We start from the raw sequence: 56919 nt of genomic DNA, 5'->3' as shown, positions 1-56919 counted from the left end.
TCAGATTTGACGTCTTCATCAAGATTATTTGAAGCTGATCTACGATGAAGTATTAATCTGGCCTCCTCCATTAATTCAAATTGATCAGGATTTTTAAATCCCGTCTGTAGATATACCATAATCACTGCGGCTCCAGAAAAGCCGAGCGATATGATCGCAAGAATTTGAATTGTGGGTATAAAGCCGGATGCTATATCAGGCGAGCGATAAAATTGAGGAAATAAAAATAATATGACCGACAGCGCTATTGGAACTACTGCCAATGCAAAGCGTTTGCGATTTCGCTGTTGTAAATCACGTACTACTTGATCAATTTCAAATTGAAAATCTGCATCGTCTTCTTCCATTTCAATCGTCATTCATTTCCCCAATAAATATTATTTAAACCACTTCAAAATATCCAAGTAACTTTTATAGAATTTTTAATTAATCATCTATAAAAATCATACGCTGCTAAAGATGACAATATGTTACTCGATGTAGATGTGGAAGTTAGCAGAAAAAATTTGCACGCTTGCTCGTGAAAACAGCAGATGGCCTTAGAGCCGCTTGTGTGCTTCAGGTGCGGGGTGTGGGGAACGCGCCCCATGCGATGGGGCACAAGATAGAACCAGAGTCCACATGGGGTTTGTCACCCCATACCCCGACCCCACCACTGCGACACAAGGTCTCCGTTCCTGGGGCCCCTGTTTGTCCGCAAAAAGAAGCGGCAGGGCTTAGCGACGAGTAGTAGGAAAAATCGACTTCACCTCAGAGTTGCGGGCCTGCATGCGTTCTTCCCAGCCCATGGCTTCGCGCGTAGCACCGCCGACTGATGAAGGTTCATCGTTGCGATCAGAGCGCCGGCCTGATGCAGTGTCGATCACGACAGGCTTGTTGATCGAGCCGCCAAGATAGGGCGCATCGCAGGTGACGGGCCGGATCACATCCTTGTACGTGACGAAGGCCATACAGGTGCCGGTGACCTTAACTGTGTAGCCAGCGCCCTCAAGATCGACGCTAGTGAGGTCAAACAGCCTGCGGCTTTCAGCAGATACCACGAATGTCCAAATCTCCGTTCCTGCCTTGCCTATCTGGCCGGTCATATGCAGCATTTTTCCAAACAATGGGTCCATGGTCACCGGCTTGGGTTCTGCGGCCTGTGGCGGTGGCGTAGAGGCCCCTTGCGCTGGCCTGGAAGGGGCAGAGGAGGGCGGCACGATGAATGCGTTTGAGCCCTTTTGCGCCTCAAATGCAGACTTGCGCATCATTCCTGCTTTACCTGGCGTTGAAGTGCCAAACACCGTTCGCCCTTCCTGCGGCCAGAAGGCCCAGACGGCAACAACCAGGCAGATCAGGAGCCATATCCACTTGAAACGCGTGAAGTAAACGATGAAGGGCTTAACGTCCTGCACGCCAGCTTCTGCACTGCCGCCGCTTTGCGTATTGCTGCGGTACAGGCCGAAATACTGCGGCTCATACTTGCGCTCATTGCGCTGAATTTCCGCGCCGCGATAGCCCGCGTGCACCTTGCGAATGTAGTGATCCGCCTTGCCCAAAATATCGGCCTTGCGCACCTTGATCAGCGTGGCGATGAGCTGCGCGATGGGCTGATTGATATCGCGAAAGCTTTGCGTCATCAGCAGAACATCGGCATTGAAATGCCGGTGCAGTTTGAACCACTGCACAACGCTATCAGGGGTGCCCGTTTTTGGGAATGACACGTGGCATTCGTCAATGACGTAGAGCGGGCCTTGTCCCTTTGGGCCGCGCCAGGTGCTGTAGAAATCCCAGACAGTGCCAAAGGTGAACACGCTAACAGGCGGGTCTACAGGTTCTTTGTCGGTCCACAGTTGAAAAGCAGGGCGCTCTGCGATATCAGTTGCATCCCAATCGCCAAGCTGTTTTGCAGGCCGGGTGCGAAGCTCAATGAGATCGCGATAGCCAGGATCGAGGGCCGCAAACATGTCGATGTTGAGCGGCAGGTTTGTGATAACCAGGCGGCCCTGCTTAAGCGCCTCTAGGACGTGAAACACCACCCCCTCATAGCTCTTGCCAGAGCCCGGAATGCCCTCCAATCCGTTGATCATGAGCCAAGCCTTGTGAAGGGGATCAGCTGCAGCACCAGGCGTATGCCGATGGCCGCAATGATGATCTGCGAGGCAGTGCCCAGCCCGGCCATTTGCATGACGTTGAGAATTTCAGCTGGCACTTCTCCGACGCTGTTTGAGTAGCTGTCGAGGCCAGAGAGGTCTACCGCACTGACTGCCGACACGACAAGGCCGAGGATGCCATCGAGAGCCCAGCAGACGACGTCAGTCAGCAGGTCCCAAAGCTTTTGGAACTGCTCGCCAGCCAGGTCACCGAACCACTTCCAGATAGCCTGCAGTGTTTTGAGAATTGCTGCCATGGATCAACCTCCGAAGACAAGACGCCTTGCGACCGCGAGGGCACAAAGGATGGTGAATGCCTTAAGAGCGATCCAGACGCGAGGATCGAAATTAAGGTCGTACGAGCCCAGGTTTAGCTTGCCGCCCAGGTTCAAATCGATGATGTAAGAGGGCGCAGAGCCGCCATCACCGTAGTTCGGAAAGAGCTTGCCAGCGAGGCCACCGATAGATGAGTTTTTAAGGCCGTCGGCGTGCTTTTCCCAGACACCCTTGATACCGCTCTCATACTTTTTGTCATAGAGCTTTGGAGCACCAATTTCGGTGTATTTGTCATCAAGATCACCGCTGTCACCACCACCGCCGCCACCTTTGCCGCCTTGACCCTTTGTAGCACCGGACTGGTCTTCTTTGCGACCACACACTGAGCTCTCTGGATTCTTAGCGCAATAGGTCTGCCTATTTACATTATTAACAGTATTTGTGGTGGTTTTGATAATATCGCCATTTGAATCCTTTACGGTATTGGTTTCAGTAACCGTGCATTGATCGCCCTTACAATTAATATTGTTCTTGGTTTCCGTTACGGTTCCGTCTGGGCCTTTGGTGAGGCCAAAATCAACACCTTGTGTTTCCCCTGTCCAAGCTTCAATGCAAACATCTTTGCCATTTACCTCGCCTTTATATCCATCCTTGCATTCCTTGTCATTGGGCTTTACAGCGGGCTCATCATCGGGAAGTGGATTGTCTGTGAGATCGCAAGAAAGCTCGCCTTTAAGACGAGGGTCTTTTAAATCTTTTTCCGTAAATGCCCAGCTAAAGCCATTTGTCCACTCTATTCCATCAGCATCTTTAAAACCAAGATCACCTGTAAACATGTGCTTGCAACCTTTGCCGGAGCCATTTGGTCCCGATGGAGTACCAAAGCAAGCAATAGCGCCATCAGCAAATTTGCCATAAGGACCTCGCGCACGCCCAGACCGATCAGTAGTTAAAGTGGAATTCCAGATCATGCCATTAGTGGAGCAATCAGACTCGATTTGCGGTACGCATTGGTATACGCCATCAACAATTCGCTCTGCATGGTCGGTATTGCAAATGCACTTAGAGCCTGATTTAACAGAATCAGGAGGGCAAACTAAGCCCGGTGTTTTATACACGTTAGCTGCAAACTCAGCACCTCCTATGATGCGGCAATCCGCGCGATCGGCGGTAATATTGTGAGCTTGAAACTTCCAGCCAAATCCAATATATACCGGCTTCTTATCAAGAGCCTTGCAGGCTTCATCTGGCGATGAAAATACTCCGCCATATTCCTCATTATTTTGCCAGCCCTGTTTTGCATCAAATTCGGCGAATGCCGAAAAGCTGATTAGACAAAGAATAGCAATCAACAACTGGAGCAAATGCCTGATAGGATTTTGACTTTTCATCTTTAACCCTTTGCAAGCATGAAAAAGCAAGCCGCCCCCATTGCGCCAATCAACGCAAACAGGGCATGGATTGACACAATGAGGGCGATCAAAAGCATGGTGCTGCTTTAGATCTTGGCGACGATGCGCTTGACGATGGCAGGGCCCTTGATGACCAAGGAAATGCCCACGATGATCAGGCCCAGTGCCAGCACCTTGGCAGAGATACCAGCGAGGTCGATTTCATCGAACAGATCGTCCACGCCAGCAGCATGCGAGCTGACAGCCATCATGGCGGTACCAGCGGCCACACCCAGGCGGGCGTATTGGTGAGCAGCCAGGGCGGCCAGGTTTTGCAGTTTGGTCTTCATGACGTTTTTCCTTCAAAAAAAGAGAGTTGAAAAGGTGCGAGATTGCACCGGAGAGCCGCAAAGGCTCTGCGCTGAAATCTCAGATGCCGCGGATAACGCGAACGAGCCAGCCCACGACTAGGCCCATCACCGCAATCGAGAACACCATGCCGAAACCTAAGGTGAAAGCCATCCCGACAGTTCCCGGCGTGATGCCGATTGCGCCGAAATCCTCTACACCGATCTCAGTTACAAGCACCTGGCTTTGATCAGGGCAGGGCAGCTGGTCGGCGAGGCATACGAAGTAGTTCGCCATCAGTCGCCCCCGGCGATATCGTCAGAGCCGCATTCAGGGCATTCCAGGGCCTCTGGCGTCTCTTCAGCGCTCTCGTCAGCTTCGAAGTCAGCGCCGCAGTTATCGCAGTGCAATTCAGCCATGCAACCTCCAATAAAAATAGACACCTGCAATTACAAGAAGCGGCAGCGGCTCAAGGTCAATAGAGCGATGCGCATATGGCCGCCTAAACACGTCGTAGACCCAGACGTACAGACCAAAAAAGAAGCTAAACAGAAGAAAGCAGCAGCCCAGAGCAACGATCGGGTCAAGCACCTGAAGAAAGAGACCTGTATAGGTTTGGTAAGGCATCAGTAGTCCCCTGCAGTGCCCAAAAGGTCGAGGTCAACGATGGTCGGTTCTTCGTCCAAATCAGCGTGATCCACGACCAGCTGCAGCGCCATTTCTTCATCGGTGATGACTCCACCACCAGCTTCGCGAAGAGAGCGAACCCACTCCACGCCACCGTCGCCGGTAGGGCACAAGAAGCGGCCAGTCGTGCGGCTTTGGACGATGAACCGAGCCATGCTTAGGCCGCCTTTTTGCCTGCTGGCTTGATGCCCAGCAGCACCAGCTTGGAGTCGTTGCCAGCGCCTGCAGTGATGTCAAAATCGCAGTCGCACAATACGCCGCCTTGAGGCCACGAATCCTTGAATTGACGCCACTTTTCGAACTCGGCCGAGGTGCCCAACTTGAATGGGCGAGTCACTTGGCCGATGCTTTCGCCGCTACTGGTCTGGCCCAGGTCAACGGCGAGTTGAAACGTGGTGCTATCGAAGGGACGGCCTTCAAATTCACCCTTGCTGGTCTTGATGCCGGTGCACACGGCTTGCATCTGAACTTTCATACTCTAAAACTCCGAAATGGGCCTTAACACAGGGCAACTGCTGGACGGCCCGAAGCTCCAGCGCCTGTTACGTGGGAATACGCCTGCTGGACCGTCGTCACGACGTCCTGCTGGGTGAAGTGCTGCAGACGGCCTGGCAGTCGCTTGTCGTTCAGCAGCTCAAACATCTGTTCGAAGCCAAGGTGCTGATAGAGCAGGGAGGCAGTAGGGCCAGCAACGCGACGGAACCAAGTTATGGCCCGGGCCACTTCGGCTTTGACGGTTTCGACAGCAGCGGGCTGCATGACCGGAACACCTTCGGGAACGGCGTGCTGCGTCTCAAAATATTCGTTGTAGATGGCGTTGTGCCAGTCGCTTGCGCCCTTGAAGAAGTCATCAGGACGGCGCAGCATGTCGGAGGGCAGCACACGCAACTTGTTGCCGTACCGAAGCTCAATGCGAACCCATGGGGAGGGCGCTTCCTTGCCGTAGAGCTGGTGACCTTTTTCGTAGATATTGGTCTGCTTACCGGCTTCCTTGCTGCCGATATAGACACTGCGGCCGAAGCTGTTTGCCCAGTCGCCGTTATTGGCGTAGGCCGGCTGGTGGCCTCGCACGTTCATCAGGCCATCAAGGTAGTCTTTCAGCACGCGATCCATGCCACCGGCGATGCCTTGGAACAGGTCTAGCGCCAGGTCGCAACGAGTAATCTTGGCTTCGGTCGAGTCAATGAGACTGGCGAAGCGATCGCGGTAGCCAGGTGCAGCGAAGGTGCAGCCTGCGCCGGTGATATTGGCGTGGATCGTTTCGCTTTGCTTTTGCTGCCGTGGTGACTCGCTGGACGAGAGGAAACCGACCCAGGCGACTTCTTTGCTATTGCGGGTGATCGACCAGCGGAAACGGTAGAAGTCAAAGCCTTTTTTAAGCTCTGGCTCAATCACAAAATCAGGGCCGAGCGCGTCGCACACGTCTTCTGCCAGGGCCTTGGCCTGGGCAGATGCTGCGAAGTCTGGGTCTGGCATCTCTTGCAAGATGCGCATCAGGCGACGCCGACGGACTTCGAATTCCAGATCGTTGGACCAGCATTCGACCATCGACCCTTTGGGCGGGAACAGGTCATCAAGGCGAACCGCTGGAGCGTTGCGACGGATGACGGTAAATCGCAGCCAATCGACATGGACGACGTTACCGGTGCTTGCCCGTTCAGCTTCCAGGCGGAGCTTGATGGCGTTGCCATCCAGGACCAGCGATGACTTTGGCACTGCGCTCATTTTTAGTATCTCCCCGTGATTACCATCGGGGAGGGTTTGCGAACCGACGCCCTTGCAAAGCCAGCGCGGAGCGGCTTTTTCCCCGCAAGCGGGGCCCCTTTGGCCGCGCCGCGCACGGCTTTTTGACAGGCTGCATTTGCTGCAGCCAGCATGAGAGGTTCAATCAGAGATAGCCAAGTCTGGCGGTTGTAAAAGGCTTGCGCGGGCCATGTATGGTCCGCTGCGCTTTGATGCCCTCCAACTGCCTTGATCGCCATGCTTGCCCCCTGTGGTATAAGTCCGTTACTTACCAAAATTGATTGCACCAAAAAAGGTGCATCAAAGTTGGTGCAACTCTAAACCAAATTTGGTGTAGCCCTATGTACGATCATCCGTTAGTGGTAACCCTTATTGACATGGGTTCAAAACGACTTGGATCAGTCAGCAAGATTGCTAGCGAGCTTGAAATTCCGACTCAGCATGTGTTCGGATGGAAGTCCGGAAAAAGAAAAGCCCAGCCGCACGACATTGCTGCGCTGGCCGAGCTTGCTGGTCTTGATGCTCTTAAGTTTCTAGCAAAGGCACAGCTAGATGAGCTTGAGGGATCGAAGAAAGGAGCGATCTTGTCGAGGTCGCTGGGAAAATTAGCGCTAGCGATTGGCGGGGCAACCGCTGGCGTTTCAGCCCACGCAAGCCCGGTTTTTGAATTGATACGATGTATATTATGTTAAGTCACATTTCTACCTGGCTTGTACCTCTCGCCGAGCAGAGAACCTCAAACCTGCCCTGCCACTTGGCAAGGCAGTCACTTTGTTGCCAAATCGAGGGTTAACCACGGCTTATCCAGCCTCTCGATGATTCGTTTTACTAAGACAATTTCCTGTCATTTGATCCAAGGAATAGTTATATGAAAAACGAAAAATCGCTGGGTGCCGTGCCGGCGCGCTACAGCATGGCCGCGCTGGCCGCCATCGTCGCGCTGACGATGACCGCTTGCGGTGGCTCCAGCCATAACGACCAGGACGATCTGGTGAGCACGGCCTGCGAGGCTGGCACATCGGATGGTTCGGTGGTCGTGGGCTCCGGTCTGCCTGGCGATCCTTCGTTCCCCGAACTGGCTTCGGGCTACCGTACCGGCAAGAAAGTGGTCGAAGGCCACAAGTACATGGTGGTGACGGCCAACCCTCTGGCATCCAAGGCCGGTTGTGAAGTGCTGAAGTCTGGCGGCTCTGCGGTGGATGCTGCGGTGGCCGTGCAGATGGTGCTAGGTCTGGTGGAACCCCAGTCCAGCGGTATTGGCGGTGGCGCCTTCATGCTGTACTACGATGCAGCCACCAAAAAGGTGACGGCTTATGACGGCCGCGAAACCGCACCTGCGGCCGCGACGCCCGATTACCTGCGCTATATCGACAGTGGCACCCAGACCACGCCGCTGCCCAGCGCCCGTGCCAGCGGCCGCTCCATCGGCACGCCCGGCGCTGTGCGCATGCTCGACCTGGCCCACAAGGACCATGGTGCCAAGCCCTGGAAGGACCTGATCCAGCCCGGTATCGACCTGGCCACCAATGGCTTCAAGATCAGCGGCCGCATGTCCGATGCGCTGGCCGGCGCCAAGACCGCGCTGCAGGCGGATGCCGATGCGCTGGCCATTTATTTCAACGCCGACGGCTCGACCAAGGGCCTGGGTGAAACCTTCAAGAACCCTGCCTATGCCGCAACGTTGACGAAGATGGCGACTGGCGGTGCCGATGCTTTCTACACCGGATCGGTGGCGCAAGGCATTGTCGACAAGATCGCCGTGACCCAAAACGTGACGACTGGCGCACCCATCACCCCCGGCGTGACCACGATGGCCGACCTGGCGGGTTACCAGGCCAAAAAGCGTGATGCAGTCTGCACCACCTACCGCGCCAAGTACGTGATCTGCGGCATGCCACCGCCCTCGTCCGGTGGTATTGCCGTGGCGCAGGCCATGGGCGTGCTGGAGAACTTTGACCTGGCCCCCCACAAGCCCACTGCGCTGGATCTGGAAGGCGGCAAGCCGACTGCCATGGGCGTGCACCTGGTGAGCGAAGCCGAGCGCATGGCCTATGCCGACCGCGACATGTATGTGGCCGACACCGACTTCACCCCCCTGCCCGGCCCGCTGTACAGCACCTTGCTGGACAAGAGCTACCTGAAGTCGCGCGCCGCGCTGATCTCGCCCACGCAGAGCATGGGCACTGCCAGCGCCGGCCAGTTTGGCAACACCCGTCTGGGCGTGGGCAAGGTGACCGAAGCCGGCACCACGCACATGACCATCGTCGATGGCAAGGGCAATGTGGTGAGCATGACCACGACGGTGGAAGCGGGCATGGGCTCCTACCACATGACCCAGGGCTTTATCCTGAACAACCAGCTGACCGATTTCTCCGCGGCTCCGGTGTCGGCCGATGGTCTGCCGATCGCCAACAAGGTAGAAGCGGGCAAGCGCCCTCGCAGCTCGATGGCGCCTACGCTGGTGTTTGACGCCACGGCTGACGGCCAACCCGGCGCGTTCAAGATGGCCACGGGCTCGCCCGGCGGTGCCACGATCATCCAGTTCGTGACCAAAACCCTGGTCGGCGCGCTGGACTGGGGCCTGGATGCGCAGCAAGCCACCAACCTGGTGAACTTTGGCGCCTCCAACAGCCGCACCACCAACCTCGGTGGTGAGCACCCCAACATCAATGCCACCAACAGCGGTGACAACGATCCGCTGGTGCTGGCACTGCGCGCCATGGGCCACACTGTGTCGGTCAATGCGCAATCCAGCGGTGTGGGCACCGTTATCCGTACCGCCAATGCGGCTGGCGAAACACGCCTGAGCGGTGGCGCCGATCCACGCCGTGAAGGTGTGGTGCTGGGCGATACCTACAAGGCCAAGTAAACCTCGGCTCTCACCACCGTCAAAAAGCCGTTGCGGGTCGATGCCTGCAGCGGCTTTTTAGTGCGCAGAGCCCTGCTCGTTCTATTGCGCTACGGCATCAAGAAGCTGCCTGGACGGGCAGCTCCTGGCGCTGCAGGTGCTGGTTGATCTGCCCGATCACCGGCAGCAGGTCGGCCACGCTGTCGATAACATAATGGGCGCCGGCGCTGCGCAGCTGTTCGCTGGCGGTGCTGCGTTTCTCGGCTTGCTCGTCCGCGCTCAGCGCCTGCCATTCGGGCAAGGACAGGCCATTGGCGTTGCCGCTGACTGCCACACCGACCGTCCAGCAACCGGCGTTCAGGCCTTCGGCAATGCCGACGCCGGTGTCGTCTACCTTGACCACGGTCGAGGCTGGCCAGATGCCCAGGTCGGCAAAGCAGCGGTACATCATCAAGGGGCTGGGGCGGCCTGCAGCCAGATCGCCGGCGCAGACGATGTTGTCCGGCGCATAGCCGGCGCGGGCGGCGATGGGTTCGAGCACATCCATGATCGGGCGGTTGTAGCCCGTGGTGCTGCCAATCTTGATGCCATCGAGCCGCAGCCGGTTGACCACTTCGAGCGCACCGGGGATGAAGCCGGCAAAGTCACCCACTACGCGGGCGTTCATCGGCGTGAACACCTCGTAGAGATGGTCGATATCACTGTTGGCGACCGGCTTGCCATGGCGTTTTTCCCACTGCGCTGCCACCTCGGGCAGTTGGCAGAGCGCTGCAATATGGTCCCATTTGGCCGACCCCATCGGGCCCCGGGCCTGGGCAATGCTGATCTCGATCCCGAAATCCCTGAACAGCTGCACAAAGGCGCCCATCGGGGCGCGTGAGCCAAAGTCGACAATCGTGCCGGCCCAGTCAAAAACAACGGCTTGTACGCGTTGGGGGTTGTGAAAGTTCGTCATGGTGTCCTCCGCCCCATGGCACGGCCGTTGGTCAGGTGCATGGGGGTATGTCTATATAGAAGATGGATCTTTCAGGAATGCGTGCCTGCCTTTACCAATGGGCAAAGGTGTCATGGGCCACGCCAAAACCGGTGCTGGCCCCCGTGCCGCTGGTGACGATCGCCACGCGGGTGGCAGCGTCCGGCGCCTCGATAAAGCAGTCCGTCTGCGGGGCCGATGGGTAGATGCCGACCCAGCGCTCGGTCACGCGGTAATCGCCGATGTTCAAGGCCTCGCGCATGTGGCGCAGCATCAGCGCATCGACATCGTCCTGCGCAAAGGGCTTGACGGAGGCGCCATAGTGGTGCGAATCGCCCACCACCAGGCTGCCGTCGGCGCTCTGCACGACGATCAGGTGGATGCCCTGGGCAAGGCTCTCGCCCTCTTCCTGCTGCAGTTGCTCCAGCAACGCGCGCGCCTCGGGCAATTTGCTGTAGCCGTGGTAGCGCACCAGGCTCAGGTCCCCCATCACCGATGCGTTCAGGCGCAAATTGGCAGCTGGCTGTACGCGCAGCATCTGCAGCTGGCACAGCTGCACCTGGTGCTTGGCAAACAGCGCGCTGTAAAGGCCATGGATATCGGCATTGGTGCAGACCACCACACGCTCGGCATGCAGCTGCCCCTTGGCCGTGACCACCTTGGGCGTGGCTACTTCCAACACCGCCTCGCCAAACCGGAAAGTCACCTGCATCTGCTCGGCCAGCCATTGGGTCAGCTGGGCAATCGCGTCGCGTGATTCCACCCGCAGGTCAATGGGGCTGTGCAACACGGCCTTGGCCTGCTCCAGCCGCAGCTCCGGCGCATGGCGGGCGGCCTCTTCGGCTGTCCACAGCGCGCAGTTCACGCTCTGGGCCATCTCGGTCTGCATAAAGGCCTGCAGCACATCCAGTGCCTTGTCGCGCGTGGCCACCAGGTTCAGGCCCTGGTGCTGCACTGTAATTCCGGCCTTCGGTGCAAGCTCGGCCCAGACGTCACGCGCATGGCGGGCGCGTCGCCAGGTGTCCCCTGCCCCCTGGCCGGTCACCGTCACAAAGCCGAAATTGCGGATCGAGGCGCTCACGCAGGCGGCATCCCGGTCCACCACGCAGACCTTGAGGCCCCGGCGTGCCGCTTCATAGGCATGGGCCAGGCCAACAATGCCAGCGCCTACCACGATCACATCAAAACTTGTGCTTCCTACCGTCATTCCTGTCTTTCCTGGTTCTCAAATCATCTTGTCCATCATCGCGATCAACGCTGCCGCCATGCCTGCGTGCGCTTGTTCAACCACCAGCCGAGTGCCTGGTAGAGCACGGTCACCACGCAGCTGATCGCGGCGATCATCACGGCCATCGCAGCGGCGGCGGCCATGTCGCCGGCTTCATCCAGGTTCAGGATGGCAACGGCGCCCAGGCGGGTCTCCGGCGAGTAGAGGAAGACGACGGCCGAGATCGTGGTCATCGCGGCCACGAAGAAGTAGCGCGACACCTCCAGCAGGGCCGGCAGGCACATCGGCACGGTCACCTTCCACAGGGTGCGGTAGAAAGGCACCTTGAGCGATGCGCTGACCGATTCAAACTCGCCGTCAATGGACTTGAGCGCCGTCACCAGGGTCATATGGCCGGTGGTGTAGTAGTGCATCACCGTGCACAGCACCATCAGCGGCATGGTCTGGTACAGAAAGTTCAGCGGGTTGCCCGGGGCGTTGAAAAAGAAGATGTAGCCCAGGCCCAGCACCAGGCCGGGCACGGCCATCGGCAGCATGGCCAGCATGCGCAGCACGGGGCGCAGCGCGGGCATGCCCTTGGTTTTTTCCAGCAGGTAGGCGCCCATGAAGACCACGATGGGTCCCGCCACGGCAGCGCTGGCGGCCATGGTCAGGCTGTTGAACACGGCGGTGTCCACACCGGCATCGACCAGGCCGCTGGTGTAGTGGCTCAAGGTCAGGCCCAACTGGTAGGGCCAGAATTGGACCAGCGAGGCAAAGATGGCCATGCCGAACATGGCCAGCATCAATGCAGCCAGCGCCCAGCACAGCAGGCTGCAGAAGCGGTCGGTCGCGGCATGGCGGCTCGGCTGCAGCACTACGGCGCGCGCGGTCAACACAGCGGTCTGCTTTTTCTGCACATGGCGGTCGATCGCATAGGTGATGACGGCAGGCAGCAACAGCAGCAAGGCCACGACGGCGCCACGCTGGAAATCCTGCTGGCCGATCACCAGCTTGAACACATCGGTGGCGAGCATGTTGAAGTTGCCGCCGATCACCTTCGGGATGCCGAAATCGGTGATCACCAAGGTAAACACCACCAATGCCGCAGAGACCACGCCATAGCGCGCTGCCGGCAAGGTGACGGTCAGGAACTGGCGCGTGCGGCTGGCCCCGAGCGCAGTGGCGGCCTCATACAGGCGCTGGTCACCCAGCGCAAGTGCGGTGATCAGAATCATCAGCGCATGCGGAAAGGTCGCAAAGCACTGGGCCAGCACAATGCCGGGCGCGCCGTAGATGGTGTCAAAACCCAGGCCATTGAGGACGGACTTGAGCACACCCTGGTTGCCAAACCAGTAGATCAGCGAGATGGCCGACAGCAGCGAGGGTGCCAGCAATGGCAGCAGGCTGATGCTGCGCAGCAAGCCCTTGGCGCGGATGCCCGAGCGGGTGATGGCATAGGCAAAGCCAAAGGCCAGCGGGATGACCACGGCAGTGACCACCAGCGAAACCCAGAGGCTGTTCCAGAGACTGCCCAGCAGCGCGGGCGACTGGAAATAGCGGACAAAGCGCATGAAGGCCGAGCCCTCTTCGCCCGAGGTGGGCGCAAAGGCCTGGCCCAGCAAGGCAGCCAGTGGCGCCAGCAGCCCCATCAACAGCAGCGCCGTGATGGCAACCAGCGCCAGTTGCGCGATTCGGTCAGTGGGCGCTGCGCGCAGGCCGGTGTGGCGAGAAAGCGCTGCGGGCGCTGAAACGGATGAGGTCATAGTGGTGTCGTAAGTCCCCAGGGCCTGGGGCATGGCCGCAAGCGGCCCCGGCCCCGGCGCTTGCCGGGGCCGGGGAAGCGCTCAGGCGGCCTGGGCAAAAATCTTCAACTGCTGCGCATGGATGGAGAACTGCAACCAGCGGCCCGGCTGGATATCGAGCTGCAGGCATTGCGCAGGGCTCAGCTGCAGCTGCACATGGCGCTCGGGCAGGCGCTGCACATCCACGTGGACAATGCAGACCGCACCGAGAAACTCCAGCTGCTCCACCACGCCCGTCAGCACCGGCGAGCCATTGGGCGCGGGCGCGCTGGCAACAGGAGGCATGGCGGTACAGTCATGCACGCTGCAGTCTTCGGGCCGCAGATAGACATGCAGGCTTTGGCCTGGGGCCAGGCGCGGCGCCTGCGGGCAGTACAGCTTGTGGCCCGCCAGCGTGATGCCGCCATTGCCGGCGGCCAGCGCCTGCAGCTTGTTGGCCTTGCCGATGAATTCCGCCACAAACGGGGTGGCGGGGCGTTGGTAGATATCGCGGGGCGTGCCCACCTGCTCGACCACACCATGGTTCATCACCACCACGCGGTCGGCCATGGCCATCGCCTCTTCCTGGTCGTGCGTGACCATGATAGTGGTGACATACAGGCGCTGCTGCAGCGCACGGATCTCGTTGCGCAGGTGCACGCGCACGGTCGCATCCAGGGCCGACAGCGGCTCATCGAGCAGCAGCAGCCCGGGCGACATGGCCAGCGCACGGGCCAGAGCCACGCGCTGCTGTTGGCCACCCGACAACTGGGCCGGGTACTTGCCGCCACTGACCGACAGACCGACGGTATCCAGCAGGCTTTGCACCTTCTGGGCCACCAGGGCCTTGGGTTGGCGCTGGCTGACCAGGCCATAGGCGACGTTGTCGGCCACCGTCAGATTGGGAAACAGCGCATACGACTGAAAGACGATCCCATAGTCCCGCTGCGCGGCGGGCAAGGCCGAGATGTTCTTGCCGTCCTGCCAGATCTCACCGCTGGTCTGGGCCTCCAGCCCGGCAATCGCGCGCAGCAAGGTGGTCTTGCCGCAGCCCGAAGGCCCCAGAAAACACACCAGCTCGCCACGCCGAATCTGCAGGTGGATCGACCGCAACGCGGTAAAGCTGCCGTAGGACTTGTGCAGATGGCGGATCTCCAAAAAGGGCGCGCCGCCCTCTTCGTCGCCCTTGCGCAAGCCCGGCTCGGCGGACTCGAATGCATACGAGGTATCGCGCACGGCTGCGGGCTGCGCAGCCTGGCCCTGCGCTGCTGGCAAACGCGCTGTCTCCCTGTCACTCACTTCTTGGCCTCGCTCTTGGCGTCGTAACGCTTGGTCCACTCGGCCAGCACGCGCTCACGGCTGTCGGCCATCTTGGAGAAGTCCAGGGGAATCAGGCGCGACTCATAGTCGGCAGGGATATTGGCCAGCTTGGGGGCCACACCGGGCATGGCGGTGACGGCGAAGTTCTTGCCGTACAGCTCCATGGCTTCCTTGCTCACGGCCCAGTCCACCAGCTTCTGTGCGGCGTCGGCGTGCTTGGTGCCCTTGTAGATGCTGATGCCTTCCAGGTCCCAGCCCAGGCCTTCCTTGGGGAACACCAGTTCGATCGGTGCGCCCTTGGCCTTGTTGGCGTGCGCGCGGTACTCGAACGAGATGCCGGCAACATACTCGCCTTGGGCAGCCATGTTGCAGGGCTTGGAGCCCGAGTGGGTGTATTGCGCAATGTTCTCGTGCAGCGCATCCATGTACTTCCAGCCGCCGCCGTTGCCGTTGTCGTCGCCAAACAGCTGCAGCCAGGCGGCTACGTCAAAGTAGCCGGTACCGCTGGATGCAGGGTTGGGCATCACCACCTGGCCCTTGAACTCGGGCTTGGTCAGGTCTTGCCAGCTGGTGGGCATGGGGATGTTGCGCTTCTTCGCTTCCACCGTGTTGAAGCAGATGGTGGCGCCGAACACATCCATACCGACCCAGTGGGGTGGGTTCTTGCTGTCGCGGTACTTGGCGGTGATCGCCTCCAGGCCCTTGGGCGCGTAGGCCTGGAGCATGTCGTTCTTGTCGAAGATGGCCAGGCTCGATGCGGCCACACCCATGATCACGTCGGCCTTAGGGTTGGCTTTTTCTGCCAGCAGCTTGGCGGTGATGACGCCGGTGGAATCACGCACCCATTTCAGCGCGATATCGGGGTGGTTCTTGTTGAAGGCCGTCTCGTAGGCCTTGAGCTGGTCCATCTCTAGCGCCGTGTAGACCGTCAGTTCCGTTTTCTGGGCATGCACCAGGCCTGCGGCCACCATGGCGGCGGCTGCAGCCACCAGCTTCTTCCAATGCGTCATTGCTTACTCTCTCGCCGGGTTAATGGGATCGGGAGAGTATCTGAATCCTTTATGACAACGGCATGGCAGCCAGACGAAGCTTGGATGACACATGCCAGCCTCTCTGGGTCACCGATTCCGGCTGTATCGCAGGCGCTACAGCGAACGGGTTTCGTGCAACGGCAGACCTTCATCACTTGGCGCTGCGGCATCGCAGGTTCGATGCCCGGTTCACTGAAGCAGGATTGACCGCGCCCTTATGCTGTCGGCATGTCATCAGCCACCTGGATCGCCTATATCGACGGCAGCGCCCTGCCCAACCCCGGGCGCATGCGCATCGGCGGCATCGCCTATGCGCCCGATGGGACCAGCCATTCCTTTAGCCAGGCGCTGGGCCATAGCGGCTGCAACAACGAGGCCGAGGCCGTAGCGGCAATCCATGCCCTCACCTGGCTGCAAGGCATGGGCGCCCGCGAAGTGGTGCTGCATACTGACAGCAGCATTTTGGCCGCGCAAATGGCAGAACCCGCCGCCAAACCGATTGCCCGCCTGGCGGCACTGTATGAACAGGCCCGCGCGCTGCGTGCCAGCTTTGCGCAACTGGAAGTGCGCTGGGTGCCGCGCCACAAAAATACCATTGCCGATGCCCTGGCGCGGGGTGATGCGGTGCCGGGCGCAGATGCGGTGGACGCATCGCCGCTAGCCAGCACGGCTTGATCAAGCCTGCGGCTGCCCGCGCAGCGCTGACCCGCTAGTTCTTGCCCCGCAGGCGCGAACCGGGCAGCTTGCGCAAAGGCCGCGCCACAGGTTGCGCGCTGCGCATTGGGCGGCGGCTGCTGCCTGCCGCAAGCTCGGCAGCGGCGCCAGTATCCCCTCCCCTGCCCGCGCTTTGCGCCCATTCCAGCTTGAACTGGGCCAATTCGCTCTCATGCCGCTGGGCCTGTAGCGCCAGTGCCTGCGCATGCGCCGCTTCTGCGGTCTGCAGGCGGTGCTGCCATTGCTGCGCCTCGGTTTGTGCCTGCTGCAGTTGTAGGGCTTGCTGCTCGCGTTGTTGCTGCAGCGCTTGCTTGTCCTGCTGCCACTGCGCTTCCATCTTGGCGAGCTTTTCCTGCTCGGCGCGTTGGGCGGCCATGGCCTGCTTGGTGTCCTGGCGTGCACGGTCCAGGTCCTGCAGCGCCCGGTGCTGCTGCAGCTGGGCGCTGTGCTGCAGCTCGCGCAGTTGCTCGGCATGGGCCATGTCCGCCTCATCACGGGCCTTGCGGTTGGCAAACAGCTCCTGCTCCAGCGCCTGCAGGCGCTGCTGCTGGGTGGCGGCGAACTGGTCTTTTTGCCGGCCGGCCTGCTCCAGGTCGGCCAGGCGCCCGCTTTGCATCTTGATCTGCGCATGGGCCACCGCCAGCGCCTGCTCGGTGGTGGCACGCTGCTGGGCCATCAGGGCGCGCTCTTGTTCCAGCGCTTGCTGGGCGTCTTCCAAGGCTTGTTGCTGCGCCTGCAGATCCTCGCGCACGGGCTCCAGCAGCGCATCGGCCGCTTGGGTCGCTTGCGCTTGCACCTGCTCCCACACTTGCTGCAGCGCCTGCACCAGTGCGGGCGGCAAGCCGTTGGCAGTGGCGCCATCTGGGTTGCCGGCCAGTGCGTTGCCCCCGCCTCCAGCGCCCAGGCGCGGGCCCAAGGTGGCAAACCAGGCTTCCAGCATGGGGCTCACGGTATTGGGCGAGCCCCGGCCAATCTTCTGACGCACCCGCTCAATCGTGGGCCTCTTGCCCTCCAGCAACAGCGCATCGGCCGCTTGCCAGACATCTTCTTTTTGCACGCTGCGCGTGGCACGGGAAATTTCCATCTTTGAGCCCTTTTTCCGATTACTATCGATAAGAGATTGTTATCGCAAGTAATCTGCTTGTTGTGTGTAATATATCATACATAGCATGTAATATTTAATCAATATGAAGTCTTACATTCCACTTTCGGCCCCTCTGGATCCGGATTTGCTGCCTGCCGCGTCTCCCGGCACCGCCCCGTTGCAACCGGAGCTGTTGTCGGCGTCGGCCGAGGATGCGCTGCGTGCACTGCGGCTCGAGGCCGCGTCTGAAAACACCACCAGCAGCTACCAAAGCGCGCTGCGCTACTGGGCCGCCTGGTACTGGTTGCGCTATGGCCAGGCCATCGCCCTGCCCTTGTCGGCCAATGTGGTGCTGCAGTTTGTGGCGGACCATGGCGAGCACCTGACCGCGCAAGGCGCGCAGTCCGGCCTGCCGCCTGCGCTGGATGCGCAGCTGGTGCAGCAAGGCTTCAAGGGAAGGCTGGGTTCATTGGCGCATTCGACCGTGGTGCACCGGATTGCCGTGCTCTCCAAGGCGCACAGCCACCAGGCCCTGCCCAATCCCTGCCACAGCACAGAGGTGCGCGAGGCGCTGTCGCACCTGCGCAAGGCCTATGCGCGCCGGGGCATGCTGGAGCAAAAAAAGGCGGCCCTCACCCGCCCCCTGCTGGAGCAGCTGTTGGCCACCTGCGATGACAGCTTGAAAGGCCGGCGCGACCGCGCCTTGCTGCTCTTTGCCTGGGCCAGCGGTGGGCGCCGGAGATCCGAGGTGGCAGATGCGCGCATGGAGTGGCTGCAACCCATGGGCCCGGGCCAGTACCTCTACGACCTGCGCCTGTCCAAAACCAACCAGAGCGGCTCAGCCCGGCCAGAGAACTTCAAGCCCGTGGTGGGTGTGGCCGGTGCGGCACTGTCCCAGTGGCTGGAGGTCTCGGGCATCCGCGAGGGTGCGATATTTCGGCGTGTGTTCAAGAATGGCCAGGTAGGCGATGCCGCTTTGAGCGCGCTGTCGGTCAACAACATCGTCAAGGAGCGCTGTGCGCTGGCGGGGATGGAGGGGGATTTTTCTGCGCACTCGCTGCGCTCGGGCTTCGTGACCGAAGCCGGCCGGCAGAACATGGCCTTGGCCGACACAATGGCGATGACCGGCCACCAGAGTGCGGCGACGGTGCTGGGTTATTTCCGCGCCGAGGCACCGCTGGCGAACAAGGCTGCGCGCCTGCTGGACGAACCGCAAAGCGACTGAGTCAGCTGCCCGGTGCTGACCCAGATCAGTCCAGCGCCGTAGGCAGCAGCAATACCAGCAGCATCAGCCCACCCATCAGTACCAGCTGGTGCAGCATGTAGTAAGACAGGCTGTGGCGGCCCAGCCAGGCGAGGCTGCGACACAGCGCGTTTTGCGCAGGCCGGGCCAAATACCCAGGCAGCCAGGCGCCTGACTTGGCGATTTGGTGGCGGCCGATCTGAAAGCCCAGCAGCATGATGCCCAACCAAGGCAGGAGCGGCACAAAATCCTCAGTGGCAGGCTTGCGCGTTACCAGACCCAAGGGGCTGAAGGCCTTGGCGTTGAGGAGTTCTACCAACGACGCGGGCAAGCCGCTCGCAAAATATGGGTAGACGCCTGGCGCAATCAGGCAGAGCACCGTGATGGAAAACAGCAGGCGGTTACTCCAGCCCTGCATCAGCCGCAACAGCAGCAGCATCACCGCCATGCCATGCAGCACGCCAAAGTAGATGTAGCTGTTGGGAAACACCAGGTAGGAGCCCGCGCTGACCAGCAGCGCGCATCCTGCAACCTGCAGCCAGCGCCGGCAGAACCGCGCAGCACTGGTTTGCTTGCTGTGGGCAGCCGCTTGCGCCAAACCAGCGCACAACAGGAACAGGCTGACGATGGCGGTGCGCTGCCAGGTCCAGACAGGGTTGCGGTAGAAATCCTGGCGCCACAGCTGCAGGTAGCTCAGATCAAAGCAGAAGTGGAAGGCCGTCATCCAGACCATCGCCAGCCCCCGCAATGCATCCAGGCGGTCCCAGCGATCGCGCGGCGCGCGGGGCTCTGACTGGGCGTAGGTGACAGGGTGAAACTGGGTGGGCATAGATCAAACACGGAGGCTGCGCTATCGTGCCACATCTGTACCGTGGCCGCTGCCCAGCGTTGTTGCCAAGCAGCAATCCTGGGGCCTGTCTTCACGGCGCCGGATATGAAAAAGCCTGTCGCACTCACATGCGACAGGCTTTTAAATAATGGTCGGAGCGGTGGGATTCGAACTCACGACCCTCTGCTCCCAAAGCAGATGCGCTACCAGGCTGCGCTACGCTCCGACTAAGCATCTATTGTAACCCGGTTTTGGACTGCGTTTGGAAAAATCGGAACAGGTCCATTGATTCCGCAGCACACATCAGGATCCGAGTCGTGCGATTTGCACCACAGGGTTCAGGCGCGGCTGTCAACCGCGCCTGATTGAGCCTGCGGTGCCTTCACTTAACCTGCTGCTTTGACCTCTGCATGGGCCGCCACCGGCGCGCTCTCCCAACTGCCGCCCAGTGCACGAATCAGCGCAATGGTGGCGGTGTACTGGGCGGTGCGTACCTGCAGCGCCTGGCGGCGGTTGCGCAGTTCGTTGCGGCGGGCGTCCAGCAGCTCCAGCTGGCTGACCAGGCCGTTGCGGTAGCGCACATCGGAGAGGTGGGTGGCCCGCTCGGCCGACTGCACGGCCTGGCCCAGCACGGTGGCCTGGCCTTGCAGCAGGCGCAGGCTGCTCAGCTGGTCTTCCACTTCGCGGAAGGCGCCCAGCACCTGGCCGCGCTGGGCGGCCACTGCCGCTTCCAGCCGGGCCTTGGCGCCCTCTTCCTGCGCTTCGCGCTGGCCGCCGTCAAACAGTGGCAGCGACAGCAGCGCACCCAGGCCCCAGGAGCGGGCCGACCATTTGAACAGGTCGCCCAGGTCGGGCGAGGCAAAGCCGCCATTGCCGGTCAAGGTAATGGCCGGGAACCAGGCCGCCTGCGCGACGCCCACGCGGGCCTGGGCGGCCAGCACGCTGGCTTGCGCGGCAGACACATCGGGCCGGCGGGCCAGCACGGTGCCTGGCACGCCAGCCGGGATCACCGGCAGGCGCACTTCACCCTGCGCAGCAGGCAGCACAAAGCCGGTGGCCACCTCACCCACCAGCACCGCCAGCGCATTGCTCAGTGTGGCTTGCTGGCGTTCCAAGGCGAGGGCCTCGGATTCGGTGGCGGAGACCTCGCTTTGCATGCGCACCACGTCCAGCTCGGCGGCATCGCCGGCGTCAAAGCGCCGCTGGATCAGGCGCAAGGTGTCGCGGTAGGCGGACAGGCTTTGCTGCACCAACTGCTGCTCGGTTTGCAGCGCGCGCAGTTGCAGATAGGTCTGCGCCACATCGGACTGCACCATCAGACGCGTGCTTTGCAGCAAGGCGGCACGCGCCTCGGCATCCAGTTGCGCGGCCTGGCTGGCCTGCGACAGGCGGCCAAACAGATCGACCTCGTAGGACAGGTTGAGCCCGGCTGTCACCAAGGTCGCGGGCTGGACCCCGTTGCTGGTGTTGGCACCGGCCTGGCGCGCCGCGCCGCCGCCTACGCCTACTTGCGGCATGCGCTGGGCATCGGCCGAGCGCAGCAGCGCCCGTGCCTCTGCCAGGCGGGCGGCCGCCGTCTGCACATCGGTATTGGCATCGGCCGCGCGCTCAACCAGGCGGGTCAGCTCGGCATCGCCAAAAGCGAGCCACCAGGCGCCACGGGGCTGGGCCTCGGCCGGGGCGGCCGTGGTCCAGGAGGCTTGGTCCTGCGGCGTGCTGAAGGCGGCGGGCACCGGCACGCCAGCGTTTTGCACCGCCGGTGGCAGCGCCGTAGCGCAACCGGCCAGCAGCAGGGCCGCAGCCAGCGGCGTGAGCAGTGCCAAGCGCAGCGGTGCCAGCGAGCGGCGCAGGCCCCGGCCCAGGGGCGCCTGGCCGGGTTTGGCGTTGAAAGACATCGTCATTTCTTGCATGTTGTTCTTCTCTTATTCGTCATGCCCGCGTGCTGCGGCCAGGAGGGGTTGGGCAGAGCCTGCGCCATGCACAGGTGCGGGCACCGGCGCCGTGATCGGGGCCACATGGGCACCGTGCTGCTTGAGCGGGCGGTTGCCTGCCAGCTTGCGCAGCAGCACATAGAACACGGGTGTCAGAAACAGACCGAAGGCGGTGACACCAATCATCCCGGCGAACACGGCAATCCCCATGGCGCTGCGCATTTCGGCACCAGCACCCTTGGACAGCACCAGCGGCAGCACACCCATGATGAAGGCCATCGAGGTCATCAGGATCGGGCGCAGGCGCAGGCGGCTGGCCTCGATCGCGGCCTGGATCGGCGTGCGTCCGGCAAATTCCAGCTCACGGGCAAACTCCACGATCAAGATGGCGTTCTTCGCCGATAGCCCCACCAGCACCACCAAGCCGATCTGGGTGAAGACATTGTTGTCGCCATGCGAGAGCCAGACCCCGGTCATCGCAGCCAGCAGGCCCATCGGCACAATCAGCACAATGGCCAACGGCAGGGTCAGGCTTTCATACTGCGCAGCCAGCACCAGGAACACCAGCAAAATCGCCAGCGGGAAGACCAGCGCCGCCGAGTTGCCCGCCAGGATTTCCTGGTAGGTCAGTTCCGTCCATTCAAAGCCAATGCCCTGGGGCAAGGTCTCGCGGGCAATGCGCTCCACCGCTTCGCGCGCCTGGCCCGACGAGAAACCAGGGGCTGGGCCGCCATTGACATCGGCCGACAGGAAGCCGTTGTAGCGCATCGCACGCTCTGGGCCAAAGCTGGGTTCGAGCTTCATCAGCGCGGACAGTGGCACCATCTCGCCGGTGGTCGATCGCACCTTCAAGGCGCCCACATCTTCGGCGCGGGCGCGGAAGCCCGCATCCGCTTGCACCCGCACGCTGTAGGTGCGGCCAAACTTGTTGAAGTCATTGGCATACAGGCTGCCCAGATAGATCTGCAGGGTCTCGAAAATATCGGTCACCGGCACACCCAGCTGGCGCGCCTTAGTGCGGTCGATATCGGCGTAGAGCTGCGGCACATTGACCTGCCAGCTCGAGAAGATGCCAGCCAGCTCCGGCGTCTGGTAAGCCTTGGCCATGAAGGCCTTGACCGCGCCATCCATCGCTTCGTAGCCGAGCGAGCCCCGGTCTTCGATCTGCAGCTTGAAGCCGCCCGTGGTGCCCAGACCCGACACCGGTGGTGGCGGGAACATGGCGATAAAGGCGTCCTGGATCTGGCCAAAGGCCTGGTTCAGTTGGCCCGCCACAGCGCCACCGCTCTGGTCGGCGCGGGTGCGCTCGGCAAAGGGCTTGAGCGAGACGAACACGATGCCGGAGTTCGAGCTGTTGGTGAAGCCATTGATCGACAGGCCGGGGAAGGCGATGGCATCCTGCACATTGGGGTTCTTCTTGACGATATCGCCCATGCGCTTGATCACGTCCTCGGTGCGGTCCAGGGTCGCGCCATCGGGCAGCTGGGCAAAGCCCACCAGGTACTGCTTGTCCTGCGCCGGCACAAAACCGCCGGGCACCATATGGAACAGGCCCCAGGTGGCGCCGACCAGCGCCAGGTACACGACGAACATGCCGGCCTTGTGGCCAATCACGCGGCGCACGCCGCCACTGTAGGCTTCCGAGCCACGGTGGAACACGGCATTGAAGCGGCGGAAGAAACCGCCCAGCACGCGGTCCATGCCACGGGTCAGCGCATCCTTGGGTTCGTCATGGCCCTTGAGCAGCAATGCGGCCAGTGCGGGCGACAGGGTCAGCGAGTTGATGGCCGAGATCACCGTGGAGATCGCAATCGTCACCGCGAACTGCTTGTAGAACTGGCCGGTCAGACCACTGATGAACGCCAGCGGCACAAACACCGCGACCAGCACCAGTGCAATCGCAATGATGGGGCCCGAGACTTCACGCATGGCCTGGTAGGTGGCCTCGCGCGGGCTCAGTCCGGCTTCGATGTTCCGCTCCACGTTCTCGACCACGACGATTGCATCATCGACGACGATACCGATGGCCAGCACCAGCCCGAACAGGCTGAGCGCATTGATGGAGAAGCCCAGCAGATGCAGCACCGCAAAGGTACCCACCACCGACACCGGCACCGCCAGCAGCGGAATGATCGACGCGCGCCAGGTCTGCAGGAACAGAATCACGACGATCACGACCAGCGCGATGGCTTCAAGCAAGGTGTGGATCACCGAGTCGATCGACGCCCGCACAAACTGGGTCGGGTCATAGGCAATGCGGAACTCCACGCCTTCTGGCATGTTCTTTTGCAGCTCGGCCATGGTGTTGCGCACGTTTTCCGAGATCTCCAGCGCGTTGGAGCCCGGGGCCTGGAACACGCCCATACCCACCGCAGCTTCGTTGTTCAGCAGCGAGCGCAGCGAATAATCAGCTGCGCCCAGCTCCAGGCGGGCAATGTCGCGCAGACGCGTCACGGCACCGTCCGAGCCGGTCTTGACGATGATGTCGCCAAACTCCTCGGTGCTGGACAAACGGCCTTGGGCATTGATCGACAACTGGGTATCCACGCCAGGCAGACCCGGCGATGCACCCACCACGCCGGCAGCGGCTTGCACGTTCTGGCCACGGATGGCGGCCACCACATCGCTGGCCGACAGGCCGCGCTGGGCGACCTTTTGCGGGTCCAGCCAGGCGCGCATCGAGTAATCGCCACCGCCAAAGATCTGCACCTGGCCTACGCCCTGGATGCGCGCGAGGCGGTCCTTGACGTTGAGCACGGCATAGTTGCGCAGGTAGTCGATGTCATAGCGCCCATTGGGCGAGACCATGTGAACGACCATGGTGATGTCCGGCGAACTCTTGACCGTGGTCACGCCCAGGCGCCGCACTTCTTCGGGCAGGCGCGGCTCGGCCTGCGAGACGCGGTTCTGCACCAGCTGCTGCGCCTTGTCCGGGTCCGTGCCCAGCTTGAAGGTCACGGTCAGGGTCATCACGCCATCGGTGGTGGCCTGGCTGCCCATATAGAGCATGCCTTCGACACCGTTGATGGACTCTTCGAGGGGCGTGGCCACGGTTTCGGCGATCACCTTGGGGTTGGCGCCGGGGTACTGGGCACGCACCACCACTGAGGGCGGCACCACCTCGGGGTACTCCGAGATGGGCAGGGCCCGCATGGCGATCAGCCCTGCCAAAAAGATCAGCAGCGACAGCACACCCGCAAATATCGGGCGGTCGATGAAAAATCGGGATAAATTCATACGCTTGGCTTTTTTGTTATCGGTTTAGGCGGCGGGCTTGGAGCCATCGTTGGCAGCCTGCTGCGCATCGCCCTTGAGCTCGGATTTGCTGGACATCGGCACCTCCTGCGGTGCCACCACGGCACCGGGGCGCACCCGCTGCAGGTCATTGACCACAATGCGCTCGCCGGCCTTCAGGCCCGAGCTCACCAGGCGCAGCCCTTCAAACGGCGCGCCCAACTGCACTTCGCGGTACTCGGCCTTGTTGCCCTCGCCCACCACCAGCACAAACTTCTTGCTCTGGTCCGTGCCCACGGCACGTTCGTTGATCAGCAGCGCCTGCTGGCTATGGGGCTGGCCCATGCGCACGCGGGCAAACTGGCCGGCCATCAGCGCGCCATCGGCGTTGTCAAACACCGCACGCACCCGCACGGTGCCGCTGCGCGCATCCACCTGGTTGTCAATCAGCTGCAGGTGGCCCTTGTAAGGCGTGGCGCCACTGGTGCCCACTCCCATCTGCACGGGAATGCTCTCGATCAACGCACGCGCGCTCTTGCCCTGGCGCAGGCCTTGCAGCGCATTGGTCACGATCTGCTCGTCGGCATCAAAACTGGCATACATGGGGTTGACGGAGACCAAGGTCGTCAGCACTGGCGCGCCGGCACCGGCGCTCACCAGGTTGCCCACGGTCACATCGATGCGGCCCATCTTGCCGGCCACGGGCGCGCGCACCTGGGTGTAGCCGAGGTTGAGCTTGGCCGTCTGCAGCGCGGCCTGCGCTGCGCGCAGGTTGGCGTCTGCTTCGCGGCGGGCGTTGGTGCGCTCGTCCAGTTCCTTTTGCGCAATGGCGCGCTCTTCCCACAGACGGGCGGCGCGCTCGGCTTCGCTTTGCGAATAGCCCATGCGTGCCTTGGCGGCCACCACCTGGGCTTCGGCACGGTCCACTTCAGCGGCATAAGGTGCGGGATCGACCGTGAAAAGCAGATCACCGGCCTTGACCAGCGCACCCTCCTTGAAGTGCACCGCCTGCAGCGCGCCGGCGACACGCGGGCGCACGTCGACGCGCTGCACGGCTTCGAGCCGGCCGGAGAATTCATCCCACAGCTGCACGTCCTGCTGCAGCACCTGGGCGACGGAGACAGGCATCGCGGGCGGTGCCGTGGCCTCTGCCGGCGCACTCGCGTGCGAGCTTTGCAGGCCCATTGCCGTGCCGCCTGCAGCCACCACGGCAGCTGCCAGACCGATGGCCGTCCACCAGCGGCGTTGAGGGGAAGTCGAAGTTTTGTTGTTGCTCATGGCCAAGTCCTGATGTGTGCGTGAATAGTTTTTGAGGTTTCTTGCGGCAACGGCATGCCCCTGCGGCTATAAAAGCCGACAGAAAATCCTTGCCACAGTGGAGCCTCTGCAAAACTCCACACGGCAATGCGTTGCGAGAAAGCGTTTCTAAGGGTGGTGAAGGCGCAGCTGCCCGCCGCCGCTCCCCGGGCTTTACCGGAGGGAGGCGCCGCTCAAGCCTTGCGCTTCGTTCAGGGGATCAGGCTTGCGCCCGACATCGGGATGTCTCGAAGAAAAGTGCCAGTTGTTCCAGCACGGCCCCGGCACAGGGACAGGGCTCGGGAGCACGGGGCTCAAGCAATGCATCGGGCCACTGTTGCGCGACCTTGAATACATGCTGCTGCACCAGATGACCCGCTGCCTGCAGGCGGCTGGCATAGGCCAGTGCCTCGTCGTGCATCGGATCCTTATCGCCCACCATGATGAGCGTAGCGGGTAGTCCAGCCAGGCGCTGCGCCATCGCTGGCACAGCGTAGGGATGGATGCCGCCATAGGCGCAGCCCAGGAACTTGCTCCAGCCCTCGGCCCATTTGCATTCCGTTGCATCGCCATTGGCAGCGCGAAGCGACGCCGTGCCGGCACAGGGATTGAGCATGGGTGAGAGCAGGATCTGCCCCGCCAGCGGTGGATGGCGTTGATCACGCGCCATCAGACACACGCCGGCGGCCAGGTTGGCACCCGCCTCCTCGCCAGCCACATACATCGGCGCACCTTTGCCGGCAAGGCGTGTGCGATGTTTGTAGCTCCACTGAAGCATTTCATAACCGATCTCCAATGGACGCGGAAATGGATGCTCAGGCGAGAGCGGGTATGCCACCGACACCACACGGGCCCCTGCTGTTGCCAGCAGACCCGCAACGGTGCAGCCACTGTCCAGATCGCCTTCGACAAAAGCGCCGCCATGAAAATGCAGCACCAAGGGCGAAGGCTCGCCGGACTTGCCTTTGCTACCGTACAGGCGCACGGCCACCGACTCGCCCGACGCCGTCGGAGCGACGGTGTCGATGAAGTCGGGAGCCAATACGCTGTTTTTTACGGTGGTGTCAGACATAAGTGAGCCTGTTGATGAGTAGGCATGGGTAAATGTAGTTGCGATGCTGCAACTGATCAATCGGCAAATTATGGCCGCACTATTTCCAAATCAGGAACAATAGCGCCATCTTTCGCGTGTGAGAATCCACCTACTTTTAGCGCGCGCGTGCGCACCAGTGCAAGGAGAGGCAGATGGATCAGATACAGGCAATGCGGGTGTTTGCGCGGGTCGTGGAGTCGGGCACCTTCACGCTCGCGGCCACCTCGCTGCAGCTGCCCAAGGCCAGTGTGACCAAGCATGTGCAGGCGCTGGAAGACCGGCTGCGGGTCAAACTGCTCAACCGCACGACCCGCCGCGTGACGGTGACCACCGATGGCGCCGCCTACTATGACCGCGCCGTGCGGCTGTTGAGCGACTTCGATGAACTCGAAGCCAGCATGAGCCAGGTGCGTGCGACCCCGCGCGGGCGTCTGCGTGTGGATGTAGGCACCTCGATCGCCCGGCTTCTGGTGATTCCACAGCTGGCGACCTTTCAGGCGCGCTACCCGGACATCCAGATCGACCTGGGCGTGACCGACCGCACCGTGGACCTGATTGCGGATAATGTCGATTGCGTGGTGCGCGGCGGCGAGCTGCGCGACCAGTCACTGGTCGCGCGCCGTGTCGGGAACGTGGAATTTTTGACGGTGGCCTCGCCCGCCTATTTGCAGCGCCAGGGCACGCCGCAGCATCCGCGCGACCTGGAAAACGGCCACAACAGTGTGATTTACTTCTCGCCGGTCACCCAGCGCCGCTATCCGCTGGAGTTTCAGCACAACAGCGAGAGCATCGAGATTGCCAACCCCTCGACGTTAGCCGTCAACGAAGCCAATGCCTACACGACCTGCCTGCTCAGCGGCCAGGGTGTGGGCCAGATCACCAGCTACCAGGCGCGCGAGTATCTCCAAAGCGGTCAGCTGGTGCAGATCCTGCCGGAATGGACCCAGCCTTTGCTGCCGGTTTATGTGGTGTACCCGCCCAACTCCCATCTGAGTGCCAAGGTGCGGGCCTTTGTCGATTGGGTGGTGGAGATTTTTGCGGCCGATCCGCTGCTGCAATGCAAATAGCGCACTGCGCTCATTCGTCCGCATCGCTGCAGGGCGGAGGTGCCTGGAGCGTATGCACCCGGTGGGCTGCACAGGCCTCGCTGCCTTCGATGTGGCTCTTGAGCACCGGCACCAGGCTGTCTTCATCCAGATGGCCGTACCAGACGCCTTCGGGGTAGACGATCATCAGCGGCCCCTGGTTGCAGGGGTACTGGCAGCTGGTCTGCAGCAGCTGCAGCTGCTGTTTGAGGGGCGCGCCTGCCTGCACCGCTTGGCTGAGCCGGGGCCATAGCGCGGCGGCACCCTTGGCCACGCAGCGCGGCCCCATGCACCACAGCACATGGCGCTGGTGGGCGGGCACCGTGCTCCAGGCCACCGGGTCGTTTTGCCAGCCCTCTTCGCCCTCCTCGGCCACCACATCGGGCCGCGACGTTGCCAGCGCCAGGTGGTTCAGCAATGCGGGCACGAGGCCCTGCCACTGCAGCAGCGGCTGCGCAAATACCAGCCGGGGCCGGGCATGGCCGGGCTGGCTGGCCAGCCAGCGCCTGGCCACCTTATGCAGCCAGCGACGCAGTGCCGGCTCGTCGGGCACCATCGTGGGCTGGATGACGATCGTCTGCTGCGCCCCACCTGCAGGCGCAAGCGTGGCGCGCAGGCTGTCCAGCGCCTCGGGCAAGGCCGGCTGGTTGCGGTCCACAAAGGCCAGCTGCATAGCCAGGTCGGGGTCTGCCTGCTGGCAGGCCTGCAGCAAGGCCTGCAATTCGTTCTTGGCTGCCGACCCCAGTCCACCCCGGCCCAGCAGCAACAACGCATCAGGTTTTTTAGCCATCGGGTCTGTCCATCCAGTAACTCACACGGGCCTTGTCCAGGCGCGGATGGCGGTCCACCAGCGCCTCGACCTGGAACACGCGCGCAATGGTTTGCGAGGTCAGCACCTGCTCGGGCCTGCCCTCGGCCTCGATCACGCCGGCTTGCATCACGTAGATGCGGTCACAGAACTGCGCAGCCAGGTTCAGGTCATGCACCACGATCAGCACGGTGCAGCCCGAGGCGCGCACCAGGCTGAGCAGCTCCAGCTGGAACTGGATGTCCAGGTGGTTGGTAGGCTCGTCCAGAAACAGCAGCTGCGGCTGCTGGGCCAGCGCACGGGCGAGCAGCACCCTTTGGCGCTCACCGCCGGAGAGCGATGACAGCGGATGGTCGGCCAGGCGGCTGGCCCGCACCTGCGCCAGACAGGCGTTGACGATGGCCTTGTCCTCGGCACTGTCGCGCGCCCAGCGCGACTGGTGCGGAAAGCGGCCCATCATTACCAACTCCTGCACCGTGCAGTCAAAGCCCAGGCCCGTATCCTGGCCCAGCACTGCCGCCTGCTGCGCAAACTGCCGCGTGCTCATCTGCCAGATGTCGCGGCCCTGCAGCTGTATCTGGCCACCGGCATCGGGCTGCAGCACACGGTAGAGCATGCGCATCAAGGTCGATTTGCCGCAGCCATTGGGCCCCACCAGACCGACACATTCGCCGCGCGCCACCTGCAGGCTGGCGTGGCGCACTATCGGTGTGGCCTGGCTGCCATGGCCGGCGCTCCACGACAGTTGCTTGGCGCTCAGCATCATGCGCTGCCTCCCGGGATCGCCGTGGTGCGGCGCCACAGCATCCAGATAAAGAAGGGCCCGCCAATGAGCGACGTGATGACGCCCACCGGCAGCTCGCTGGGCGAAAACCAGGTGCGGGCGGCCAGATCGACCAATACCAAAAAGCTTGCACCCATCAAGGCGCTGACGGGCAGCACGCGGCGGTGGTCACTGCCCACCAGCATGCGGGTGATGTGGGGAATGACCAGGCCGACAAAGCCGATGGCACCGCTGACTGCCACCATGGTGCCCGTCAGCAAGGACACCACCACGAACAATTGCAGGCGCAGGCTGGCAGTGTTCAATCCCAGCGTGGCAGCGCCCTCGTCGCCAACCAACAAGGCATTGAGCTGTCTCGCACACAGCAGCAGCCACAGCAGGCCCAGGCCCAGCACTGCGGCAGGCAGCCCTAGGGCGCTCCACTGGGTCGCTGCCAGGCTGCCCAAGGTCCAGGTCAGCAACGCATTGGCCAGTTCGCGCTGGCCGGCGGTCAAGGTGATCAGGCTGGTCACACCCATCAGCATGTAGCCAATGGCCACACCGCTCAGGATCAGCCGGGTGGCATGCAGGCGCCCTTGCTGCTGGGCCAGCGCATAGACCAGCGCAGTGGCCAGCAACGCGCCAACAAAGGCGCCTGCGGTCATGGCATAGATACCTGCCATCGCCAAACTGCCATAGGCCAGCACCGACACCGCCCCCACCGACGCGCCGGAGGACACACCGAGCATGTACGGATCGGCCAGCGGGTTGCGCACCATCGCCTGCATCACCACGCCGACCACGGCCAGGCCGGCGCCCACCAGCGCCGCCAGCAGCACCCGGGGCATGCGCACCATCCAGACAATCTGGTAGTGCTGCTGGCTGATGCTGCCCTGCCCTGCATCGGGCTGCCAGCCGCCGCCCAGCAGCTGCTGGCTGACGACCGACCACACGGTGGAGGCATGCAGCGATGCCGAGCCCCAGGTGATGGCGGCCAGGCCACTGACCAGCAGCAAGACCAGCAGCAGCAACAGGCACAGCGCCAAGGACCAGGGCTTGCGCCGCTGGCGTTCATGCTGGCCGTCACAGCCCGGCGCATGGCTCACTGCTTGGACTCCGCCACAGGCAGCCATGGCACGGGGTCCACCGTGATGCGGCGATCCGGGTGCAAGGCAGCAGCCAGGCGCTGCGCCACGTTCACGTTGCGCGGCCCTGGCGTGGCCTCGGCATAGCTGATGACGAAAAAGCGCTGCTCGCGAATGGCCGACACCCCCGCCAGCTCCGGCTTGGAACGCAGAAAATCGATCTTGCCCTGTGCGCTGGGCTGGCCGTAGTCGATGATGATGATCCACTCCGGGTCGCGGGTGATCACATCCTCCCAATTGCCTCGGGGCCAGTTGCTGGGGATGTCCGCAAAGATGTTGCTGCCCCCTGCGGCATCCAGCATGGCCTGGGGCATGCCGAAGCCGCCGACCGTCGTCGGTATCTTCTCGCCGCTGTCAAACACAAAGACACGCGGTTGCTGCGTGTTGCCTCGCATCTGCGTGGCCAGCTGGTTGATCGAGGCCTGCAGCTTGGCAATTTGCGGCTGCGCCTGGGTTTCGATATCGAAGATGCGCGCCACATTGCGCAGGTCCGCCAAGGTGTCGGCCAGCGCCACACGCTCACGCTTGTGGATGCGGACGCAGGACTCGGACAGCACATAGGATGCGATGCCGTGCTTTGCCAGCAGCTCGGGCGTGACCCCGCCGGGGCGGAACCCATAGCTCCAGCCGCCAAATACAAAGTCGGCGCGTGCCTCCAGCATGGTCTCCAGGTTCATGTCCTGCGACGAGAGCTTGGGCACCCGGGCGAACTGGTCCACCAGCTCGGGGCTGATCTCCTTGCGCGACGGTATTCCCGTGTAACCGACCAGCTGGGGCCCCAGGCCCAGAAACAGGAACATCTCGGTGATGTTCACATCGTGCGTGATGGCGCGCTGCGGTACCCGGTCATAGCGCTGGGGCTGGCCGCAGACATCGATCACCAGCGGCGCAGCCCGCAAGCCTGCGGGCGCGGCAGCCGCCGCACTGGCGATGGGGACCGCTGCTGCCTGGGTGGGACGGCTGGGCGGCTGCGGGCCGGCTGGCTGGTCACAGCCGGCCAGCACCAGGGCGGCCGCTGCCGCCAGCGCGCGCAGAATGTGCCGGGAGGTGCTTGCTGTCATGCCTGGGCCTTGCTCAGAAACGCAGATGGGCCATCAGCTCAAAGCTGCGGCCATTGCCCATCAGCCATTGCGAGCCGTAGGACGATGCAGCATAGCGCTTGTTGGTCAGGTTGCGGCCAACGAGGTTCAAGCTGGTGCTGCGGTTCAGGTTCCAGCCCAGTACGGCATCAGCCACGGTGTAGGCGGGCAGCTGCGCGGTATTGGCATTGCTGGTGTAGCGGCTGGCAACATGGCGCAGACCCAGCGATGCCCGCCAATCGCCCGTCTGGTAGTGCGCCCAGGCATTGGCCGTGTAGCGCGGCACATTGGCGGGCTGGTTGCCGGCGCGGTCAATGGCGGTGGCGCCTTCGCGCAGCTCGTCAAACTGGGCATCCACATAGGCCAGGTTGCCCTCAAAGCGCCAGGACGTAGTCGCCCGCCAACTGCCCGCCAGCTCGATGCCCTTGGACGACTGCTTGCCGCCCTGGATGGACAGCGCTGGGCGGTCCGGGTCGCGCGTGATGATGTCCTTCTTGCGGATGTCGAAGACCGCCAGGGTCCACTCGCCCTGGTCATTGGGCAGTTGCTGCTTGATGCCCACCTCCACCTGGCGGCCCTTGCTCAGGGTGAAGCCGGTTTGCGACTGGCTCAGCGACAGCAGACTGGTAACCGGGTCATGGCCGGTGCTGACCTGGGCATAGACGCTGGTGTTCTGGTCCAGCTTGTGGGTCAGGCCCAGGCGCCAGGAGGTGCCGCCCAAGGTCTTGTCAAAACGGGCCGGGCTGAGCAGGTCCATGCGGTCAAAGTCATACAGGTCGCGGCGCACGCCGGCCATCAGCAGCCACTGCGCGCCCAGCTTCCAGGCGTCTTCGAGATAGAAGGCGTTCTGGCGGATGCGCGAGGTCATGCGCGCCTTGTAGGGGTCCGGGCTGTTCCAGTAGCCACTGGTGCCACCGGTCAGCGGCACATCGGACTCGCCGGTATATGGGGAGTTGTTGAGGGCGGTGAACTTGGCCTGCGACACGTCCCAGCCCATCGCAATCTCGTGCTGGCCGGGCTTGAATACGGCACCCAGGCGGTTGCCGCTTTGCTCCAGATCGTGGCCGATCTCCAGGTAATCGTAGCGGTAGACCGTGCGGGTGCCGGCATCGTAGTCGTAGCCTTCGATGTTCTTCCAGTGGCGGTCGGCCTTCATGTGGTAGGTCTCGTTGCGCAGCACCATCGCGTCGCTCACGTTCCACTCGGCCTTGAGCTTGTAGCGCTGGTCCTTGTAGTGGATGTCGCTGTCGAGAACGTTGAAATTGCGGTCGCGCAGTGCCGCCACCGGCTTGCCATCAACGACGGGGGTACCAAAGTAGCGCTCGGGCCGCTGGTCGCTGACATCGGCCGTCAGATCCAGGCGCAGATCGCTGCTGGCCTGCCAGCGGATGGCGCTCATCAGCTTCTTGCTGTCGCTGTTGCCCAGCTGGCGCTCGCCGTCCGTGCGATCACCGTAGACATCCAGGCGGTAGCTCAGGCTGTCGCTCAGTGCGCCGGTGGTGCCCAGGCCTGCACGGGCCGTGCCGTTGGAACCAGCGCCCAGCAACACTTCAGACGAGCTGGCGCGGCTGGGCTCCTTGCGCACCGCATTCACGGTGGCGCCCATCGTGCCGCTGCCATACATCAGCGATGCCGGCCCGCGCAGCACATCAAAGCGCTCATAGCCCCAGCTGGAATTGGGATAGGCCACGGTGCCTGCGGCCACGCCCAAGGCCAGACCGTCTTCGGCCACGCCCACCGAGTTGACGCCATTAAAGCCACGGCTGGAAAACGACAGTCCGCCGTTGCCAGGGGTGCCGGTCGTGCTCAGGTCCACGCTGCGGCCCACGGCGTCCACCACCTCGTAGTCGGCGCGCTCCTGGATCTGCACAGCCGATACCGAGCTGACGCTGGCCGGCAGGTCCTGCAGCGGAATGGCCAGCTTGCTGGCCGAGGTGGAAGGCAGCTGGAGCGCATGGGGCTCGCTGCGCTTGTCGGTCACCACCACTTCGGACAGCGATGCCTCCTGCGCATGGGCCACCGCCATGCCCAGGGCAGGCAAACACAAAACACAGGAGTGACCCACCAGGCGCAACGAGGAAGAGAGCCGACCGGCTGCCAGGAGCCGGTTTTTCGGATAAGGAACTGCAGTCATTTCAACAAAAGGCGAAAACTGCCTGATGTGAGGGCCGCACTGCACGCGGTCATCCCAGGGACGGGGCCGCATGCCGAACCGCCGTCCACACCCCGCAGACAGTTGAGAGAGCGCCGTCAGGACAGAGAGGTCCGGAACACGCTACGACTACGAACAGGCCGGTCTCCGGGCTTACAGGCGGTACGGCGCAGGCGCCGACCCGGTAACCGGTCTTCCCAGGGCGGGCGTGTCTCATGGCCTCGCAGGCATGGACACACTCTCGACCCCAGTGACTGGGCCCGCGTGGGAGCGGGCCGCATCGGCTACTTTTCCTGTCTACCGTTGCGGGGGCAGCCAAGGCTTGGGGGAGCTTCCTCCCGACCTTGTTCCCGTTTCACTTGTGCATGACAAGCACCTGTAGATAGGCTTTTTTCAAAGCGCAGCCAGTGTACCAGCCGCGAGCCATTGGTGCGCCGTTCGACGGCAGGCTGTGTCAGCCCGGCGATACAGCGCTGGCTGGGGGGCGTGATCGGCTCGGCGGCAGGCGCGACGCGTAGCCGATGAAGTCGGTGCTGCTCAACTGGCCCAGCAGCCATTGCCGAAAGCTGGTCTGGATCGGCCGCTCCCCCCCGCCCCGGCGCGTATAGAGGTGGAATTTGGGCGTTCTATCCATCGGCAGTTGGCGCAGCAGCTCCGGGCCAAAGGGCGCGAGCAGCTTGCCGCTGTGGATGTAGCTGAGCGCATCCACATAGGACAGCAGCCCCACCCCCTGCCCGCTGAGGACGGCCTGCAGCATCGCATCGTGTGTGTGCAGCAGCATCGGGCTGGCATGCTTGTCGCCCGGATCCAGGCCCAGCATGGCATAGATGTCCTGCCACAAGGTGTTGTGGCTGAGCGGCGAGATGAGCCGGTGGTGCGGCAGGTCCTGCGCGGTTTCCACCGGGTGCTCGGCCAGCAGCTGGGGTGCGGCAACGATGACCTTGAGGTCTTCGAGCAGCGGTGTTTCATCGAGGTGGTCCACACCGCCATAGCCCCAGACGATTGCAGCATCCAGATCACTGCTGTCAAACGAAGGCAGCTCCACGCCAATGGAGATGCGCAGATCCAATGCGGGGTAATCCTTGGTGAACGACGGCAGCGAGCGGATCAGGTACTGGGTCGCAAAGTAGGGGCTGACCTGGATATGGAACTGTGCGTCGTTGTGGTGGGCGCGCACCGCCTCCATCCCCTGGCTCAGCGCATCCAGCCCCTGCTCCACATAGTGGTACAGCGTCTGCGCCTCCTCACTGGCGAGCAGGCCACGGGTGCCGCGCTCGAACAGCTGCACGTCCAGGGCACTCTCCAGCTGCTTGAGCTGCTGGCTGGCGGCCTGCGGGGTCAGGCACAGTTCGTCGGCCGCCTTGCGGATGGAGCCATGGCGGAAGACGGACTCGAACACGCGCAGCGGCTGCAGGGGCGGTAGCTTGTATTTCATGGAGGGGCGCCGGGCACGGAGGACGACTGCCCGGGCTGCCGATGATTATAGGTGGCGGCCCGGCTCCCATCGGACCGGCTCAACACCGTTCCAGCCTGCTGCGCCCTGCCCGTTACGCTGATAAAAAAACGCATCCGGAAGGGATGCGTTCGGGCTGGCGCAGCGCGCAGCGCGCAGCAGCGCATCGGCTTACTGCACCGGATCACCATGCATCGGCAGACCGGTACGATCCCGGCTGCTGACCAGGGCGATGAGGCCGATGATGGCCGCGCCGATCAGGTAGTAGGCAGGCACGACAGGGTTGCCGGTGCGGGCGATCAGCCAGGAGTTGATCATCGGCGCGGTGCCGGCAAACATGGCCACGGCCACGTTGTAGCTCAGCGCCATGCCCTTGAAGCGCACGCTGGTGTGGAACATTGACGGGATGATCGAGTAGATGCTGCCCAGCAGCATGGCCAGGCAGAAGTTCAGCACCATCAAGGACGAGACCTTGGCGGCGGTGCTGCCTTCGAGCAGCAGGTGGAAACAGGGCACGGCCAGCACCGCGATGGCCAGGCTGGCGGCGGTCATCATGGTCTTGCGGCTGAGCTTGTCGGCCAGCATGCCCATCAGGGGGATCATCACCACCAGAAAGAGCTGTGGGCCCAGGGACAGCTTGAGGCCGGTGGCCACATCCACATGCAGCGCGCTGACAAAGTAGGTCGGGATGTAGGTGACGACGGTGAACAAGGTGACATTGGTCACGATGATGATGCCGGCCGACTGGAACAGCTCCTTCTTGTGGGTGGCGAACAGCACTTTCCAGCTCGCCTGTGCCAGCGCATCGTGCTGCTGCTTCATCGCGACAAAGGTCGGGGTCTCTTCGAGGTACTTGCGGATGTAGAGGCCAATGGCGCCCAGCGGCAGTGCAATCAGAAAGGGAATGCGCCAGGCCCAGTCCAGAATCTGGTCGGCACTGAAGAACACGGTCAGGATCGCGGACACCGAGGCACCAAAGAAGAAGCCGGCCATGCACCCAACCTCCACCCAGCTGGTGAGCAAGGTGCGGTTGCGGTCCCGGCAGTATTCGGCCACAAAGATGGCGGCGCCACTGGCCTCGCCCCCGGCGGACAGGCCCTGCATCAGGCGCAGCACGATCAGCAGCAACGGTGCGGCGATGCCGATGCTGGCATAGCCGGGCAGCACGCCGATCAGGAACGTGGAGATGGCCATCATGATGATGGTGATGGTCAGCACGCGCTTTCGGCCGTACTTGTCGCCCAGCGAGCCAAAGAAGATGCCGCCGATGGGCCGGGCAAAAAACGCAATCGCAAAGGCCGCCCAGGACGCGGTGACCTGCATCGTGGGTGAGCTGCTGGCAAAGAAAACCTTGCCCAGCACTGCGGCCAGGTAGCCGTAGACGGAAAACTCGAACCATTCGACAAAGCTGCCGACCACCGAGGCCAGCACGACGCGGTTGAGCTCCTTGGACTGCACCGTGCGTGGCGCGGCCGTCGACGAGGGGGACGGCCAGTCGGTAAGGCTGGCACTGGGGGCGGCAAATCCATTTGCCGTGGGATTTTGTGTGCGCATCGGGAGTCCTTGGTGTCCTGCTGTGGGAGAAAAAGAAAAGCGGGCCAGCGCGCTGGAAGGGCCAGCGGCAGCGCCGCTGGCCAGCTTCAGGCGATCAGGCCGGGGTCCGTGGTGCCGCATGGGCGTAATCGGCCTGGGCTTGCTCGGCGCTGATGTAGCCATAGGCCACATCGCGCTGCACCAGCGCTGCCGGGCGCTGGGCCGCATCGCCGTTGCCGCCGCCACCGGGCAGGTCCAGAATCAGGCGGCGCCCGGCCGGGATCTGCTGCTTGCCCTTGCCGCGCAAGGCGGTGCCGTCATCGAGCGCGACCTGGCCCAGCGCGCCGCTTTGGCCGCCGTTGTGGCCCCGGGCCGCAAAATGCACGCGGTCAAACATGGCGTTCAGGTCGAACTCGAAGCCTTCGGCCGAGCCCACCTCGATGCGCTGGCCCAGACCACCCCGCCAGCGGCCGGCACCGCCCGAGTTCGGGCGCAGCTCCTTGCGCCAGATGATGATGGGGCCGATGCTCTCGGTCACCTCGACCGACATGGCCTGCACGCCGCTGGGGAAGGCGGTGGCGCTCAGGCCATCGCTGGACGGGCGCGCACCGGTGCCACCGGTATTGAACATCAGGATCTCGTGCTGCTGGTTGCGGGTGGCCGGCGTGATGCCCTTGAAGCGCATCTGCAGGTTCCACAGCGAGCTGGCCCCTTCGGCCGGGATCTCGCCCTGGCAAATGGGCTGCAGCGCGCCCAGCACCACATCGGGGATCAGGTGGCCGATCACATGGCGCACGGACACCGGGCGCGGGCGGTGGGCGTTGAGGATGCAGTCCTCGGGCGCGCTGATCTCGAAGGGCTCCAGCGAGCCCCAGTTGTTGGGGATCTCCGGCGCAATCGCGCACTTGAGTGCATAGGAGGCATAGGCCTTGGTGTAGGTCAGCGGCACATTGATGCCGTAGCGGCTGGGGTCCGAGGTGCCGGCGAAGTCGGCGCGCAGCTTGTCGGCCGCAATCTCCACGGCCACCACCAGCTCGATGGGCTTTTCATAGCCATCGACGGTCATCGCATAGCGTTGGGTACCATCGGGCAACGCGGCGATGCGCTCGCGGGTGGCGCGCTGGCTGTTGTCAAAGATGAAGCGGGCCAGGTCTTCCAGGTCGCGCAGTTCAAACTCGGCCAGCATGCCCTTGAGGCGGCGCATGCCGGTGGCATTGCAGACAGCCAGCGAGTGGAAGTCGCCAATCACCTGGTCGCGCTCACGCACGTTGTTGCGCAGGATCTCGATCAGGTCCTCGTTGAGCGCGCCGGCGCGGAAGAACTTCATCGGCGGAATGCACAGGCCCTCTTCGTAGACATCGCTGCCGTCTGGGCCAAAGCCGCGCCCGCCGATGTCCACCACGTGGGCGGTGGCGGCAAAGTAGCCGATGTGTTCGCTGTGGCCGTCAGGGCCATAAAAGACCGGCGTGACGACGGTGATGTCGTGCAGGTGGCCGGTACCCAGCCAGGGGTCGTTGGTGACCAGCACATCGCCATCCTGGAGCGTGCTGCGCTCAAAGCGCTTCGCAAAATGTGCGACCGACTCGGCCATCGAGTTCACATGCCCAGGGGTGCCGGTCACGGCCTGGGCCATCATGCGGCCCTGCCTGTCGAACACGCCGGCCGACAAGTCGCCCGCCTCCCGCACGCTGGTGCAAAAGGCGGTGCGAATCAACGTGACTGCCTGCTCTTCCACCACCGAGATGAGGCGGTTCCACATGATTTGGTAATGAACGTCTGTATTGTTTGCCATGATCACACTCCGCTGTCGATGCGTTCCACCAGCATGCAGTCGTCTGACTGCAGCACAACCTTGAAGCCGGGGCTGACATAGGTCGAGGTTTCCTTTTCCACGATCACCACCGGGCCGGGCACAGCCTGGCCCCGGGGCAGGCCCAGGCGCTCATAGATGTCGCAGGCATAGAACTGGCCTTGCTTGCCGTCGAACACCTCGCGGCGGTCCAGCACCGTGCCGGCCCCCTTTTGCGGCGTGCCGCCCTGCTGCAACGCAGCCTGGGCCGGGGGCAAGGTCTTGGAACGCAAGGACAGTGCCCAGCTCACCACCTCGATGTCAAGGCCGTCGATCGCGTGGCCGAACAAAGCCACATAGTTCTGCACAAAGGCCGCGTTGAGCGCGGGCACGCTGTCCGGCCCAAAGTGCTGCACGGGCACCGAGACCGGAATCTCCCAGCCCTGGCCGCAGTAGCGCATGAAGGCGCGCAGCTCCTTGACGGTCTCGCCGCCATAGCCGGTGTCTTGCAAAAACGCGCTCACCTCCACCTCCATCTCGCGCAGCATCTGGTTGACGGCTTCCCCATCGAACTGGCTCATGCGCATCACCGAGCTGCGCAGCGACTCATAGGCAAAGGGCGCACGCAAGAAGCCGATGGCCGAGCCCACGCCAGCGCCGGTCGGGATCAGCAGGCGCTGGATGCCGAGCTTCTCGCAAAGCCGCACGGCATGCAGTGGCGCCGCGCCGCCGTAGGCGATCATCGTGTAGGCCTCCAGGTCCTGGCCGGACTCCACCGCATGCATGCGCGCGGCATTGGCCATGTTCTCGTCCACCACCTCAGCCACCGCGTAGGCGGCGCGTACCGCATCCAGGCCCTGGGCCTGGCCCACATGGGCGTCCATGGCTTGTTCGGCAGCGGGCATATCCAGCCGCATGCTGCCGCCGGCAAAGCGGGCCGGGTCGAGCTTGTGCAGCAGCAGATCGGCATCGGTTACCGTGGGGCGTGCGCCGCCCCGGCTGTAGCTGGCCGGTCCGGGCTCGGAGCCGGCGCTCTCGGGCCCCACGCGCACCTGGCGCATATCGTCCACATGCGCGATGGAGCCGCCGCCCGCACCGATCTCGATCATCTCGATGACCGGGATCGAGATCGGCATGCCGCTGCCCTTTTTGAAGCGGTAGCTGCGCGCGACTTCAAACACCCGCGCCGTCTTGGGCACATGCTGGTCGATGAGGCAGATCTTGGCGGTGGTGCCACCCATGTCGAAGGAGACGACCTTGTCCTGGCCATACTTGGCCGCAAAATCGCTGGCGTAGATGGCGCCGCCGGCCGGACCGGACTCCAGCAGGCGCACCGGGAATTCGGCAGCATTGGCCAGTGACATCAAGCCGCCACCCGAATGGATCAGGTAGAGTGGGCAGTGCATGCCTTCTGCCACCAGCGCCTGGGCCAGGCGCTGCAGATAGGAGGACATCAGCGGCTTCACATAGGCATTGGCGCAGACGGTGTTGAAGCGCTCGAACTCGCGGATCTGGGGCGAGACCTCGCTGGAGATGGACACCGACAGCTGGGGCAAAGCCTGGGCAATCAGCGCGCGCACCCGTTTTTCATGGACCGGGTTCTTGTAGCTGTGCATCAGGCCCACGGCCACGCTTTCGTACTCGCCCCGGCGCAGCTGCGCAATCACATCCTGCACCTGTGCCTCATCGAGCGGCTGCAGCTCCTGGCCCTTGGCATCAAGCCGGCCCCGCACGGTAAAGCGGTGGTTGCGGGCAATCAGCGGTGCGGGCAGCTGGATGGCCAGGTCGTACTGCTCAAAACGGCCCTCGTTGCGCATCTCGATCACATCGCGAAAACCTTCGCTGGTGATGAAGGCGGTCCTGGCACCGCGCCGCTCGATCAGCGAATTGGTGGCCAAGGTGGTGCCGTGGATCACCGTGCCGATCTGCGATGGCGCGATCCCCGCCTGGGCCGCCGCCTGCTTGAGGCCTGTGACGATGGCGCGCTCGGGCTTCTCATAGTCAGTCAGGACCTTCTCACTGAACAGGACGCCATCGACCTCCAGTGCGATGTCTGTGAAAGTGCCGCCGATATCTGCCCCGGCGCGTATGACTTGGCTTGTTGCCATCTGGTATCTCCGAATCATGCAAGCTGTGTGGATCAGAAGCTCTGATCTGGCAGCGATGATCAAGCGATCGCGCAGTCGGCGCAAACAAGAAATTCGAGGGCGGGCACAAGCCAGGCTTCGCGGGTAAAAACCATTACGCGCTAACCCGGTGGCCCTGCACAGCCACAGTGCATGCATGCCTGGTTTTTGACCGTCCCTGCACCAGGCCTGCGCGCTGCTGCACCAAGCGGTGGCGGCCTGTACCCATCAAGGGGCGCAGGGGCAGTCAAGCGGCCATCCAGCCCCTTAAACCCTGCTTGTGTAAAGTTCGCCAGAGCAGCAGGGGAACGTGCTGGCGGCAGGCATTGCTGAGACAAAAAGCTGTCATTGCTGTGCATCGCAGGCAGCAAAAAAAAGGCCCCAAGCTCAGCATGGGGCCTGCGCACAGAACGGCAGAGACCTACAGATCCAAGGCCAGCTGGCTCTTGTCGTCGGCGCTGGTTTCCAGTTGCCGGAGACTGCACTCCACCTTGATGGGGGTCTTGACCACGCAGCAGCAGGGAACCACTTCATGGGGCCCGACAAAGGCCAGCGGCTCCTGGGTGTAGACGACTTCGCCCTCGACCAAGGTGAGGCGGCAGCTGCCGCAATAGCCACCACGGCACTGGTATTCCACGTCGTGGCCAGTGCGCTCCAGCGCTTCAAGCAGGGTCTCCCCTGGCAGCACGCGTATGAGGGTGTCCGTGGTGCTGACCGTAGTCACAACTCGATTCCGCTCAGGTCATCCAGCGAGACTTCGGCGTTGATCTGGCCCACCAGGTAGGAGCTCAGCTCCACCTCTTGCGGGGCCACCTGCACGGTGTCGGACGACAGCCAGGTGTTGATCCAGGGGATCGGGTTGCTCTTGGCGTTTTCGAACGCGGGTTTGAGGCCGATCGCCGACATGCGGATATTGGTGATGTACTCCACGTACTGGCTCAGAATGTCCTTGTTCAGGCCGATCATCGAGCCGTCGCGGAACAGGTACTCAGCCCACTGCTTTTCCTGCAAGGCTGCGGTCTTGAACATCTCAAAGCATTCCTGCTCGGTCTCTTTGGCGATCTTGGCAAAGTCCGGATCGTCCTGGCCCGAACGCATGATGTTGAGCAAGTGCTGGGTGCCGGTCAGGTGCAGCGCTTCATCGCGGGCGATCAGGCGGATGATCTTGGCATTGCCCTCCATCAGCTTGCGCTCGGCAAACGCGAAGGAGCAGGCAAAGCTCACATAAAAGCGGATGGCCTCCAGAATGTTCACATTCATCAGGCACAGGTACATCTTCTTCTTGAGCTGGTACACATCGATCTCGTGCACCACGCCATTGATCGTGTGGCTGCCCGGGCCCAACTGGGCGTGCAGCATCGCATCACGGATCAGGTCGTCGTAGTACGACGAGATGTCGCCCGCGCGCAGCTTGATGCTCTCGTTGCGCATGATGTCGTCAAAGATCACCGATGGATCGTTGACGATGTTGCGCAGGATGTGCGTGTAGGAGCGCGAGTGGATGGTCTCGGAAAACGCCCAGGTCTCGATCCAGGTCTCCAGCTCCGGCAGCGACACCAGCGGCAGGAAGGCCATGTTGGGGCTGCGCCCCTGGATCGAGTCCAACAGGGTCTGGTACTTCAGGTTGCTGATGAAGATGTGCTTTTCGTGGTCAGGCAGGTTCTGGTAGTCGATCCGGTCCTGCGTGATGTCCACTTCTTCAGGGCGCCAGAAAAACGAGAGCTGCTTTTCGATCAGCTTCTCGAAGATCGGGTACTTCTGCTGGTCGTAGCGGGCGACGTTGACCGGATTGCCAAAGAACATCGGTTCCTTGAGCTGGTCATTGTCGACCTTGGAGAAGGTGCTGTATGCCATCGCCTTCTCTCCGCTTAGATCTTGCAGGCGCCGCTGGCGCAGTCGTCTTCTGCAGCCGCGCCCTGCATGTCTTCGGCACCATCACGGGTGTTGTGGTAGTACAGGGTCTTGACACCCAACTTGTAGGCCTGTAGCAGGTCCTTGAGCAGTTGCTGCATCGGTACCTTGCCGTCGGCGAAGCGCTGCGGGTCGTAGTTGGTGTTGGCCGAGATGGACTGGTCGACAAACTTCTGCATCAGGCCCACGAGCTTCAGGTAGCCATCGTTGTTGGGCATTTGCCAGAGCAGTTCGTACTGGCCCTTCAAGCGATCGATCTCCGGCACCACCTGGCGCAGGATGCCGTCCTTGGACTGCTTGACCGAAACAAAGCCCCGTGGAGGCTCGATGCCATTGGTCGCGTTGGCGATCTGGCTGGAGGTCTCCGACGGCATCAGCGCGGTCAGGGTCGAGTTGCGCAGACCATGGGTCTTGATCTCGGTGCGCAGCGTTTCCCAGTCGAGGTGCAGGGGCTCGTCGGTCAGGCCGTCGATGTCCTTTTTGTAGGTATCGATCGGCAGGATGCCGGCGGCGTAGTTGGTTTCGGCAAAGGCGGTGCAAGGACCGAATTCACGCGACAGCTGCACCGATGCCTTGAGCAGGTAGTACTGGATGGCTTCAAACGTGCGGTGGGTCAGGCCATTGGCCGAACCGTCGGAGTAGCGCACACCATTCTTGGCCAGGTAGTAGGCGTAGTTGATCACGCCCACGCCCAGCGAGCGGCGCTTTTCGGTCGCAATGCGGGCAGCGGCCACCGGGTAGTCCTGGTAGTCCAGCAGGGCATCGAGTGCGCGCACGATCAGGTCGGCCAGCTCTTCGAGCTCGTCGGTCGATTCCAGCGCGCCCAGGTTGAAGGCCGACAGGGTGCACAGCGCGATTTCGCCGTTCTCGTCCTTGATGTCTTCGAGCGGGTGGGTCGGCAGCAGGATTTCCATGCACAGGTTCGACTGGCGCACGGGAGCGACGGCCGGGTTGAACGGGCTGTGCGTGTTGCAGTGGTCCACGTTCTGGATGTAGATACGGCCGGTGCTGGCACGCTCTTGCATCATCAGCGAGAACAGCTCCACTGCGGGCAAGGTGCGCTTGCGGATGGATTCGTCGCTCTCGTACTTGACGTACAGCTCTTCGAACTTGTTCTGGTCGGCAAAGAAGGCCTCGTACAGACCGGGCACATCATGGGGCGAGAACAGGCTGATGTTCTGGCCCTTGATCAGGCGCTGGTAGAGCATGCGGTTGATCTGGATACCGTAGTCCAGATGGCGGATGCGGTTTTCTTCGACGCCACGGTTGTTCTTCAGCACGAGCAGCGACTCGGCTTCCAGGTGCCACAGCGGGTAGAACAAGGTGGCTGCACCGCCGCGCACGCCGCCTTGCGAGCAGGACTTGACGGCCGACTGGAACATCTTGAAGAAAGGCAGGCAGCCGGTGTGCTGCGCCTCGCCGCCACGGATCTCGCTGCCCAGCGCGCGGATGCGGCCACCGTTGATGCCGATACCGGCGCGCTGCGACACGTACTTGACGATGGCGCTGGTGGTGGCATTGATGCTGTCGAGGCTGTCGTCGCACTCGATCAGCACGCAGGAGCTGAACTGGCGCAGCGGCGTGCGCACGCCCGACATGATGGGCGTGGGCAGCGAAATCTTGAAGCGCGAGACGGCATCATAGAAGCGCTTGATGTACTGCAGACGGCGGTCGGCCGGGTACTTGGCAAACAGGCTCATCGCAACCAGCACGTACAGGATCTGCGGGCTTTCGTAGATGCGCTTGGTCACCCGGTTCTGCACCAGGTACTTGCCTTCGAGCTGCTTGACTGCCGCGTAGGAGAAGTCCATATCGCGCCAGTGGTCGATGAAACCATTGATCTCGTCGTACTCTTCGCGGCTGTAATCGGCCAGCAGATGGGGATCGTACTTCTTGAGCTCGGTGAGCTTTTGCACATGCTCGTACAGATGCGGCGGCTCGAACTGGCCGAACGCAATCTTGCGCAGGTGGAAGATGGCCAGGCGCGCTGCGACGTACTGGTAGTCGGGCGCGTCTTCGGAGATCAGGTCGGCGGCGGACTTGATGATGGTTTCATGGATCGCATCGGTGCGGATGCCGTCATAGAACTGGATATGCGACTGCAGCTCGATCTGCGAGACCGACACATTGCTCAGGCCCTTGGCCGCCCAGTCAATCACTCGGTGGATTTTGTCCAGGTCGATGGGTTCAACGCGACCGTCACGCTTGGTGACTCTCATAGTGCTTGTCTGGTTCATTTGCGATGTTTCTAATGGGATAAAAAACGCAGGACCACGGGCGCAAGACGCAGCTATCCCGCGCCAAAACGCGCCCGGCATCGCAGGCGCGCAGTGGCTGGAGGAAGACCAGCATCGGATAACCAGTGGGGGAAGCGGTGGACACTACATATGGTGTCTATGGGATTGAGTGTACGCTACCTGTAGCGTTCCTGGCAGCAAAAAAGCAGGCCCAATTTCTGCTAGGCAAAGCCTGTTTCAGCGAAGAATGCAGCAAAATCAACGTGCATCGGCTCGGAAAATATATGTATCCAGCCGGATACATTCCCCGCCCTGCGCAAGGGCATCGCCAAGCCATGTTGACGGCGATCGCCATCTGGTGAATGGCTTGGGCGATGGCGCCCTGGACCCACTGGGATGGTGGGGCGCAACTGGCCTTTTTGGAACTGCCCAAACGAAAAACCTGCTGCACTTGCGTGCAACAGGTTTTCAATAGGAATGGTCGGAGCGGTGGGATTCGAACTCACGACCCTCTGCTCCCAAAGCAGATGCGCTACCAGGCTGCGCTACGCTCCGACTAAGCCGCTATTGTATATCGAGCCGCAGCCCCTTCTGGCGAAAAATGATTACTTTGACAACTTTTTAGCGGATCGGATGGTTGCCAGGCAGCCGCCCTGCCCGCTGCGCAGCATGGGCCTCGGCGCTGCACCCAGCGCCCCACCTTGGCCGGACTGTCAACCAGCGTTGCCAGCGCTTTAACAATACAAGCCGTATCGAATCGCGAATCAGCAAAACAAAAAACCTGCTGCATTTGCATGCAACAGGTTTTTAAATGGAATGGTCGGAGCGGCGGGATTCGAACTCGCGACCCTCTGCTCCCAAAGCAGATGCGCTACCAGGCTGCGCTACGCTCCGACTAAGCCGTTATTGTAACCAGGGTTTGGGCTGCTGCATTTCGTATTTGACGATTTTTTTACAGCGGCCCTGCATCCGGTCAACGTTGGGTAGGTGCCGGGCCGCGGCCTGGCAGGTGACGGAAAGTGATGCGGCCCTTGCTCAGATCGTAAGGCGACATCTCCAGCGACACCTTGTCACCGGCCAGAATGCGAATGTGGTGCTTGCGCATTTTGCCGCCCGTGTAGGCAATCAGCTCGTGGCCGTTGTCCAGCTTCACGCGAAAACGCGAATCCGGCAGCACTTCGGTCACGGAGCCTTGCATCTCAATCAGTTCTTCTTTAGCCATATAAGTCGACGAATCCTTGTCTAGTGGTGCATGAACGAAACCGGTTCGCCATGCTGTTCTCTGTGCCACCAACAAGCGGTGGCTCTCTCCATGGTTCGGGATGGTCTTGCCAGCTCTCACCTCCCAGGGGGCAAGCGCCGTGCCAGGCCACTCAGCGAAGCGGCCATCAGCGGGCCCGCCAACGGGCCCCAACAACCAGCATCCCGCACACGATGTACCGCGCAGCTGCCAGGCAGCCAACGCAGTCAAGCCACAAAAGCTTGCAAAGCTCTCTATTGTACTATGTTGCTGCTGTTTACGCTTGGGCTGTCTCGTATAAACGCCGCCTGGCATCAACACTGCCGCAGCGCTTGTGCTTCCATAAACAGAGCGGCGCATCGTTTAGCATCAGCAGCATGCGCGCTCAGGCCTGGGCCGCGCTACCAGCCTGCCCCGCCCTCCTTAGAACCTGTTCAAAGTCTCCTCGCGCCGCGACAGTGTCTTTGCGAGATGGGATACTAGGGGGGCGCCCAGCCGCGCAACACCGCAGCAATAGCTGTGCTATTGCGAGGATTTGCAACGACGCAGACCGCTCCCTACCCGGGCAGCGCAAAGCCACTGTCCCAACGGGTTGGAGTGAAATCGGGCGATTTCTGCGCGCTGGCCCTTGCTTGCACCCCGGTGCAAGCTGCGGACCAGCCCTTCGAACTCATTCCGATTGCACTCCAACGCGGCTGCGTAGAGACTTTGAACAGGTTCTTACATCCAAGCACCATGAACGCTGCATCGACCCGCTACTGGCTGATGAAAAACGAGCCCGATGAATTCTCCATCGACCGCGCGCTCAACGCGCCCCGGGCGACGATCGCCTGGGACGGCGTGCGCAACTACCAGGCGCGCAACTTCATGCGCGATGACATGCAGGTGGGCGATGGTGTGCTGTACTGGCATTCGAGCTGCGCCGAGCCCGGTATTTACGGCATTGCCCGCATCGCGGGCCATCTGCGGCCCGATGCCAGCCAGTTCGACCCGAAGTCCAAGTACTACGACCCCAAGTCCAAACCCGAGGCCCCGCGCTGGCTGATGCTGGATGTGCAGGCGCTGCGCAAGATCCAGCCCATCACGGTGGCTGCGCTGCGCCAATATCCAGCGTTAGAAGATATGCGGGTGCTGCAAAAAGGCAACCGCCTGTCGATCACGCCGGTGGATGCGCGGCATTGGGACTTCATCATGGGCCTGGTGAAGGCACAGGACTGACGATGGCTGTGGGCGGCAGGATGGCCGCCCTGCCCCCTTGGCCAGCAAGGCTTTGCTGCATAATACAAAACCCGTGAGCTGCCCATGCAATAAGCACCGGCAGCTATTTTTTTGATACCACTTCTGCGCCCAGGAGCCCCATGGCATTTGCTGACAACCTCCAATCCCTGCCTTCCATTGACCATATCGCCGAGCTGCAACTGATCGATGCCGATGGCCAGGTGGCTGCCACCATTCCGAATGCCCCCGGCAAGGCCGGTTCGGCCAAGGTCTACAACGCACTGGCCGCCAAGCATGGCGGCATCAATGTGGCAGCGGCTGAAGAAGGCCTGCAGATTTTTGCTGAACATACGGACGACGCCAAGGCCCGCCCCGGCGCGCATCCCAATATCGACCGACTGCTGGAAGTCATCGCCTCCGGCAAGGGCTATACCGTCAAAGTCGTCCCGGCCTGAGCACCCGAGGCCGTGTTCAGCGCCGGCGCGGTTGCTGGCGGGCAGGCATAGGCTGCTACAAAGCGCTGCAGCATCCGCTGCGGCACAGGCGTGTCGCGCAGCTGCTCCAGCATCGCCTGCGGGTCAAAACCCTCCGACTGCAGCACCTTCGCACGCAGCTGGATGCAGGCAGCAGCCACCTTCTGGCTGAACTCCGGATGGAACTGGGTGGACACTGCATGGGCCCCATAGCGCACCACCTGGTGCGGGTCATGGGCTGATCTTGCGAGCACCCGGGCGCCTGGCGGCAGCTCCAGCACCGTTTGCATATGGGTCAGATGGGCTTTGAAGCGCGGGCCTGAGCCGGCCAGCAATGCCTCTTCCTCGGCCCCGGCCAGCAGGTCGATATCGAGGCAGCCCATTTCGCGGCCCTTGGGGTGGTAATCGACTTTGCCACCCAGCGCATGGGCCATCAGCTGGTGCCCGTAGCAGACGCCAAACAGCGGAAACCCCAATGCCATCGCGTCGCGTATCCACTGGGCCGCCGCTTCGCTCCACGGCAGACGATCGGTGACCATCGCCCAGGAGCCGGTGATGATCGCGGCGCTGTGCGCGTCATGCGGCGGCAAGGGCTCACCGTCGAACACCCGCACCACCTTGAACGCGGGCCCAGCAGCGAGCACGGCGGAGAACCACAGCGGCAAATCGCCGGCCTGGGCACGGATATCGTCGGGCGGTGTGCCGACCTGGATGAGCAGCAGAGATTTTTCAGACACGGGTGAAGGCAAAAAAGGCTGACCATGCACTGTAATGCAGGCCAGCCCCGGATGGCTTTCAACCCGGTGTATTTCAATCAATACCGGAAGCGCAGGGTGGACTGCCGTACCACCTCGGGCAGTTGCTGGGCCTGGGCATAGGCTTCGCGCAGGCGGCTGGCGTCGTTGACCCCTTCGTTGACGGTCTTGCGCAGCTGCAGCAAGGCCTCCTTGCTGTTGTCCGGCACATAGGACTGGATGCGCTGCAAGGTCAGCAGGATGTGCTCCCGCAGCCCAAAGGATTCGCTGCTTGCCGGGTCCACATAGGCGCCTTCCAGGCCGAATCGGCAGGCCTGGAAGCGGTTGTAGGTGTAGACCAGGTAGTCGTCCTCACTGGGCTCGAACGGCTCCTCGGCCAGGAACCAGGCCCCCAGCGCCTGCACATAGGCGGCCAGTGCAACGGCGCGCTCGATGGACAGCGGCGTGTCAAACACCCGCACCTCGACGGTGCCAAACTCGGGCTTGGGGCGGATATCCCAGTAGAAATCCTTCATGCTGTGGATCACCCCAGTGGCGGTCATCTTCTCGTAGTAGCGCTCAAAGTCCTCCCAGTGCAGCGCAAACGGTGCCCGGCCAGACAGCGGAAACGCAAACACCGAGTTCAGCCGCGCCGAATCGAAAGCCGTGTCCTGCCCTTGCACAAAGGGGCTGGAGGCCGACAGCGCAATAAAGTGCGGGATATAGCGCGAGAGCCGGTGCAGCATCATCAATGCCGCGTCGGCACCGGGGCAGCCCACATGCACATGCTGGCCAAAGATCGTGAATTGCTTGGTCAGGTAGCCATACAGCGCAGTGATCTCTTTGAAACGCGGCTTGTTGTAGATGCGCTGCTGGTGCCACTGCTGGAACGGGTGGGTTCCCCCGCCGGCCAGCGCAATATTGAGCTTGTCGGCCGCCTTGACCAGCGCGTCGCGCGTGACCGTCAGCTGCTGGTAGGCATCCTGCGCATCGGTACAGATACCGGTCGATATCTCGATCATGCTGGTGGTCACCTCCGGCACGATCGAGCCCGGCACCTGCGCATTCTTCAGCAGGGCCAGCATATCGGGGGCGTAAGGCGTCAGGTCGTAGTGGTTGGTGTTGACCAGCTGCAGCTCCAGCTCCACCCCCAAGGTCAGTGCCTGGGATTGTTGGAAAGCTTCAAGCGTCATGGCGTTTCTCCTTGCTGGTGAGGGCAGACAGACCGATTCCGCGGTGGGCCTCGCCACTGCGCCAGAGGGCCAGCGAGGCCAGCAGCACACCGATCACCTCACACAGCACAATCATTGGCAGCGCAATCGACGATACGCTGATGGCGACATCCGGGTTGGTGGTGGCCCATTGCGCCACCTGGGCCGAGGCAATCAGCAGTGCCAGCCCCGAGCTGGGCGACTGCGCGCAGGCGACTGGCCACTGGCGCAGCCAGCCAATACCGGTGCCTGCGCCCAGCAAGATGACCCCGCCCATCTTCCCCAGCAGGCGCGCCAGGCTGGCTGCCGCCACCACGCTGATCAGCGCTGCGCTCGGCGCCATCTGGCCGGCCATGCTGGCCACCAGCACAAACATCAGCAGATTGAGCATGGTGTTGCCCGCCATGAAGGCCGTGGGCCAGATCATCGGCCTGGGGCTGAGATTGCGCAGCATCACGCCGGCGAGGACAAAGGCCAGCGCCGCCGAGCCGCCCAGGCGTTCAGACAGCAGGCTGGCTGCCACCAGCACGGCAAGCATGTACAGCGCGGTGGAGTCGCTGCGCGACGAGGTCCAGCGCAACACCGGCCACAAGGCGGCGGTGGTCAGCAGCGCCCACAACAGGGTCAGGCCCAGGTTCCACAACAGATGGCCCATGCCGGCTGCGGTCAGCATCAGGCCCGACTGGGCATCCGTGCCAGCCACCGGCGACCATGCCACGGTGATGACCAAGCCCAGCACCAGTGCGTACACGCAGCTGAGCGTTGCCATCAACACGCTGCGGTCGGTGACGGCCCCGCTGGAGCGCAGATCCGAGGAGATGCGCAAAAGAACGGATGGAGACGCCGCCATCGCGATCACGCCAACACCCAGTGACACCGCCCAGCCCATGCCGAGCAGTTGCAGAGTGCCCGTGACCAGCACGAGGGCTGCCAGCGATTCGACCAGGCTTTGCAGCAGCAAAAACGGCTGACGCACCAACCATTTGAGCGAGATTTGCGAGGCGGCAATCAGCATGCTGGTGCCTACGGCCGTATGCAGCAGCACCTGGGTATTGCCCTGCAGCGGCCAGGGCAGATCGCCAAACCCGAGCCAGCCGGCCAGCAGGCCGACGACCGTATAACCCAGCATGCGGGGAAAGCCGGTGAGCCGAAAAACCATATGGCCGGCCAGCGCGGCGGCCGCTACCAGCACGCACCAGCTCATCAACGGGCCAACACTGTGTTCAAGCCAGCCGCCAACTTGCGGCAAGGGCATTGAGGATGCTGCATGGGGTGGCATAACTGCACCTTCCTCCCAAAAAATGTGTCCAGCGTGCATGGCCGCATGGCACCGAGTTAGAGATGGCCCTGGCAGCGCGTCGCAGCGGCTGTTCCAGAGCAGGAGATGCATTGCCACCAGTGACACTGTCACGGTGTTGCATTAATGCATCAGATCGTTAACCAATCTCAACGACTCTACCGGATGATCTGCAGATTGCAGCGGCGGCCTGCGTCCAAAGGTTACAAAATGCCTGCAGTCCTACAATAAAAACGACATTGGCCAAACCTTGCGCCGCACCGCACCGGCGCTGAATGCGGCCCACGCATGGGGCCCACATTGCTATGCAGAACGTAGCAGGCTTCGGGTACAAAAAATGCCAACTTTGCGCGCGGCAGGGTCTGCGCCTGCAACAGGCATTGCGCTGACAGACACCCGCCTGCGGATATCCGAGTGTGCCGTGTTGCCACCGCGGCCTGCCCCCAACCAGTTGCAATCGTAACTTTATGATGGCAGGCCTGATGCGGCCCGCCACAAGCATCCGGCGCTTGCCCGCTACCACCTGTAGCCTGCATTCATCGCAGCGCTGTTGCACTGGCCGCTATCCCTGGCCCGGCACAGCGCCACCTCCGCCGCATCGCATCAGCCCCCACCCCGTTCTTCTCCCACGGGCGTTGCACCGGCTCTGGCCGAAAGCGCAGCGCCCAGGCTTTGCTTTGGTCTGGATACTTCCGTGCTTGCTTTGTTGACCCGTCTTTTTCCCGTCTGGGCAGCTGTGATGGCGCTGATCGCCTACAGCGCGCCCTCCGCCTTCCTGGGCTTCAAGCCCCATATTGCCCAGTTGCTGATGCTGATCATGTTTGCGATGGGCGTGACCCTGCGCATCAGCGACTTCAGCCGCGTACTGCAGCGCCCTGCGCCGATTGCGGCCGGGTTGTTCCTGCACTACCTCATCATGCCGCTGGCCGCCTGGCTGATTGCCAAAGCGCTGAACATGCCGCCCGAGCTGACGGCCGGCATGGTGCTGGTCGGCAGCGTCGCCAGCGGTACGTCGTCAAATGTGATGATTTTTCTGTCCAAGGGCGATGTGGCGCTGTCGGTGACGATCAGTGCACTGTCCACCCTGGTCGGCATTGTGGCCACGCCGCTGCTTGCGCGCCTCTATATCTCGGCGTCGATCGATGTGCCGGTCAGCGCGCTGCTGATGGAGATTGCACAAATCGTGCTGCTGCCGATTGGCCTGGGCCTGCTGCTGAACCATTTCTGGCATGCGCAGATCAAGCGCGTCGAGCGTCTGCTGCCGCTCGTGTCGATGGTGGCGATCCTGCTGGTGCTGTCCACCGTCGTGGCCTTGAGCCGCGACCGCATCGCCACCGTGGGTGGCGTCGTGGTGGCGGGCGTGATTGCGCACAACCTGATCGGTTACCTGGGTGGTTACTGGGGCGGTCGCCTGCTGGGCTTTGATAAATCGGTCTGCCGCACATTGGCGATCGAGGTGGGCATGCAGAACTCGGGCCTCGCGGCCAGCCTGGGCGCGAAGTTCTTCAGCCCGATGGCCGCGCTGCCAGGCGCCATTTTCTCGGTCTGGCACAACATCTCGGGATCGCTGCTCGCAGGCTACTGGTCGAGCCGGCCTACCGGCACGGCCAACGACCATGTGCGCCGCGAAGACGTGTCACTGCACTGAGCCTGAAAAACCGCTGTCCGCGTCAGGCGCGCCGGGCGCCTGGCTGCGCCGCCAGCATTTCTCCAGTGCGGCTGCGCGCGCCTGCCACCAGGCCGCTGATCAGCTGGGTCTCGGGCAGGTTCTTCCAGTACCGGCGCGGCATCTCGCGCAGCATGGCCTGTTCCTTGAGGCGCGCCGGGTTGAAGGTGGACTGGTAATAGGCCAGCCATAGCGCTTCACCCGCATCCGGGCCCGGCACCTGGGCCGCTGAGGCGCCAGGGCCCCATTGCAGGCATTCCTGGTCCCAGAGCACGCTGCAGTCCGGCGTCAGAATCGCCCAGCGCATATTGCTGAAGCGCTCCATGAAAAAGCCCGAGGCCGCTCGAACGATGTGGTGCTCGGGTTCGAACCAGGCCACATGCAGCGGGTGGCCGTTTTCGTCCTGTGCGGGCCGGAAGCGCACAAAGGCATGCATCTTGTGGATCTCTCGCCGCACTGCATGCGCCAGGCGTTCGATATCGCGCCAATCGGCATCGAGCGCATCGCCCGCAAGGCCAGGCATGCACTGAACCCGCCACAGCCAGCGGTAGCACAGCATGAAGCGCCCCGGATTGCGGTGGCAGCAGGCATTGCGCAGCACGGCCAGCTGGGGTTTGCGAATGTGCACCGGCTGGCCGGGTGCGATGGCCAAACGGTCCAGCGCATCGGGGCTGATGACGCGGGCTGGCGCATCGGGTGCATCATTGGCTGCCGCAGCATCCGCAAACAAATCACCATCCTCGGCCTGGGTAGCCAACTCATCCGACCAGCGCCAGTGCACCACCTCAGGCGCTGCGCCCAGGGCCAGCAACACCCGCGCGGCCTGGCGAAAGCCGGCAAAGTCATCCGGCGCTTCCAACATCACCGTCAAGCTGTCGTTCTCCGCTGGCATGCCTGGCCTCCTCAAAACAAGGCGATCTGCGCCGCAGCCGCCAGTTGCATGCCACTGTGCCGGCGCTGCACAGCCCCCTGCCCCATCTGGGCAAGCAGCTGTTGGCGCAAGCCGGGGCTGTCGAGCATGGCCAGCGGCGGGTGGTAATCATCGAGCTCGACAAAAGGCAGCACCTTGCTGGTGGCGACGCGCAGCTGCTGCAGATCGGCCAGCCGCAGCCGGCGCACCTTGCGGGCGGCCAACAGGCGCTCGACACTGCCGACACCTAAGCCCGGCACCCGCAGCAGCCAGGCCTTGGCCGCGCGGTTCAAGTCCACCGGAAAATGCTGGCGCTGCGACAGCGCCCAGGCGAGTTTGGGGTCCAGCTCCAGATCGAGCATGCCGCCGCTCGCCGGTGCAGTGATTTCTGCCGGGCTGAAGCCGTAGAAGCGCATCAGCCAATCGGCCTGGTAGAGACGGTGCTCGCGGATCAGCGGCGGCGCCTGCAGCGGCAGATCGGACGAGGCATCGGGGATGGGGCTGAAGGCCGAGTAATAGACCCGGCGCAGGCGCTGGCCGGTGTAGAGCGCGCTGCTGGTGAGCAGAATGGTCGCATCATTGGCGCTGTCAGCGCCGACAATCATCTGCGTGCTTTGGCCGGCCGGCGCATAGCTGGGCGCTGCCGCCCGGGCCGCCTGGCGCTGGCGGGGCAGCGATACCAGCTTACTGCCCTGCTGGTCTTGCTTCTGCTGCCGGGCCACTTCGATATGCTCCGCGACCTGGTGCATGGCCGAGGCAATGCCCATAGCATCCTTTTCCGGCGCCAATTGCTGCAGTCCCTGCTGCGTGGGCAGCTCGATATTGATGCTGAGCCGGTCCGCATAGCGGCCCGCCAGCGCCAACAATTCGGGGGACGCATCTGGAATCGTCTTGAGGTGGATGTAGCCGCGAAAATCGTGGTCCTCGCGCAGGCTGCGGGCCACCTCGACAAGTTGCTCCATCGTGTAGTCGGACGACTGGATGATGCCGCTGGACAGAAACAGGCCTTCTATGCAGTTGCGGCGGTAGAAGTCCAGAGTGAGCCCCACCACCTCGGCCGCGCTGAAGCGGGCGCGCTGCACATTGGAGCTTTTGCGGTTGATGCAGTAGCGGCAGTCGTAGATGCAGAAGTTCGTCAGCAGAATCTTCAGCAGCGAGACACAGCGGCCATCGGGCGTGTAGCTGTGGCAGATGCCCATGCCCTCGGTCGAGCCCATCCCCTTGCCGCCCAGGGAATTGCGGGGCTTGCTGCCGCTGGATGCGCAGCTGGCATCGTATTTGGCGGCGTCGGCCAGAATCTGGAGTTTGGCGAGGGTTTGCATAAATACTGTGTATATGTACAGTATTCTAGCAAAACCTCCCGGCGATGACCAGCGCTGCCTTCCATGCTGTCAGCGTAAGCAGACCCCTTCATAGAGGGGCGGCACCGATCAGATGAAGCGGTGTTTTACAAATACTGTATATAAATACAGTTTTCATCACCCTGCTGGCGTTGCCGCGCCCATCGGTCGCCTCGGCTCCGTCAAGCCTGGGGACCCAGCTTGGCCAGCACGGCCTTTTCCTTGACGGTCGACTCGGCGGCAAACTTTTTGTAGTCGGCGCTGTTCATGTAAATCGGCAGCATCTCAAAGCGCTGCAGCATCGCCTGGTAGCTTTCCATCTCCATCGCTTCCTTGAACGCCTTGTGCAAAGTGGCTTGCACATCGGCCGGCATGCCCTTGGGGCCCACCAGGCCAAACGGCGAGTATTGCGTGGTCGGCAGGCCGAGCTCGATCAAGGTGGGGGTATTGGGCAAGGTGGGCAGGCGCTTTTCGGTCCAGACGTTCAACGCGACCATGCGGCCCTGGTCTACATAGGGGATTACGGCACTGGTGTCGGCCGCGACCATCACCTCGCCTGCCATCGTCGCGCGCATCAGCTCCGCCGATCCTTTGTAGGGCACATGTACGACATCCAGTCCGAGCTGCTGCGCAATGATGGCCGAGGTGACATGCGGCGAAGTATAGGTACCGGTATTGCCCAAGGTCAGCTTGCCAGGATGGGCCTTGGCCCAGGCTACGACCTCCTGCCAATTCTTGAGCCCGGACTGGGTGCTGGCCACCATGCAGAACGCATAGCCGGTGACATTGATGATGTAGCTCAGATCCTCCACCGGGTTCCATTTGAGGCCCGTGGTGAAAGGCAGGCGCATCACGCTCATCGGCAGCTGAGCGATGGTATAGCCATCGGCCACCGTGTTCTGCAGCTGGGTCGCAGGCAGCGAACCCGCCGCTCCGGGGCGGTTCTCCACCACAATCGGCTGGCCCAGCACCTTGGCGGCGTTCTCGGCGAGCTGGCGCATCGTCAGGTCGGTCGGCCCGCCGGCGGGAAAGGCCACTACGAGCTTGATCGCCCGGTTGGGAAAGCGCTTGTTCGCGTGGGCCAGCGATGCGCCGGCCCCGATATAAGCTCCCATTGCCGTGGCGGCCCCGGCTTGCACCAGGCTTCTGCGCGTCAACACCATGTCTTTGTCTCCATTTCGGTCTATAGGCGACAAAGAGTGTAGAAAAGCGCATCCAGGCGCCGGGACGCCTGGGTGACATGGTCGGCGGAGCGTAAGGGTTCTGGCCGCGCAGCCTGGGGGTAGCCCTATTCCACGGTCGCGCCCGATTGCTTGACGGCCTTGCCCCATTCCACCATTTCGCTGGCGACAAAGCGGTCCATCTCCGGGCCGCTGGTCGGTGCGGGCTCGGAGCCCCGGTCGCGGATGAATTTCTGCATCTCGGCGCTGCTGAGAATGGCCACCGTTTCTTGGGTCAACTTGTCGACAATGGCTTTGGGGGTCCCCTTGGGGGCCATCAGCCCGAGCCAGCCCACGGCCTCGAAACCCTTGAACTCAGGCAAGCCGGATTCAGCAATCGTTGGTACCTGGGGCAGCTGGCTGGA

51 protein-coding genes, 3 tRNA genes and 1 riboswitch (2 of these 55 only partly in view) are annotated in these 56919 nt (G+C 62.5%); of the genes, 8 read left to right on the top strand and 46 right to left on the bottom strand.

What is annotated here, in order from left to right; translation table 11 throughout:
• From ACCQ08_RS03815 to ACCQ08_RS03765, 11 genes are all read right to left on the bottom strand, one after another.
• Positions 1-347: the 5' end (the start) of a hypothetical protein gene (locus ACCQ08_RS03815; RefSeq protein WP_373448941.1), read on the bottom strand. It extends 745 nt beyond the left edge of the window; the window shows 347 of its 1092 coding nt (coding positions 1-347); its start codon is at positions 345-347; its stop codon lies off the left edge, out of view.
• Positions 348-716: 369 nt separating this feature from the next.
• Positions 717-2069, bottom strand: a complete 1353-nt coding sequence (locus ACCQ08_RS03810; RefSeq protein ID WP_239812021.1) for a zonular occludens toxin domain-containing protein — start codon at positions 2067-2069, stop codon at positions 717-719.
• Positions 2066-2389, bottom strand: a complete 324-nt coding sequence (locus tag ACCQ08_RS03805; RefSeq protein WP_239812020.1) for a DUF2523 family protein — start codon at positions 2387-2389, stop codon at positions 2066-2068. The genes ACCQ08_RS03810 and ACCQ08_RS03805 overlap by 4 nt, the downstream gene beginning before the upstream one ends.
• 3 nt (positions 2390-2392) lie before the next feature.
• Positions 2393-3799, bottom strand: coding sequence for a hypothetical protein (locus tag ACCQ08_RS03800; RefSeq protein WP_373448940.1), 1407 nt, complete (start codon positions 3797-3799; stop codon positions 2393-2395).
• 107 nt (positions 3800-3906) lie between these two features.
• Positions 3907-4149, bottom strand: a complete 243-nt coding sequence (locus ACCQ08_RS03795; protein WP_239812018.1) for a hypothetical protein — start codon at positions 4147-4149, stop codon at positions 3907-3909.
• Between the two features lie 79 nt (positions 4150-4228).
• Positions 4229-4444 (bottom strand): hypothetical protein, encoded by a 216-nt coding sequence (locus ACCQ08_RS03790; RefSeq protein WP_239812017.1) that lies wholly within the window; start codon positions 4442-4444, stop codon positions 4229-4231.
• Entirely contained in the window at positions 4444-4566 is a 123-nt protein-coding gene (locus ACCQ08_RS03785; protein ID WP_239812016.1) for a zinc ribbon domain-containing protein, read from the bottom strand. Before ACCQ08_RS03785 ends, ACCQ08_RS03790 begins: the two co-directional genes overlap by 1 nt.
• Complete coding sequence (locus ACCQ08_RS03780) at positions 4559-4774, bottom strand: hypothetical protein (protein WP_239812015.1); 216 nt, start codon at positions 4772-4774, stop codon at positions 4559-4561. Before ACCQ08_RS03780 ends, ACCQ08_RS03785 begins: the two co-directional genes overlap by 8 nt.
• Complete coding sequence (locus ACCQ08_RS03775) at positions 4774-4989, bottom strand: hypothetical protein (RefSeq protein ID WP_239812014.1); 216 nt, start codon at positions 4987-4989, stop codon at positions 4774-4776. Before ACCQ08_RS03775 ends, ACCQ08_RS03780 begins: the two co-directional genes overlap by 1 nt.
• A 2-nt stretch (positions 4990-4991) precedes the next feature.
• A complete protein-coding gene (locus tag ACCQ08_RS03770; protein ID WP_239812013.1) occupies positions 4992-5309 on the bottom strand; it encodes a hypothetical protein in 318 nt (105 codons plus the stop codon).
• 23 nt (positions 5310-5332) lie between these two features.
• Positions 5333-6559 (bottom strand): replication initiation factor domain-containing protein, encoded by a 1227-nt coding sequence (locus tag ACCQ08_RS03765; protein ID WP_239812012.1) that lies wholly within the window; start codon positions 6557-6559, stop codon positions 5333-5335.
• A gap of 359 nt (positions 6560-6918) precedes the next feature.
• Here ACCQ08_RS03765 and ACCQ08_RS03760 point away from each other — a divergent pair, with 359 nt between their 5' ends.
• Positions 6919-7269, top strand: a complete 351-nt coding sequence (locus ACCQ08_RS03760; protein ID WP_239812011.1) for a hypothetical protein — start codon at positions 6919-6921, stop codon at positions 7267-7269.
• Between the two features lie 176 nt (positions 7270-7445).
• Positions 7446-9446: a gamma-glutamyltransferase gene (gene ggt, locus ACCQ08_RS03755; RefSeq protein ID WP_373448939.1), complete on the top strand. Its 2001-nt coding sequence runs from the start codon at positions 7446-7448 to the stop codon at positions 9444-9446.
• Positions 9447-9543: 97 nt separating this feature from the next.
• Here the strand turns inward: ggt and phnX are convergent, their stop codons facing one another.
• The 5 genes from phnX to ACCQ08_RS03730 form a co-directional block, all read right to left on the bottom strand.
• Positions 9544-10380 carry a phosphonoacetaldehyde hydrolase gene (gene phnX, locus ACCQ08_RS03750; RefSeq protein ID WP_373448938.1) on the bottom strand — a complete coding sequence of 279 codons (837 nt, stop codon included), beginning with the start codon at positions 10378-10380 and terminating at the stop codon, positions 9544-9546.
• 91 nt (positions 10381-10471) lie between these two features.
• Positions 10472-11605: a TIGR03364 family FAD-dependent oxidoreductase gene (locus ACCQ08_RS03745; protein ID WP_373448937.1), complete on the bottom strand. Its 1134-nt coding sequence runs from the start codon at positions 11603-11605 to the stop codon at positions 10472-10474.
• A 44-nt stretch (positions 11606-11649) separates the two neighbouring features.
• Positions 11650-13371, bottom strand: coding sequence for a putative 2-aminoethylphosphonate ABC transporter permease subunit (locus ACCQ08_RS03740; RefSeq protein WP_373448936.1), 1722 nt, complete (start codon positions 13369-13371; stop codon positions 11650-11652).
• Positions 13372-13452: 81 nt separating this feature from the next.
• Entirely contained in the window at positions 13453-14583 is a 1131-nt protein-coding gene (locus ACCQ08_RS03735; protein ID WP_373449077.1) for a putative 2-aminoethylphosphonate ABC transporter ATP-binding protein, read from the bottom strand.
• Positions 14584-14684: 101 nt separating this feature from the next.
• A complete protein-coding gene (locus ACCQ08_RS03730; RefSeq protein ID WP_239812006.1) occupies positions 14685-15719 on the bottom strand; it encodes a putative 2-aminoethylphosphonate ABC transporter substrate-binding protein in 1035 nt (344 codons plus the stop codon).
• 249 nt (positions 15720-15968) lie between these two features.
• Between ACCQ08_RS03730 and ACCQ08_RS03725 the strand changes: the two genes are divergently transcribed.
• Positions 15969-16415 (top strand): ribonuclease HI family protein, encoded by a 447-nt coding sequence (locus ACCQ08_RS03725; protein WP_373448935.1) that lies wholly within the window; start codon positions 15969-15971, stop codon positions 16413-16415.
• A 34-nt stretch (positions 16416-16449) separates the two neighbouring features.
• On the opposite strand, the gene ACCQ08_RS03720 is transcribed toward ACCQ08_RS03725, so the two are convergent.
• A complete protein-coding gene (locus ACCQ08_RS03720; RefSeq protein WP_373448934.1) occupies positions 16450-17538 on the bottom strand; it encodes a DNA-binding protein in 1089 nt (362 codons plus the stop codon).
• A 103-nt stretch (positions 17539-17641) separates the two neighbouring features.
• On the opposite strand from ACCQ08_RS03720, the gene ACCQ08_RS03715 reads away from it, so the two are divergent.
• Positions 17642-18763 carry a site-specific integrase gene (locus ACCQ08_RS03715; protein WP_373448933.1) on the top strand — a complete coding sequence of 374 codons (1122 nt, stop codon included), beginning with the start codon at positions 17642-17644 and terminating at the stop codon, positions 18761-18763.
• A 25-nt stretch (positions 18764-18788) separates the two neighbouring features.
• Here the strand turns inward: ACCQ08_RS03715 and ACCQ08_RS03710 are convergent, their stop codons facing one another.
• From ACCQ08_RS03710 to ACCQ08_RS03685, 6 genes are all read right to left on the bottom strand, one after another.
• Positions 18789-19610: a heparan-alpha-glucosaminide N-acetyltransferase gene (locus ACCQ08_RS03710; protein WP_373448932.1), complete on the bottom strand. Its 822-nt coding sequence runs from the start codon at positions 19608-19610 to the stop codon at positions 18789-18791.
• Between the two features lie 149 nt (positions 19611-19759).
• A tRNA-Pro gene (locus ACCQ08_RS03705) sits at positions 19760-19836 on the bottom strand.
• A gap of 160 nt (positions 19837-19996) precedes the next feature.
• Positions 19997-21505, bottom strand: coding sequence for an efflux transporter outer membrane subunit (locus ACCQ08_RS03700; RefSeq protein ID WP_373448931.1), 1509 nt, complete (start codon positions 21503-21505; stop codon positions 19997-19999).
• Between the two features lie 27 nt (positions 21506-21532).
• Positions 21533-24778: an efflux RND transporter permease subunit gene (locus ACCQ08_RS03695; RefSeq protein WP_312528615.1), complete on the bottom strand. Its 3246-nt coding sequence runs from the start codon at positions 24776-24778 to the stop codon at positions 21533-21535.
• Positions 24779-24802: 24 nt separating this feature from the next.
• Entirely contained in the window at positions 24803-26053 is a 1251-nt protein-coding gene (locus ACCQ08_RS03690) for an efflux RND transporter periplasmic adaptor subunit (RefSeq protein WP_373448930.1), read from the bottom strand.
• A 238-nt stretch (positions 26054-26291) separates the two neighbouring features.
• On the bottom strand, positions 26292-27143 hold the full coding sequence (locus ACCQ08_RS03685) for an alpha/beta hydrolase (protein ID WP_239811999.1): 852 nt from the start codon (positions 27141-27143) through the stop codon (positions 26292-26294).
• Positions 27144-27316: 173 nt separating this feature from the next.
• Between ACCQ08_RS03685 and ACCQ08_RS03680 the strand changes: the two genes are divergently transcribed.
• Positions 27317-28231: a LysR family transcriptional regulator gene (locus tag ACCQ08_RS03680; protein ID WP_239811998.1), complete on the top strand. Its 915-nt coding sequence runs from the start codon at positions 27317-27319 to the stop codon at positions 28229-28231.
• A 10-nt stretch (positions 28232-28241) separates the two neighbouring features.
• On the opposite strand, the gene ACCQ08_RS03675 is transcribed toward ACCQ08_RS03680, so the two are convergent.
• The 16 genes from ACCQ08_RS03675 to infA all read right to left on the bottom strand — a co-directional run bounded on the left by ACCQ08_RS03675 (position 28242) and on the right by infA (position 46467).
• Positions 28242-29039: a ferredoxin gene (locus ACCQ08_RS03675; protein ID WP_373448929.1), complete on the bottom strand. Its 798-nt coding sequence runs from the start codon at positions 29037-29039 to the stop codon at positions 28242-28244.
• Positions 29032-29823: an ABC transporter ATP-binding protein gene (locus ACCQ08_RS03670; RefSeq protein WP_373448928.1), complete on the bottom strand. Its 792-nt coding sequence runs from the start codon at positions 29821-29823 to the stop codon at positions 29032-29034. Before ACCQ08_RS03670 ends, ACCQ08_RS03675 begins: the two co-directional genes overlap by 8 nt.
• Positions 29820-30866: a FecCD family ABC transporter permease gene (locus ACCQ08_RS03665; protein ID WP_373449076.1), complete on the bottom strand. Its 1047-nt coding sequence runs from the start codon at positions 30864-30866 to the stop codon at positions 29820-29822. Before ACCQ08_RS03665 ends, ACCQ08_RS03670 begins: the two co-directional genes overlap by 4 nt.
• Positions 30867-30922: 56 nt before the next feature.
• Entirely contained in the window at positions 30923-32026 is a 1104-nt protein-coding gene (locus ACCQ08_RS03660; RefSeq protein WP_373448927.1) for an ABC transporter substrate-binding protein, read from the bottom strand.
• A gap of 13 nt (positions 32027-32039) precedes the next feature.
• Positions 32040-34085, bottom strand: coding sequence for a TonB-dependent receptor (locus tag ACCQ08_RS03655; protein ID WP_373448926.1), 2046 nt, complete (start codon positions 34083-34085; stop codon positions 32040-32042).
• Between the two features lie 231 nt (positions 34086-34316).
• Positions 34317-34591, bottom strand: a riboswitch (cobalamin riboswitch).
• 59 nt (positions 34592-34650) lie between these two features.
• Entirely contained in the window at positions 34651-35631 is a 981-nt protein-coding gene (locus ACCQ08_RS03650) for a LysR substrate-binding domain-containing protein (RefSeq protein WP_373448925.1), read from the bottom strand.
• A 189-nt stretch (positions 35632-35820) separates the two neighbouring features.
• A complete protein-coding gene (locus ACCQ08_RS03645) occupies positions 35821-37203 on the bottom strand; it encodes an MFS transporter (protein WP_312409121.1) in 1383 nt (460 codons plus the stop codon).
• Positions 37204-37297: 94 nt separating this feature from the next.
• Positions 37298-38974 carry a hydantoinase B/oxoprolinase family protein gene (locus tag ACCQ08_RS03640; RefSeq protein ID WP_313329706.1) on the bottom strand — a complete coding sequence of 559 codons (1677 nt, stop codon included), beginning with the start codon at positions 38972-38974 and terminating at the stop codon, positions 37298-37300.
• Between the two features lie 2 nt (positions 38975-38976).
• Entirely contained in the window at positions 38977-41079 is a 2103-nt protein-coding gene (locus ACCQ08_RS03635) for a hydantoinase/oxoprolinase family protein (RefSeq protein ID WP_373448924.1), read from the bottom strand.
• A 439-nt stretch (positions 41080-41518) separates the two neighbouring features.
• The gene (gene yfaE, locus ACCQ08_RS03630; protein ID WP_312835818.1) at positions 41519-41821 is read right to left on the bottom strand and encodes a class I ribonucleotide reductase maintenance protein YfaE; all 303 of its coding nucleotides are present in this window, start codon (positions 41819-41821) and stop codon (positions 41519-41521) included.
• On the bottom strand, positions 41818-42951 hold the full coding sequence (gene nrdB, locus ACCQ08_RS03625; RefSeq protein ID WP_239811988.1) for a class Ia ribonucleoside-diphosphate reductase subunit beta: 1134 nt from the start codon (positions 42949-42951) through the stop codon (positions 41818-41820). Before nrdB ends, yfaE begins: the two co-directional genes overlap by 4 nt.
• 14 nt (positions 42952-42965) lie before the next feature.
• The gene (nrdA, locus tag ACCQ08_RS03620) at positions 42966-45227 is read right to left on the bottom strand and encodes a class 1a ribonucleoside-diphosphate reductase subunit alpha (RefSeq protein ID WP_373448923.1); all 2262 of its coding nucleotides are present in this window, start codon (positions 45225-45227) and stop codon (positions 42966-42968) included.
• A gap of 239 nt (positions 45228-45466) precedes the next feature.
• Complete coding sequence (locus tag ACCQ08_RS03615; protein WP_373448922.1) at positions 45467-45751, bottom strand: hypothetical protein; 285 nt, start codon at positions 45749-45751, stop codon at positions 45467-45469.
• Positions 45724-45800 (bottom strand) — tRNA-Pro (locus tag ACCQ08_RS03610). Before ACCQ08_RS03610 ends, ACCQ08_RS03615 begins: the two co-directional genes overlap by 28 nt.
• 262 nt (positions 45801-46062) lie before the next feature.
• Positions 46063-46139 (bottom strand) — tRNA-Pro (locus ACCQ08_RS03605).
• A 79-nt stretch (positions 46140-46218) separates the two neighbouring features.
• Entirely contained in the window at positions 46219-46467 is a 249-nt protein-coding gene (gene infA, locus ACCQ08_RS03600) for a translation initiation factor IF-1 (protein WP_133856176.1), read from the bottom strand.
• A gap of 753 nt (positions 46468-47220) precedes the next feature.
• On the opposite strand from infA, the gene ACCQ08_RS03595 reads away from it, so the two are divergent.
• Positions 47221-47703, top strand: a complete 483-nt coding sequence (locus tag ACCQ08_RS03595) for an EVE domain-containing protein (RefSeq protein WP_373448921.1) — start codon at positions 47221-47223, stop codon at positions 47701-47703.
• A gap of 140 nt (positions 47704-47843) precedes the next feature.
• Positions 47844-48158 (top strand): DUF2322 family protein, encoded by a 315-nt coding sequence (locus tag ACCQ08_RS03590; RefSeq protein WP_239811985.1) that lies wholly within the window; start codon positions 47844-47846, stop codon positions 48156-48158.
• Here the strand turns inward: ACCQ08_RS03590 and ACCQ08_RS03585 are convergent.
• The 3 genes from ACCQ08_RS03585 to ACCQ08_RS03575 all read right to left on the bottom strand — a co-directional run bounded on the left by ACCQ08_RS03585 (position 48131) and on the right by ACCQ08_RS03575 (position 51376).
• Entirely contained in the window at positions 48131-48913 is a 783-nt protein-coding gene (locus ACCQ08_RS03585; RefSeq protein ID WP_312462597.1) for a glutamine amidotransferase, read from the bottom strand. The genes ACCQ08_RS03590 and ACCQ08_RS03585 overlap by 28 nt on opposite strands.
• A 77-nt stretch (positions 48914-48990) precedes the next feature.
• The gene (locus tag ACCQ08_RS03580; protein ID WP_239811983.1) at positions 48991-50103 is read right to left on the bottom strand and encodes a YbdK family carboxylate-amine ligase; all 1113 of its coding nucleotides are present in this window, start codon (positions 50101-50103) and stop codon (positions 48991-48993) included.
• The gene (locus ACCQ08_RS03575) at positions 50093-51376 is read right to left on the bottom strand and encodes a cation:proton antiporter (protein ID WP_312528582.1); all 1284 of its coding nucleotides are present in this window, start codon (positions 51374-51376) and stop codon (positions 50093-50095) included. The genes ACCQ08_RS03580 and ACCQ08_RS03575 overlap by 11 nt, the downstream gene beginning before the upstream one ends.
• A gap of 736 nt (positions 51377-52112) precedes the next feature.
• Between ACCQ08_RS03575 and ACCQ08_RS03570 the strand changes: the two genes are divergently transcribed.
• A complete protein-coding gene (locus ACCQ08_RS03570) occupies positions 52113-53066 on the top strand; it encodes a bile acid:sodium symporter family protein (protein WP_239811981.1) in 954 nt (317 codons plus the stop codon).
• Positions 53067-53088: 22 nt separating this feature from the next.
• Here ACCQ08_RS03570 and ACCQ08_RS03565 read toward each other — a convergent pair whose 3' ends face one another.
• The 4 genes from ACCQ08_RS03565 to ACCQ08_RS03550 form a co-directional block, all read right to left on the bottom strand.
• The gene (locus tag ACCQ08_RS03565; protein WP_373448920.1) at positions 53089-53976 is read right to left on the bottom strand and encodes a TIGR03915 family putative DNA repair protein; all 888 of its coding nucleotides are present in this window, start codon (positions 53974-53976) and stop codon (positions 53089-53091) included.
• Positions 53977-53987: 11 nt separating this feature from the next.
• Positions 53988-55316 (bottom strand): putative DNA modification/repair radical SAM protein, encoded by a 1329-nt coding sequence (locus tag ACCQ08_RS03560; protein WP_373448919.1) that lies wholly within the window; start codon positions 55314-55316, stop codon positions 53988-53990.
• 200 nt (positions 55317-55516) lie between these two features.
• Positions 55517-56491 (bottom strand): tripartite tricarboxylate transporter substrate binding protein, encoded by a 975-nt coding sequence (locus ACCQ08_RS03555; RefSeq protein WP_312462613.1) that lies wholly within the window; start codon positions 56489-56491, stop codon positions 55517-55519.
• A gap of 131 nt (positions 56492-56622) precedes the next feature.
• Positions 56623-56919: the final stretch of a tripartite tricarboxylate transporter substrate binding protein gene (locus ACCQ08_RS03550; protein WP_373449075.1), read on the bottom strand. The gene runs 651 nt beyond the window's last position; only the last 297 of its 948 coding nucleotides appear in the window; its start codon lies off the right edge, out of view; its stop codon occupies positions 56623-56625.

This window comes from Comamonas sp. SY3 (assembly GCF_041730275.1).
Classification (GTDB): Bacteria; Pseudomonadota; Gammaproteobacteria; order Burkholderiales; family Burkholderiaceae_C; genus Comamonas; species Comamonas sediminis.
Note: the sequence above shows the minus strand (reverse complement) of the source record. Positions and strands in the feature narration are given on the sequence as shown.

What these genes read in the sequence shown, in the direction of transcription:
- ACCQ08_RS03810 (WP_239812021.1), bottom strand. Translation starts at nt 2,069, where the DNA reads ATGATCAACGGATTGGAGGGCATTCCGGGCTCTGGCAAGAGCTATGAG.
- ACCQ08_RS03805 (WP_239812020.1), bottom strand. Translation starts at nt 2,389, where the DNA reads ATGGCAGCAATTCTCAAAACACTGCAGGCTATCTGGAAGTGGTTCGGT.
- ACCQ08_RS03800 (WP_373448940.1), bottom strand. Translation starts at nt 3,799, where the DNA reads ATGAAAAGTCAAAATCCTATCAGGCATTTGCTCCAGTTGTTGATTGCT.
- ACCQ08_RS03795 (WP_239812018.1), bottom strand. Translation starts at nt 4,149, where the DNA reads ATGAAGACCAAACTGCAAAACCTGGCCGCCCTGGCTGCTCACCAATAC.
- ACCQ08_RS03790 (WP_239812017.1), bottom strand. Translation starts at nt 4,444, where the DNA reads ATGGCGAACTACTTCGTATGCCTCGCCGACCAGCTGCCCTGCCCTGAT.
- ACCQ08_RS03785 (WP_239812016.1), bottom strand. Translation starts at nt 4,566, where the DNA reads ATGGCTGAATTGCACTGCGATAACTGCGGCGCTGACTTCGAAGCTGAC.
- ACCQ08_RS03780 (WP_239812015.1), bottom strand. Translation starts at nt 4,774, where the DNA reads ATGCCTTACCAAACCTATACAGGTCTCTTTCTTCAGGTGCTTGACCCG.
- ACCQ08_RS03775 (WP_239812014.1), bottom strand. Translation starts at nt 4,989, where the DNA reads ATGGCTCGGTTCATCGTCCAAAGCCGCACGACTGGCCGCTTCTTGTGC.
- ACCQ08_RS03770 (WP_239812013.1), bottom strand. Translation starts at nt 5,309, where the DNA reads ATGAAAGTTCAGATGCAAGCCGTGTGCACCGGCATCAAGACCAGCAAG.
- ACCQ08_RS03765 (WP_239812012.1), bottom strand. Translation starts at nt 6,559, where the DNA reads ATGAGCGCAGTGCCAAAGTCATCGCTGGTCCTGGATGGCAACGCCATC.
- ACCQ08_RS03760 (WP_239812011.1), top strand. Translation starts at nt 6,919, where the DNA reads ATGTACGATCATCCGTTAGTGGTAACCCTTATTGACATGGGTTCAAAA.
- ggt (WP_373448939.1), top strand. Translation starts at nt 7,446, where the DNA reads ATGAAAAACGAAAAATCGCTGGGTGCCGTGCCGGCGCGCTACAGCATG.
- phnX (WP_373448938.1), bottom strand. Translation starts at nt 10,380, where the DNA reads ATGACGAACTTTCACAACCCCCAACGCGTACAAGCCGTTGTTTTTGAC.
- ACCQ08_RS03745 (WP_373448937.1), bottom strand. Translation starts at nt 11,605, where the DNA reads ATGACGGTAGGAAGCACAAGTTTTGATGTGATCGTGGTAGGCGCTGGC.
- ACCQ08_RS03740 (WP_373448936.1), bottom strand. Translation starts at nt 13,371, where the DNA reads ATGACCTCATCCGTTTCAGCGCCCGCAGCGCTTTCTCGCCACACCGGC.
- ACCQ08_RS03730 (WP_239812006.1), bottom strand. Translation starts at nt 15,719, where the DNA reads ATGACGCATTGGAAGAAGCTGGTGGCTGCAGCCGCCGCCATGGTGGCC.
- ACCQ08_RS03725 (WP_373448935.1), top strand. Translation starts at nt 15,969, where the DNA reads ATGTCATCAGCCACCTGGATCGCCTATATCGACGGCAGCGCCCTGCCC.
- ACCQ08_RS03720 (WP_373448934.1), bottom strand. Translation starts at nt 17,538, where the DNA reads ATGGAAATTTCCCGTGCCACGCGCAGCGTGCAAAAAGAAGATGTCTGG.
- ACCQ08_RS03715 (WP_373448933.1), top strand. Translation starts at nt 17,642, where the DNA reads ATGAAGTCTTACATTCCACTTTCGGCCCCTCTGGATCCGGATTTGCTG.
- ACCQ08_RS03710 (WP_373448932.1), bottom strand. Translation starts at nt 19,610, where the DNA reads ATGCCCACCCAGTTTCACCCTGTCACCTACGCCCAGTCAGAGCCCCGC.
- ACCQ08_RS03700 (WP_373448931.1), bottom strand. Translation starts at nt 21,505, where the DNA reads ATGTCTTTCAACGCCAAACCCGGCCAGGCGCCCCTGGGCCGGGGCCTG.
- ACCQ08_RS03695 (WP_312528615.1), bottom strand. Translation starts at nt 24,778, where the DNA reads ATGAATTTATCCCGATTTTTCATCGACCGCCCGATATTTGCGGGTGTG.
- ACCQ08_RS03690 (WP_373448930.1), bottom strand. Translation starts at nt 26,053, where the DNA reads ATGAGCAACAACAAAACTTCGACTTCCCCTCAACGCCGCTGGTGGACG.
- ACCQ08_RS03685 (WP_239811999.1), bottom strand. Translation starts at nt 27,143, where the DNA reads ATGTCTGACACCACCGTAAAAAACAGCGTATTGGCTCCCGACTTCATC.
- ACCQ08_RS03680 (WP_239811998.1), top strand. Translation starts at nt 27,317, where the DNA reads ATGGATCAGATACAGGCAATGCGGGTGTTTGCGCGGGTCGTGGAGTCG.
- ACCQ08_RS03675 (WP_373448929.1), bottom strand. Translation starts at nt 29,039, where the DNA reads ATGGCTAAAAAACCTGATGCGTTGTTGCTGCTGGGCCGGGGTGGACTG.
- ACCQ08_RS03670 (WP_373448928.1), bottom strand. Translation starts at nt 29,823, where the DNA reads ATGATGCTGAGCGCCAAGCAACTGTCGTGGAGCGCCGGCCATGGCAGC.
- ACCQ08_RS03660 (WP_373448927.1), bottom strand. Translation starts at nt 32,026, where the DNA reads ATGACAGCAAGCACCTCCCGGCACATTCTGCGCGCGCTGGCGGCAGCG.
- ACCQ08_RS03650 (WP_373448925.1), bottom strand. Translation starts at nt 35,631, where the DNA reads ATGAAATACAAGCTACCGCCCCTGCAGCCGCTGCGCGTGTTCGAGTCC.
- ACCQ08_RS03645 (WP_312409121.1), bottom strand. Translation starts at nt 37,203, where the DNA reads ATGCGCACACAAAATCCCACGGCAAATGGATTTGCCGCCCCCAGTGCC.
- ACCQ08_RS03640 (WP_313329706.1), bottom strand. Translation starts at nt 38,974, where the DNA reads ATGGCAAACAATACAGACGTTCATTACCAAATCATGTGGAACCGCCTC.
- ACCQ08_RS03635 (WP_373448924.1), bottom strand. Translation starts at nt 41,079, where the DNA reads ATGGCAACAAGCCAAGTCATACGCGCCGGGGCAGATATCGGCGGCACT.
- nrdB (WP_239811988.1), bottom strand. Translation starts at nt 42,951, where the DNA reads ATGGCATACAGCACCTTCTCCAAGGTCGACAATGACCAGCTCAAGGAA.
- nrdA (WP_373448923.1), bottom strand. Translation starts at nt 45,227, where the DNA reads ATGAGAGTCACCAAGCGTGACGGTCGCGTTGAACCCATCGACCTGGAC.
- infA (WP_133856176.1), bottom strand. Translation starts at nt 46,467, where the DNA reads ATGGCTAAAGAAGAACTGATTGAGATGCAAGGCTCCGTGACCGAAGTG.
- ACCQ08_RS03595 (WP_373448921.1), top strand. Translation starts at nt 47,221, where the DNA reads ATGAACGCTGCATCGACCCGCTACTGGCTGATGAAAAACGAGCCCGAT.
- ACCQ08_RS03590 (WP_239811985.1), top strand. Translation starts at nt 47,844, where the DNA reads ATGGCATTTGCTGACAACCTCCAATCCCTGCCTTCCATTGACCATATC.
- ACCQ08_RS03580 (WP_239811983.1), bottom strand. Translation starts at nt 50,103, where the DNA reads ATGACGCTTGAAGCTTTCCAACAATCCCAGGCACTGACCTTGGGGGTG.
- ACCQ08_RS03575 (WP_312528582.1), bottom strand. Translation starts at nt 51,376, where the DNA reads ATGCCCTTGCCGCAAGTTGGCGGCTGGCTTGAACACAGTGTTGGCCCG.
- ACCQ08_RS03565 (WP_373448920.1), bottom strand. Translation starts at nt 53,976, where the DNA reads ATGCCAGCGGAGAACGACAGCTTGACGGTGATGTTGGAAGCGCCGGAT.
- ACCQ08_RS03560 (WP_373448919.1), bottom strand. Translation starts at nt 55,316, where the DNA reads ATGCAAACCCTCGCCAAACTCCAGATTCTGGCCGACGCCGCCAAATAC.